This window comes from Atopobium sp. BS2 (genome assembly GCF_000565075.1).
Lineage (GTDB): Bacteria > Actinomycetota > Coriobacteriia > Coriobacteriales > Atopobiaceae > Lancefieldella.
In genome coordinates, this window is record NZ_JDFG01000033.1 from 1 (window position 1) to 57,671 (window position 57,671).

General features: G+C 47.6%; 55 protein-coding genes and 1 tRNA gene (1 of these 56 running past the window's edge). 38 read left to right on the top strand and 18 right to left on the bottom strand.

Annotation, left to right across the window (positions count from 1 at the left end):
* Positions 1-404 precede the first annotated feature (404 nt).
* The 3 genes from HMPREF1492_RS07265 to pta form a co-directional block, all read right to left on the bottom strand.
* Positions 405-899, bottom strand: a complete 495-nt coding sequence (locus HMPREF1492_RS07265) for a GNAT family N-acetyltransferase (protein WP_051479389.1) — start codon at positions 897-899, stop codon at positions 405-407.
* Positions 899-1,798, bottom strand: coding sequence for an aldose 1-epimerase family protein (locus HMPREF1492_RS03775; RefSeq protein ID WP_035436064.1), 900 nt, complete (start codon positions 1,796-1,798; stop codon positions 899-901). Before HMPREF1492_RS03775 ends, HMPREF1492_RS07265 begins: the two co-directional genes overlap by 1 nt.
* 75 nt (positions 1,799-1,873) lie before the next feature.
* The gene (gene pta, locus HMPREF1492_RS03780) at positions 1,874-2,854 is read right to left on the bottom strand and encodes a phosphate acetyltransferase (protein ID WP_035436066.1); all 981 of its coding nucleotides are present in this window, start codon (positions 2,852-2,854) and stop codon (positions 1,874-1,876) included.
* Between the two features lie 238 nt (positions 2,855-3,092).
* Here pta and glf point away from each other — a divergent pair, with 238 nt between their 5' ends.
* Both glf and HMPREF1492_RS03790 read left to right on the top strand, forming a co-directional pair.
* Positions 3,093-4,295 carry a UDP-galactopyranose mutase gene (gene glf, locus HMPREF1492_RS03785; protein WP_035436069.1) on the top strand — a complete coding sequence of 401 codons (1,203 nt, stop codon included), beginning with the start codon at positions 3,093-3,095 and terminating at the stop codon, positions 4,293-4,295.
* Positions 4,296-4,304: 9 nt separating this feature from the next.
* Entirely contained in the window at positions 4,305-5,339 is a 1,035-nt protein-coding gene (locus tag HMPREF1492_RS03790) for a glycosyltransferase family 2 protein (protein ID WP_035436071.1), read from the top strand.
* A gap of 537 nt (positions 5,340-5,876) precedes the next feature.
* Here the strand turns inward: HMPREF1492_RS03790 and HMPREF1492_RS03795 are convergent.
* The 8 genes from HMPREF1492_RS03795 to pflB all read right to left on the bottom strand — a co-directional run bounded on the left by HMPREF1492_RS03795 (position 5,877) and on the right by pflB (position 13,716).
* The gene (locus tag HMPREF1492_RS03795; protein ID WP_035436073.1) at positions 5,877-6,539 is read right to left on the bottom strand and encodes a Maf family protein; all 663 of its coding nucleotides are present in this window, start codon (positions 6,537-6,539) and stop codon (positions 5,877-5,879) included.
* Positions 6,540-6,648: 109 nt separating this feature from the next.
* Entirely contained in the window at positions 6,649-6,834 is a 186-nt protein-coding gene (locus HMPREF1492_RS03800) for a ferredoxin (protein WP_035427390.1), read from the bottom strand.
* Between the two features lie 237 nt (positions 6,835-7,071).
* Positions 7,072-7,593 carry a GNAT family N-acetyltransferase gene (locus tag HMPREF1492_RS03805; RefSeq protein ID WP_198014341.1) on the bottom strand — a complete coding sequence of 174 codons (522 nt, stop codon included), beginning with the start codon at positions 7,591-7,593 and terminating at the stop codon, positions 7,072-7,074.
* Positions 7,583-8,911: a 23S rRNA (uracil(1939)-C(5))-methyltransferase RlmD gene (gene rlmD, locus HMPREF1492_RS03810; protein ID WP_084054979.1), complete on the bottom strand. Its 1,329-nt coding sequence runs from the start codon at positions 8,909-8,911 to the stop codon at positions 7,583-7,585. The genes HMPREF1492_RS03805 and rlmD overlap by 11 nt, the downstream gene beginning before the upstream one ends.
* A complete protein-coding gene (gene trpS, locus HMPREF1492_RS03815; protein WP_035436075.1) occupies positions 8,912-9,961 on the bottom strand; it encodes a tryptophan--tRNA ligase in 1,050 nt (349 codons plus the stop codon).
* A 464-nt stretch (positions 9,962-10,425) separates the two neighbouring features.
* Positions 10,426-11,229, bottom strand: a complete 804-nt coding sequence (pflA, locus tag HMPREF1492_RS03820) for a pyruvate formate-lyase-activating protein (protein ID WP_035436077.1) — start codon at positions 11,227-11,229, stop codon at positions 10,426-10,428.
* Positions 11,230-11,242: 13 nt separating this feature from the next.
* Complete coding sequence (gene grcA3 / locus HMPREF1492_RS03825; protein ID WP_035427399.1) at positions 11,243-11,494, bottom strand: autonomous glycyl radical cofactor GrcA3; 252 nt, start codon at positions 11,492-11,494, stop codon at positions 11,243-11,245.
* A gap of 65 nt (positions 11,495-11,559) precedes the next feature.
* Complete coding sequence (pflB, locus tag HMPREF1492_RS03830) at positions 11,560-13,716, bottom strand: formate C-acetyltransferase (protein WP_035436081.1); 2,157 nt, start codon at positions 13,714-13,716, stop codon at positions 11,560-11,562.
* Positions 13,717-14,089: 373 nt separating this feature from the next.
* On the opposite strand from pflB, the gene HMPREF1492_RS03835 reads away from it, so the two are divergent.
* Positions 14,090-14,671, top strand: coding sequence for a 5-formyltetrahydrofolate cyclo-ligase (locus HMPREF1492_RS03835; RefSeq protein ID WP_035436084.1), 582 nt, complete (start codon positions 14,090-14,092; stop codon positions 14,669-14,671).
* Between the two features lie 66 nt (positions 14,672-14,737).
* On the opposite strand, the gene HMPREF1492_RS07410 is transcribed toward HMPREF1492_RS03835, so the two are convergent.
* From HMPREF1492_RS07410 to aroA, 5 genes are all read right to left on the bottom strand, one after another.
* The gene (locus HMPREF1492_RS07410) at positions 14,738-15,628 is read right to left on the bottom strand and encodes a type II 3-dehydroquinate dehydratase (RefSeq protein ID WP_084054980.1); all 891 of its coding nucleotides are present in this window, start codon (positions 15,626-15,628) and stop codon (positions 14,738-14,740) included.
* Between the two features lie 186 nt (positions 15,629-15,814).
* A complete protein-coding gene (locus tag HMPREF1492_RS03845; RefSeq protein WP_051479390.1) occupies positions 15,815-17,119 on the bottom strand; it encodes a shikimate kinase in 1,305 nt (434 codons plus the stop codon).
* Positions 17,109-17,381, bottom strand: coding sequence for a chorismate mutase (locus HMPREF1492_RS03850; RefSeq protein WP_035431272.1), 273 nt, complete (start codon positions 17,379-17,381; stop codon positions 17,109-17,111). Before HMPREF1492_RS03850 ends, HMPREF1492_RS03845 begins: the two co-directional genes overlap by 11 nt.
* Positions 17,374-18,516 (bottom strand): chorismate synthase, encoded by a 1,143-nt coding sequence (aroC, locus tag HMPREF1492_RS03855; RefSeq protein WP_084054981.1) that lies wholly within the window; start codon positions 18,514-18,516, stop codon positions 17,374-17,376. Before aroC ends, HMPREF1492_RS03850 begins: the two co-directional genes overlap by 8 nt.
* Positions 18,517-19,797 (bottom strand): 3-phosphoshikimate 1-carboxyvinyltransferase, encoded by a 1,281-nt coding sequence (aroA, locus tag HMPREF1492_RS03860; protein ID WP_035436086.1) that lies wholly within the window; start codon positions 19,795-19,797, stop codon positions 18,517-18,519. It abuts the gene before it with no gap.
* 102 nt (positions 19,798-19,899) lie between these two features.
* Between aroA and HMPREF1492_RS03865 the strand changes: the two genes are divergently transcribed.
* Complete coding sequence (locus HMPREF1492_RS03865) at positions 19,900-20,526, top strand: bifunctional 4-hydroxy-2-oxoglutarate aldolase/2-dehydro-3-deoxy-phosphogluconate aldolase (protein ID WP_035436089.1); 627 nt, start codon at positions 19,900-19,902, stop codon at positions 20,524-20,526.
* Here the strand turns inward: HMPREF1492_RS03865 and aroB are convergent.
* Entirely contained in the window at positions 20,523-21,602 is a 1,080-nt protein-coding gene (gene aroB / locus HMPREF1492_RS03870) for a 3-dehydroquinate synthase (RefSeq protein ID WP_035436091.1), read from the bottom strand. The two genes, HMPREF1492_RS03865 and aroB, sit on opposite strands and share 4 nt — an antisense overlap.
* Before the next feature lie 111 nt (positions 21,603-21,713).
* On the opposite strand from aroB, the gene HMPREF1492_RS03875 reads away from it, so the two are divergent.
* From HMPREF1492_RS03875 to rsfS, 22 genes are all read left to right on the top strand, one after another.
* Positions 21,714-21,790, top strand: a tRNA-Arg gene (locus HMPREF1492_RS03875).
* Positions 21,791-21,830: 40 nt separating this feature from the next.
* Positions 21,831-24,275 carry an HAD-IC family P-type ATPase gene (locus HMPREF1492_RS03880; RefSeq protein ID WP_035436094.1) on the top strand — a complete coding sequence of 815 codons (2,445 nt, stop codon included), beginning with the start codon at positions 21,831-21,833 and terminating at the stop codon, positions 24,273-24,275.
* Positions 24,276-24,308: 33 nt separating this feature from the next.
* Positions 24,309-25,430, top strand: coding sequence for a zinc ribbon domain-containing protein (locus HMPREF1492_RS03885; protein WP_035436097.1), 1,122 nt, complete (start codon positions 24,309-24,311; stop codon positions 25,428-25,430).
* Between the two features lie 137 nt (positions 25,431-25,567).
* Complete coding sequence (locus HMPREF1492_RS03890) at positions 25,568-26,107, top strand: peptidylprolyl isomerase (protein WP_035436099.1); 540 nt, start codon at positions 25,568-25,570, stop codon at positions 26,105-26,107.
* A 31-nt stretch (positions 26,108-26,138) separates the two neighbouring features.
* Entirely contained in the window at positions 26,139-27,542 is a 1,404-nt protein-coding gene (locus HMPREF1492_RS03895; protein ID WP_035436102.1) for a tetratricopeptide repeat protein, read from the top strand.
* 70 nt (positions 27,543-27,612) lie between these two features.
* Positions 27,613-28,656, top strand: a complete 1,044-nt coding sequence (locus tag HMPREF1492_RS03900) for a rod shape-determining protein (protein ID WP_012808756.1) — start codon at positions 27,613-27,615, stop codon at positions 28,654-28,656.
* 2 nt (positions 28,657-28,658) lie between these two features.
* The gene (gene mreC, locus HMPREF1492_RS03905) at positions 28,659-29,750 is read left to right on the top strand and encodes a rod shape-determining protein MreC (RefSeq protein WP_035436104.1); all 1,092 of its coding nucleotides are present in this window, start codon (positions 28,659-28,661) and stop codon (positions 29,748-29,750) included.
* A 9-nt stretch (positions 29,751-29,759) separates the two neighbouring features.
* The gene (gene mreD, locus HMPREF1492_RS03910; protein ID WP_035436105.1) at positions 29,760-30,320 is read left to right on the top strand and encodes a rod shape-determining protein MreD; all 561 of its coding nucleotides are present in this window, start codon (positions 29,760-29,762) and stop codon (positions 30,318-30,320) included.
* A gap of 9 nt (positions 30,321-30,329) precedes the next feature.
* Positions 30,330-32,339 (top strand): penicillin-binding protein 2, encoded by a 2,010-nt coding sequence (gene mrdA, locus HMPREF1492_RS03915; protein ID WP_035436108.1) that lies wholly within the window; start codon positions 30,330-30,332, stop codon positions 32,337-32,339.
* Between the two features lie 15 nt (positions 32,340-32,354).
* Positions 32,355-33,581, top strand: coding sequence for an FtsW/RodA/SpoVE family cell cycle protein (locus HMPREF1492_RS03920; protein WP_035436110.1), 1,227 nt, complete (start codon positions 32,355-32,357; stop codon positions 33,579-33,581).
* Between the two features lie 3 nt (positions 33,582-33,584).
* A complete protein-coding gene (locus HMPREF1492_RS07270; RefSeq protein WP_051479391.1) occupies positions 33,585-34,577 on the top strand; it encodes a hypothetical protein in 993 nt (330 codons plus the stop codon).
* A gap of 13 nt (positions 34,578-34,590) precedes the next feature.
* Complete coding sequence (locus HMPREF1492_RS03930; protein ID WP_035436309.1) at positions 34,591-36,456, top strand: TIGR03960 family B12-binding radical SAM protein; 1,866 nt, start codon at positions 34,591-34,593, stop codon at positions 36,454-36,456.
* Positions 36,453-37,274, top strand: a complete 822-nt coding sequence (locus HMPREF1492_RS07275; protein ID WP_051479392.1) for a TIGR03936 family radical SAM-associated protein — start codon at positions 36,453-36,455, stop codon at positions 37,272-37,274. The genes HMPREF1492_RS03930 and HMPREF1492_RS07275 overlap by 4 nt, the downstream gene beginning before the upstream one ends.
* A 195-nt stretch (positions 37,275-37,469) precedes the next feature.
* Entirely contained in the window at positions 37,470-37,820 is a 351-nt protein-coding gene (rplU, locus tag HMPREF1492_RS03940) for a 50S ribosomal protein L21 (RefSeq protein ID WP_035427428.1), read from the top strand.
* A 38-nt stretch (positions 37,821-37,858) separates the two neighbouring features.
* Positions 37,859-38,113, top strand: coding sequence for a 50S ribosomal protein L27 (rpmA, locus tag HMPREF1492_RS03945; RefSeq protein WP_012808765.1), 255 nt, complete (start codon positions 37,859-37,861; stop codon positions 38,111-38,113).
* Positions 38,114-38,507: 394 nt separating this feature from the next.
* A complete protein-coding gene (locus HMPREF1492_RS03950; protein WP_035436112.1) occupies positions 38,508-39,101 on the top strand; it encodes a hypothetical protein in 594 nt (197 codons plus the stop codon).
* Positions 39,102-39,136: 35 nt separating this feature from the next.
* On the top strand, positions 39,137-41,062 hold the full coding sequence (locus HMPREF1492_RS03955; RefSeq protein ID WP_035436114.1) for an ABC transporter ATP-binding protein: 1,926 nt from the start codon (positions 39,137-39,139) through the stop codon (positions 41,060-41,062).
* Positions 41,055-41,804: an energy-coupling factor transporter transmembrane component T family protein gene (locus tag HMPREF1492_RS03960; RefSeq protein ID WP_035431236.1), complete on the top strand. Its 750-nt coding sequence runs from the start codon at positions 41,055-41,057 to the stop codon at positions 41,802-41,804. The genes HMPREF1492_RS03955 and HMPREF1492_RS03960 overlap by 8 nt, the downstream gene beginning before the upstream one ends.
* A 69-nt stretch (positions 41,805-41,873) precedes the next feature.
* Entirely contained in the window at positions 41,874-43,322 is a 1,449-nt protein-coding gene (gene obgE, locus HMPREF1492_RS03965) for a GTPase ObgE (protein WP_035436117.1), read from the top strand.
* Positions 43,323-43,325: 3 nt separating this feature from the next.
* Positions 43,326-44,012, top strand: a complete 687-nt coding sequence (gene nadD, locus HMPREF1492_RS03970) for a nicotinate-nucleotide adenylyltransferase (protein ID WP_035436119.1) — start codon at positions 43,326-43,328, stop codon at positions 44,010-44,012.
* A gap of 104 nt (positions 44,013-44,116) precedes the next feature.
* A complete protein-coding gene (gene yqeK, locus HMPREF1492_RS03975) occupies positions 44,117-44,755 on the top strand; it encodes a bis(5'-nucleosyl)-tetraphosphatase (symmetrical) YqeK (RefSeq protein ID WP_035436122.1) in 639 nt (212 codons plus the stop codon).
* Between the two features lie 29 nt (positions 44,756-44,784).
* Positions 44,785-45,261 (top strand): ribosome silencing factor, encoded by a 477-nt coding sequence (gene rsfS / locus HMPREF1492_RS03980; protein WP_035436123.1) that lies wholly within the window; start codon positions 44,785-44,787, stop codon positions 45,259-45,261.
* A 10-nt stretch (positions 45,262-45,271) separates the two neighbouring features.
* Here the strand turns inward: rsfS and dinB are convergent, their stop codons facing one another.
* Positions 45,272-46,606 carry a DNA polymerase IV gene (dinB, locus tag HMPREF1492_RS03985; RefSeq protein ID WP_035436125.1) on the bottom strand — a complete coding sequence of 445 codons (1,335 nt, stop codon included), beginning with the start codon at positions 46,604-46,606 and terminating at the stop codon, positions 45,272-45,274.
* 187 nt (positions 46,607-46,793) lie between these two features.
* On the opposite strand from dinB, the gene rpsP reads away from it, so the two are divergent.
* From rpsP to rnhB, 12 genes are all read left to right on the top strand, one after another.
* Positions 46,794-47,162 (top strand): 30S ribosomal protein S16, encoded by a 369-nt coding sequence (gene rpsP / locus HMPREF1492_RS03990; RefSeq protein ID WP_035427446.1) that lies wholly within the window; start codon positions 46,794-46,796, stop codon positions 47,160-47,162.
* Positions 47,163-47,222: 60 nt separating this feature from the next.
* Positions 47,223-47,468 carry a KH domain-containing protein gene (locus HMPREF1492_RS03995; protein ID WP_081433531.1) on the top strand — a complete coding sequence of 82 codons (246 nt, stop codon included), beginning with the start codon at positions 47,223-47,225 and terminating at the stop codon, positions 47,466-47,468.
* 2 nt (positions 47,469-47,470) lie between these two features.
* Entirely contained in the window at positions 47,471-47,992 is a 522-nt protein-coding gene (locus tag HMPREF1492_RS04000; RefSeq protein WP_035436127.1) for a ribosome maturation factor RimM, read from the top strand.
* 1 nt (position 47,993) lies between these two features.
* Positions 47,994-48,743 (top strand): tRNA (guanosine(37)-N1)-methyltransferase TrmD, encoded by a 750-nt coding sequence (trmD, locus tag HMPREF1492_RS04005; RefSeq protein WP_035436130.1) that lies wholly within the window; start codon positions 47,994-47,996, stop codon positions 48,741-48,743.
* Positions 48,736-49,290, top strand: coding sequence for a signal peptidase I (gene lepB / locus HMPREF1492_RS04010; RefSeq protein WP_035436134.1), 555 nt, complete (start codon positions 48,736-48,738; stop codon positions 49,288-49,290). The genes trmD and lepB overlap by 8 nt, the downstream gene beginning before the upstream one ends.
* 33 nt (positions 49,291-49,323) lie before the next feature.
* Positions 49,324-50,238 (top strand): glycine--tRNA ligase subunit alpha, encoded by a 915-nt coding sequence (locus HMPREF1492_RS04015; protein WP_035436136.1) that lies wholly within the window; start codon positions 49,324-49,326, stop codon positions 50,236-50,238.
* A complete protein-coding gene (glyS, locus tag HMPREF1492_RS04020) occupies positions 50,239-52,326 on the top strand; it encodes a glycine--tRNA ligase subunit beta (RefSeq protein ID WP_035436138.1) in 2,088 nt (695 codons plus the stop codon). It begins immediately after the preceding gene.
* 61 nt (positions 52,327-52,387) lie between these two features.
* Positions 52,388-52,783: a kinase/pyrophosphorylase gene (locus HMPREF1492_RS04025; RefSeq protein WP_035431209.1), complete on the top strand. Its 396-nt coding sequence runs from the start codon at positions 52,388-52,390 to the stop codon at positions 52,781-52,783.
* Positions 52,784-53,064: 281 nt separating this feature from the next.
* The gene (gene ppdK, locus HMPREF1492_RS04030; protein WP_035436141.1) at positions 53,065-55,827 is read left to right on the top strand and encodes a pyruvate, phosphate dikinase; all 2,763 of its coding nucleotides are present in this window, start codon (positions 53,065-53,067) and stop codon (positions 55,825-55,827) included.
* A 114-nt stretch (positions 55,828-55,941) separates the two neighbouring features.
* Positions 55,942-57,000, top strand: a complete 1,059-nt coding sequence (locus HMPREF1492_RS04035) for a deoxyguanosinetriphosphate triphosphohydrolase (protein WP_035436142.1) — start codon at positions 55,942-55,944, stop codon at positions 56,998-57,000.
* Between the two features lie 113 nt (positions 57,001-57,113).
* Complete coding sequence (rplS, locus tag HMPREF1492_RS04040; protein ID WP_035427471.1) at positions 57,114-57,455, top strand: 50S ribosomal protein L19; 342 nt, start codon at positions 57,114-57,116, stop codon at positions 57,453-57,455.
* A gap of 74 nt (positions 57,456-57,529) precedes the next feature.
* Positions 57,530-57,671: the 5' portion of a ribonuclease HII gene (gene rnhB, locus HMPREF1492_RS04045; RefSeq protein WP_035436144.1), read on the top strand. It continues 632 nt past the right edge of the window; only the first 142 of its 774 coding nucleotides appear in the window; its start codon is at positions 57,530-57,532; its stop codon lies beyond the right edge, outside the window.

Here is a 57,671-nt window from a genome sequence, read left to right on the forward strand (position 1 = left end):
CCACAAAATAGCGCAGCTTTGGTAGGTTTTGCTAAAGAATCGACATGTTCCTAATCAAGATAGCCAGCAGCTAGGCGGTTGCACTACCTGATATGCATCTCTATGCATAAACTTCATCTAATATGCTTATACATGAATAGACTTATATAAGAAATTTAACTATAGATAAATTCCGCACCTAAGGAACACACTTAAGTCAGATATTCTGCTCAATTGCGGGCATTTTACACATCTAATGACGATAATCTGCATGTTTTAGATATTTTCAGCGTCATGTATACGTCTTTTTAACAGATTATCCGACTTAGGTGTGTTTTGAACTGCCTCCTATTTCTTATGTCCAAGAAATGGGAGGCAGTTCATTCACAGGCTCTCTTTTTGTTCAAAGCGTTTCTCGCTGTCTATTAGGCTACAAAATGAAATGCGTCACGAGGTGTTTTATCGTGTCCAACTACCTTGCCGCAATACACAAAACCAGCATGTGTAAGCGTCGTAGTCATAGCGACATTTGCTTCATGAGTATCTGCGCGAACGTTTGAATAGTTTTCGCAAATCCAATTGAATATAAAAGAGGCAATTCCGTGACCTGTATATTTAACAGCCACTCGGTGAATAACAACGTAATCCAGGCTGTTTATCCAAGCGCCTTCAGCAATATTGACGTATGCCTCGTCAGGACCGGGTAAGAGCGAAAAACAACCAATAATTTCTTCAGATGTTTCATCTTCAGCGACTACAAAAAGACCACATCTTTCATAATCAGCAACAGCGTCTTCTAAAAGAGGATAGTTCTTATTCCATTGAAACGTGTTATTTTGCTGATACATAGTCTGACGACCTGTGTCGTACAAATCTGCAACAGCGCTGAGGTCTCTACTATTTGCTCTTCTAATGTGCATTAGAAGACCCTGATATTCAATGTTTTAGCAATACTTTGGCCAGGCTCAAGGCTTATGATGCCCGGTTTGTGTTCAAAGATGCCGTCACAATCAACGGTATCTGCAATGCCACACCATGGCTCAAGAGCAACAAATGGACAACCAGGAGTAGCACTCCAAATGCCCAGATAATCAAAGCCCTCAAAATCCATTTGAATGCCATGAGCCTCAGAAGGAGCTTCTGTGCTAGCCGCAAGTGTAATGCGTCTATCAGGGACGTTTTCAAGTGTGATGGTCTTCTCGCGATCAATAAGTTCCCAAGACAGGGGAAGCGTATCAGAGTCCACGATAAGCCTCTGTGGAGTTGTGTAATCGCAAAGACCCTCATCAGTAATAGAGGGGCCATAGCTGGTCCAGGAGTGCGTAAATAAGAGGTGATAATGGTTTAAAGAGCTTGCCTCAACATCGGGGATCGGAATGTTGAACGCTGGGTGAGCGCCAAGGGTAAACGGCAGTACAACGTTTGCAGGATTGGTGACTTCATACGTTTGCGTCAGCGTATCACCATCTACCGAGAAGATCAGCTTAAGTTCAAAGTCATAGGGATAAGACTTGCGAGTCTCTTCGGTACTTTTTAGCTGGAGCGTTACAGAAGAGGGACTCTGCTCGACAACCTCAAACTGGTTGAGGCGAGCAAGTCCATGACGCGCTAGAGAGATGGTGCCTTCCGCAGACTCTGCCTTACTGTCTTTTAAGACGCCAACAATGGGGAAGAGGATGGGAGCACGTCTTGGCCACCAGTTGGAATCTCCCTGCCAGAGGTATTCTGACTCACCTTTGCGTAAGCTCATGAGCTGCGCGCCCATGGTGTCAATTGAAGCGGTAAGAGAGTTGCTAGAAATGGAAATAATTTCAGACATAGATACCTCCAGCTAAAGAATAAGCCAGCCTCTTTTGAGACTGACTTAGTATACCAAGTTAGAAGTGCAGAAAGACTAGTTATTGTCTGCCATCTGAGCCTGAACAGCAGTAATTGCAACAACGCCAACAATGTCGTCAGCGGAGCAACCACGGGAGAGGTCGTTGACAGGACGAGCAATGCCCTGAAGGATTGGACCGTATGCCTCAGCACCACTGAAGCGCTGAACAAGCTTGTAGCCAATGTTGCCAGCCTCAAGGTTAGGGAAGACCAGGATGTTTGCGTTTCCTGCTACCTTAGAGAATGGAGCCTTGAGCTTACCAACCTCAGGAACAAGAGCTGCGTCAAGCTGAAGATCGCCGTCGAGTGCTAGCTCAGCGTTCTTCTCGTGAGCAAGTTTTGTGGCCTCCTGGACCTTCTCGGCAGTTGCGCCGCCAGCAGAGCCCATAGTGGAGTAGGAGAGCATGGCAACGCGAGGCTCGTCGCTCATGAATGCGCGCCAAGAATCAGCGGAAGCAAGAGCAATCTCGGAGAGCTCCTCTGCAGATGGATCAATGTTAAGGCCGCAGTCAGCAAAGAGCAGAGTGCCGTCCTCGCCAAAGTCAGTTGAAGTGCTCATGATAAAGAATGCAGAAACAAGCTTGGTACCAGGAGCGGTCTTGATGATCTGCAGTGCAGGTCTCAAGGTGTTTGCGGTGGAGTGGCAAGCACCAGAAACCAGGCCGTCAGCATCGCCCATTTTGACCATCATGGTTGCAAAATAGGTAGCGTCGTTCATCTGCTTGCGAGCTTCCTCAATGGTGACGCCCTTGCGAGCACGAAGTTCAGCAAACTTCTGAGCATATGCCTCATGACGCTCGTCAGTAGCAGGGTCTACCACCGTTGCGCCTGGAACATCAATCTGCTCAGGATCGCCAAGAATAATGACCTTTGCAATACCTTCTGCAACAATCTTCTTTGCTGCATCGATGGTACGCTGGTCCTCTCCCTCTGGAAGAACAATAGTCTTTACGTCGGACTTAGCGGTTTCTTTCATACGGTCAAGAAACTTGCTCATGTGTCGTGCTCCAATCATACTTTGACATCTGTGCCTCGTTGAATTTTGCACTTCTCAGCTTGTAGTTTGTATAAAAACTAGACACAAAAAGCTAAGAAATGCATTTTCACACCAGTTGCATATTTTACGCCTAACGGCAGAGCTTTGCGCCCCGCGTGGCTCACTTTATAGACGCGTGTTAAAATGAGTGAAGTTTCACATACAAATCCTGCGCACTTAGGCGCACACGGAGGTTTACATGTCTATCAATCATGGTCTTCCTGCCGGTTTTAACCCCGACAACTACGATGTTATTGTTGTTGGAGCTGGCTATGCAGGCGCAGTTGTTGCTCGTCGTATGGCAGAAAACTGCAATTCAAAGGTAGCAATCTTTGAGCGCAGAAACCACATTGCCGGTAACGCTTACGATCGCCTTGATGACGCGGGCGTTCTTGTTCACGAGTACGGTCCACACATCTATCACACCATGAGTGACCGCGTTCACCAGTTCCTCTCGCGCTTCACTGAGTGGACTAGCTACCAGCACAAAGTTCTGGCTAACATTAACGGCCAGCTGATGCCTGTTCCTTTTAACCACCAGTCTTTGAAGCTTGCCTTTGGAGAAGAGCGAGGCGAGAAACTCTATCAGAAGCTGGTTCTCACGTTTGGTGAGAACGTTAAAGTTCCTATCATGGAGCTTCGCGAGAAGAACGATCCAGATCTGGAAGAGATTGCTGACTACGTTTATGAGAACGTTTTTCTGCATTACACCATGAAGCAGTGGGGTAAGACTCCAGACCAGATTGACAAGTCCATCACAGGTCGCGTTCCAATCTTTGTCGGCGATGACGATCGTTACTTCCCAGGTGCAACCTATCAGGGCATGCCAAAAGAGGGCTACACCAAGCTCTTCGAAAACATGCTTGACCATGATTTGATTGACGTCTTCCTAGATGTTGATGTTCGCGACATCATGAAGCTCACCGCTTCTAACGTGGCTGTTTGCGAGAAACCATTTGCAGGTGAGGTAATTTACACCGGTCCTCTGGATGAGCTTTTCAACCTTGATCAGGGTGCTCTGCCTTATCGTACGCTTGATATGCAGTTTGAGACGCTTGACCAAGATCAGTTCCAGCCTGTTGGTACCGTCAATTACACCACCAGTGAGGACTTTACTCGTATCACCGAGTTCAAGAATATGACTGGTCAGGTTCTTCCTGGTAAAACAACTATCATGCGTGAGTACTCACACGCCTATGTTCCAGAGAGTGGCCAGACTCCTTATTACGCTATTCTTGAGCCAGAAAATCAGGAGCTGTATCGCTCTTACAAGGAGCGCACTTCTGGCATTCTGAATTTCCACGCAGTTGGTCGTCTTGCTGAGTATCGTTACTACGATATGGATGGCGTTGTTGCTTCTGCTTTGGAACTTTCTGACGAGCTTATTGCTCATCAGGCATAGGGAGCTTGCATGAAAAAGACAATCACCTTTGGTATTCCATGCTATAACTCTTCGGAGTACATGGATCACTGTATTGAGTCTATTCTTGAGGGCTCTGATTACGCCGATGACGTGCAGATTGTTATTGTTGATGACGGCTCTGTAAAAGATGATACTGCCGCTAAAGCTGACGCTTGGCAGGAACGCTACCCCAACATCATTAAGGCAGTCCATCAGGAAAACGGCGGCCACGGCATTGCTGTTATGAAGGCTGTTTCTCATGCTGATGGTGTGTACTTCAAAAACATTGATTCAGATGACTGGGTAGATGGTGATGCACTGAAGACCTTCCTTCAGCAGCTTCGCACCTTTATTGCTTCTGATAATCCAGTTGACCTGGTACTCTCAAACTACGTCTACGAGCACGTTGAGGATAATACCCAAAACTTTGTGGACTATCGCGACGCGGTTCCTACCAACAAGATTATTGGTTGGGACGAGATTGGCCGCTTTAAGCTGTCTCAGTACCTTCTGATGCACGCGATTACCTACCGTGTTGAGGTTCTGCGCTCTGCAAATATCCAGATGCCTGAGCACACTTTCTATGTGGATAACGTCTATGCTTACGTTCCATTCCCTAAGGTAAAGACTATCTATTACGTTGATGTTGACCTGTATCGTTATTTTATTGGTCGAGACGATCAATCAGTTAACGAGAAGGTCTTAACAAGTCGTGTTGATCATTATTGGCGTGTTGCTCGCAATATGATGCATGCATATCACATCTACGACGACATCTCTTCTCCACGTCTTCAGACGTACATGATGAGTTACTTCACTATCATCATGGCTATCTGCTCAGTCTTCTCTAAGATGAGCGATCGCGAGGATGCCATGGATCAGTTGGAGGAGCTCTGGGATGAGCTTCGCGCTTATGACAAGAAGATGTACCGCAAGGCTCGCTACGGTCTTGTAGGCACTGCTACAAATCTTCCTGGCAAGATTGGCAAGACAGTCACCATCGGTGGCTATCGTGTAGCTCAGAAGGTTGTTAAGTTCAACTAGACGTTCTTTCAAATCTAAAAGCAAAACCCTCGTATCCTGAACTACCTCCCATTTCTTGGACATAAGAAATGGGAGGTAGTTAATATGCGGGTGATTATGATTCTGCAGCGTGTTAGCGTCGGCTTTTAGGCCTGGCGCACAAAATAGCGCAGCTTTCTGGTGTTCTGCCGAAGAATCGATATGTTCTTAATCAAGATAACCAAGCAGCTAAGCGGTCACACTGCCTGATATGCATTTCTATGCATAAACTTAACCTAATATGCTAGAAAATGAATAGCGTCATATAAGAAATTTAACTATCAATAAATTCTGTATCTACGGAACACACCTAAGTCAGATATTCTGCTCAGATGCGGGCATATTACACTTCTAAGTCAGATATTCTGCATGTTTCAGGTATTTTCAGCGTCATGTATACGTCTTTTTAACAGATTATCCGACTTAGGTGTGTTTTGAACTGCCTCCTATTTCTCGTGTCTAAGAAATGGGAGGCAGTTCATCCATGGCGATACGAGGGTTTTCATTTATAAAGGCGCTTTAGTGCTTACGTCCTGCTAGGGCATGCTCTAGATAGTCATGATTGCCGGTAAATTTAACCAGCTCACGAGAAAGCAGAGAAACGGGGAGCCCTACGACATTCTCGTAATCTCCCTGAATGCTCTGAACTAGATAGCGACCATTTCCCTGAATGCCGTAAGCTCCAGCCTTGTCCATTGGCTCGCCCGAGGCAACGTAGGCAGCAATCTCGTCTTCGGAGAGTTCAAAGAACGTGACGTCAGTAGTCTCCACAAACGCCACGGCAATAACTGATGGCGCTCCGTCAGGAGAAGGGGACTTGAAAGCCTTAAAGTGTCGCAGGGCAACACCGGTAGATACGTGGTGAGTCTGACCAGAAAGCTTAGAAAGCATGCGTTTGGCGTCTTCAGCGTTTGTAGGCTTGCCAAAAACCTGGCCTTCGTCTGTCCAGACAATGGTATCTGCGGCAAGCACAATCTCATTGTTGAGCTGCTCAAAGTTAGGCTGCTCCATGAGCTTATAACATATTGCAATGGCTTTTTCTTGAGCCAAGCGCTTTACGAGCGCAAGGGGTTTCTCGTCCTCTCTACAAATTTCGACAATATCAGCAGGCATAACCTGTGGGTCTATTCCCATAGACTGCATAAGTTCAAGGCGCCTAGGGGATTGTGATGCAAGAATCATATGTGTTCCTATCATTTGAGGTTTTGCTGATACTGTACCCAAAAAAGAAGCCTGATAGGCGAGAAACCCATCAGGCTTACATGCTAAGAAAAAAAAGCTAAGCTAAAAACTAGTCAAGCTCAATAGCGGTGACTGGGCAGCCGTCGCAAGCCTCCTGTGCTGCGTCCTCTGCAGCCTCAGGAACCTCTTCCTCAATAGCGTGAGCAAGACCGTCCTCGCCGATCTCGAATACCTCAGGAGCAGTGCTCTCGCAGAGACCGCAACCGATGCAATCCTCATTAACTGTTGCCTTCATAATACATTCCTCTCCGTATCTCGAGCCCCTTACTCGAGTAATACTTATCTTGCATTCAAGACTACTTGATTGCAATGTATTTTTTACACGTTTCTTTGCTGTTATGCAACAACAAAGACGCAGATAATTGAAAGAACATTACTTGGAGTAGTAAGTGCACATCTGACCTGCATATATAAAAGGTTTAATTTTTAGAACATCCACTCCAATTAGTACAACTGTCTTGTTGGGGACAGTCTATAACTCTTTTTTGAGCATAACAATTTCGCTAGTTCTGTACTCTTCAACAAATCCATTCTTAAAAAACATCGTGACTGATGGATTGTCTATGGCGATATCATCATAGAGTTGATTAATGCCGTTTTGTTTAGCCGCATCACAGAGCAAATTTAATCCAATGCTGCCATAGCCCATTTTTCTATATGGTGCGTAGACTATGACGTCTGCAAGATAAATATTTTTATCGCTATCAAAGTGATAGGCGACCTCTCCAATAAAATGACCGCCGCTATCCTTTAAATACCTGTAATAACGTTTATTCTCATGCTTTACAATCCAAAAATCATACCAGCCATGCCAAGTCTCTTTTGGGAAAGGAATTGTACCTCCCCATGCATGGTTATATGACATCGTTTCTTCATCTGCCATCATCTTCTGACGAAACCAAAGATCTTCTAAAGACGGTGTATAAAGGGTAATAGGACTTTTACATTCTTCTTTCATCAGTAGGTCACGCGCCCTTTTCTTATCATTTTCCACGCTCAAGCAAGCAAACGTTTTCCACATGGAAGGTCTGTGGGAATAGATCCACCGGGGTCACACTTACTGGTTTGTATGAGCCAATTTCAACAAAGCGCTTAAGATCACGGGCCAATGTTGCAGGATCACAAGATACGTAGGCAATAGCACGCGCAGGCTGCTTAGAAAGCTGCTGAATAACCTCAGGAGCAAGTCCTGCACGAGGAGGATCAACAATAATCACGTCAGCATCTGTATCGGGGAATTCTCTACCCGCGTCTCCGCCTACTGCGTCAACGTTATCAAGCCTGGCTAGCTCAAGGTTGCGGCGCAAATCTCTAACTGCTGGACCATAGGCTTCAACAGCAGAAACAAACCCTGCACGTTTTGCGAGAGGAAGCGTAAAAGTTCCAGCTCCACAATAGAGGTCCATAGCCTCGTCGTCTGGCTGAACATCCAAACCAGATAATACAAGCTCAACGAGTTTCTCGGCACCCTTGGTGTTGACCTGGAAAAACGAAGGTGCAGAAAGCTGCATCTTCTGATCATCAATAAGCTCGCTCCATGAGCCGGAGCCGCTTAGACGCTCAACTCCTACAACACGGCGTGCCTTACTTGGACCTTTGGTCATAACGCGGACAACGCTTGTTGCCTTGACTGCGTCACTCAAAACGCGCGCCACTTGCGTGCGTGGGAAGCCGCTCGGAGCGGTCCAGAGTGCCACCTCAAGTTCTTTAGTGCGTCTAGACACTCTGATGCCAATGCGTTCTATATCAAGCTCGTGAGAGCCTGAGAGATAGGAGAGGGCCCCGCTTACAGCTCCAACTGCCTTCTGGTTGCTCTTATCCAAAAGCGGACAGTCTTTAATGCGAACAATGTCTTGTCCGTTAGGCGCATACATGCCCACCAGCGTTTTATTGCCACTGCGTTTAAACGCCAGTTCAATTTTGTTGCGATAACCCCAAGGTTCGCCAGGAGAAACAATGTCTTTTACCAGTTCGGAGGCATCGTCGGGTGAAAAATGCCCAATGCGTTCAAGAGCGGAGACTACGCCGTTGTGCTTCTCGACAAGTTGCTGCTCGTAGACAATGTTGCCCCATGGAGTGGCACCCGTGAGCGCCACAAAAGGATTGGGACGAGGCTCTCTGAATTCTGACGCTTCCAAGACTTTTACAAGTTGTGCGCGAGAAAACCTTTCGGTATCCTCGGTAATCTGTACACTGACGGTATCTCCAGGGACGGCGCCTCCAGAGATGAAGACCGTTTTACCTTCTGATGTATGGGCAATAGCGTCTGGACCATAGCTCATACGTTCTACATGTAAGGTGAGCTCAGACACTTAGTAGACCATTCCCATTGCCTCGCGGACCTCGTCGAGCGTGGCGTCAGCAATAACGTTTGCACGAGCGTTTCCGTCGTGGAGGATATCGCGAATAAGGTCTGGTTGAGCTGCAAACTCTGCGCGCCTCTGACGAATTGGCTCAAAGTAGGTGTTAACAGCATCGATGACGTAAGCTTTGAGCGCTCCGCCGCCGCCCATAGCAATCTCGTCAGCAATCTCTTTTGGATCACGGCCAGTACAAATGCCAGCAGTGGTGAGAAGCGCAGAAACGCCAGGACGATTGTCTGGGTCAAAGGTAATCATGCGCTCGGAGTCAGTCTTGGATTTCTTGATGAGCTTAGCAGTTTCTTCAGCTGTCATAGAAAGCGAGATAGCATTACCGTAAGACTTGCTCATCTTGCGACCATCAAGGCCAGGAATTAATGGGGTAGAGGTGAGAAGGCCAGAAACCTCTGGGAATACCTTTCCGTAGCGCTCATTAAAGCGACGGGCGATCTTAGAGGTAATCTCAATGTGAGGCAGCTGATCGCGACCAACAGGAACAACATTTCCTTTGCAGAAAAGAATGTCGCATGCCTGGTGAACAGGATAAGTGAGGAGAAGACCTGTAAGAGCATGACCAGATGCTTCCTGCTCTGCCTTAACGGTTGGATTTCTATGTAGTTCAGACTCGGTAACAAGTGAGAGGAACGGAAGCATAAGCTGGTTAAGAGCTGGAACTGCAGAATGCGTGAAAATCATAGTCTTCTCTGGATCAATTCCGCAGGCCAGATAATCAATAACCATATTGTAGACATTATCTGCAATATGCTCAGTGGTGTCCCTGTCTGTAATAACCTGATAGTCAGCAATAATAATATTGGTATGAACACCAAGGTTTTGGAGTCTTACGCGCTCAACAATAGTGCCAAAGTAATGACCAAGGTGAAGCCTTCCAGTAGGACGGTCACCAGTAAGCATGTTGTACTTTCCTGCATGCTCGGCTAGATCAGCCTGGATTTCATCAGAACGGCGTACAGCTGCTTCATAACTGCCTTCATTTGGCATAGTGACTCCTTGTTAATCTCAAATTTTTGCTTTCATTATTTTATTTCAATAAAAGTATTTTCCTCACACAATCTTTAATTTTATCAGCCTAAATTTCCATCAGCCCTAATTCCTGTAAGCGGTATTTTTAATGCGTTTACGAAATTATATGAATTTATCATGCAGTATATATAATGAAAAATACCTATAGACTACTTAGGTAGTTTAGAGGAAATTATGAAATGGGAAAAATAGTTGGGGGGATACTATGATCCTTGGAATGGAGTTTCCGTTAGTAGGAATTTTGCTTCAACCTGCGTTTTGGATAGTACTTTTGTTGATTGTTTTAATTGTTTTATTTGTAACTAAGAAGTCCAAGTAATGCTTCTTATATATCCAATTTGATTTGTAGGACAAGTTTTAGATTAATAGAAAAATATCCGCCGCATCGTTAAGCCATTGTATCGATCATAGGTATTTAACATCTATTGTTTTCCAAGCTTTTTGCGTTCAAGGGCACGAGCAATAAGGATTTGTTTGCGCAGCTCTGGAATCTTTTTTCCATCCATGGCAGGAGTATCAGAAAGCTTGTAAGGAATGCCCAGCTCTTCGTACTTTTTTACGCCCATCACATGATAGGGAAGTACGTCTAATCCAATAACATTATCCCAGTGGGCAATAATCCTACCAACACCCGCAAGCTCTTCTGCTGAATCAGTAATTCCAGGTACTACTACATGTCTGATAAGAACTTTAATACCTCTACGATTAAGCTCATCGCCAAACGCAAGCGGTCTTTCTGAGCCAACTTCACAAAGACTTATGTGACCCTTTGGATCAGAGTGCTTGATATCAAGAAGCACTAAATCAGCGTTATCAAGCACGTGCTCAAATTTCTCTGGAGTATCTGGATTGTATGCGACACCAGAAGAATCAAGACAAGTATGAATACGTCCACGAGGATCATTATGCGCTGCCTCAAAAAGAGCTCCAACAAACTCTGGTTGAGCAAGCGGTTCTCCGCCAGTAGCCGTAATTCCACCGTTTCTATAAAAGGCTCTATTACGGTTAAAGGTGGTAAGAATTTCTTTTACTGATTTTTCTGTTCCAATACCAAATTGCCAGGTATCTGGGTTATGACAATAGGCACAGCGCATGGGACACCCCTGGGTAAATACAACCAGGCGAGTTCCAGGGCCATCTACAGTACCAAAGGTCTCAATAGAGTGGACCCGCCCACAAACTGTGAGCGGGTCATTGAGATCCATGTGAATATCAGAACAAGACATGGACAAGAAATCCTTAGAGAGCGTCGTGGAAGGTACGAGAAATAACGTCGTCCTGCTGCTCTTTGGTAAGGGAGTTGAACTTAACAGCGTAACCAGAAACGCGAATGGTCAGCTGAGGATACTTCTCTGGGTGTGCCTGAGCATCAAGAAGAGTGTCCTTAGTAAAAACGTTAACGTTGAGGTGATGACCGCCCTTCTCGGCATAGCCATCAATCATGTTTACCAGGTTGTCAATCTGCTCGGAAGCTACTTCGTTGGACTGCATGTGTTTCTCCTTACGAGTTTGTTGGCGAGAAGTAACGTGTAGATAGATCTTCTCGCCAGGGCTTGTTATTTACGATCCTCAGCACCTTCAGCTGCGGATGGATCTGCCTCACAGGCGCAATCAATCTTGTTCTCAATCTGAATATCAAGATTCATATCAGAGAAGTCGATGTGCTCAAGGTCAAGCTCACTGCCATGGAAGTAGACGTCAGAGCCCTTACCAAGAGCGTTAGGAATGATTGAGAAGGTATTGGAAATACCGTCCTGCGCGTCGTTGAATGGAAGCTTAGCAACGGAGGCCAGGGAAGCAACAGCACCGTGGGTATCGCGGTGGTGCATTGGGTTAGCACCAGGAGCAAAAGGAACGCCCGCGCGGCGGCCGTCAGGGGTGTTGCCGGTAGCCTTACCATATACAACGTTTGAGGTAATGGTCAGGATAGAAGTTGTTGGAACGGAATCACGGTAGGTGTGGTTCTGACGAATCATGTTCATGAAAATCTCAACGATGTCATGAGCAATGGTGTCAACACGGTCATCATCATTACCGTACTTAGGGAAGTCGCCCTCAGTGACGTAATCGGTAACAAGGCCAGTCTCATCGCGGACAACCCTTACCTTTGCATACTTGATTGCAGAGAGGGAGTCGGCAACAACAGAAAGGCCTGCGATGCCTGTTGCAAACCAACGGTGAACATGCTCATCGTGCAGTGCCATCTGGATGCGCTCGTAGCTGTACTTATCGTGCATATAGTGGATTGCATTAAGAGCGTTGACATAAACGCCTGCAAGCCAGCGCATCATATCCAAGTACTTGGAGAAGACATCGTCGTAATCAAGGTACTCGCCCTCAACGGCACGGTACTTAGGACCAATCTGCTCGCCGGTCTTCTCGTCACGGCCGCCATTGATTGCGTAAAGCAGGCATTTAGCAAGGTTGGCACGAGCGCCAAAGAACTGCATCTCTTTACCAACGCGCATGGAGCTGACGCAGCAAGCAATTGCGTAGTCATCGCCATGATAGACGCGCATAAGATCATCATTCTCGTACTGGATAGAGCTGGTGGTAATAGAAATCTTTGCGCAATAGCGCTTGAAGCCTACAGGAAGCTTGGTAGACCACAGAACGGTCAGGTTAGGCTCAGGGCTGGTGCCCATGTTCTCCAGAGTGTGAAGCCAGCGGAAGCTGGACTTGGTAACCATAGAGCGGCCATCAATGCCAATGCCACCAATGGACTCAGTGACCCACTGAGGGTCTCCAGAGAAGAGCTCGTTGTACTCAGGAGTACGAGCAAACTTGACCATACGAAGCTTCATAACCAGGTGGTCAACAATCTCCTGAATCTCAGACTCAGTGAAGGTACCACGAGCAAGATCGCGCTCTGCATAGATGTCCAGGAAGGTGGTGTTACGACCAATGGACATTGCAGCGCCATTCTGCTCTTTTACAGCAGCAAGGTAGCCCAGGTAGAGCCACTGAACAGCCTCTTTGAAGTTCTCTGCGGGACGGCTCAAATCAAAACCATAAATCTCGCCAAGCTGCTTAAGCTCCTTGAGAGCACGAATCTGCTCGGAGAGCTCCTCGCGATGACGAATGGTCTTCTCGTCCATGATAGAGCTGGTACCGTTTTTCTGATTTGTCTTATCAGTGATAAGAGCGTCAACACCATAGAGAGCAACACGACGATAATCGCCGATGATGCGGCCACGGCCATATGCGTCAGGCAGACCGGTAATGATATGGGAGTGACGGCATTTGCGCATGTCCTCGGTGTAGACATCAAAAACACCAGCGTTGTGAGTCTTGCGACGATAGGTGTAGAAGTCAACAATCTCTGGGTTAACTTCATAACCGTAGGCCTTGCATGCAGCCATTGCCATACGAACGCCGCCGTCTACCATCAGAGCGCGCTTGAGGGGCTTGTCAGTCTGGAGACCAACAATCTGCTCAAGTGGTTTGTCAATGTAGCCAGCCTCGTGGGAGGTGATAGTGGAAACCTTTTTGGTGTCCATATCAAGTACGCCACCGTTTGCGGTCTCTTGTGCAAAGAGATCCATAACATCCGCCCAAAGCTTTGTAGTAGCCTCAGTTGGACCAGCGAGGAAGGAATCATCACCGTCATAAGGGGTGTAATTCTTCTGAATGAAGTCTCGGACATCAACAGCTCTTTGCCAGTTGCCACCGACAAAGCCGTCCCAAGCCTCCTGTGCTGGTGTTTCCTGCATAACACACTCCTTTTTACACGGACAATGTATATATCCGCGTTCATGCTGAGCGTGTTGAGTGGAGCATGGCCGCTCAGCAGTTTACAAATAGCAATCTTGAGACTAATTTTGACAGCAGGTATGTCTTTGGACAAATGACGTCAAATATTAGTTGCGACCTCTAACTTTACTCAATATGTAGTGCTAGACAAGTGACAAATACGCAATATTTTGACAAGTTAGAAACGGTTTACATTTGCGCAGGTCAGGAATTTGCTAAAAAGAAAGCTATATAAAAATTGTTGAGAATTAGTCACATTTATTGCGACAGGTGTCTGTTTCTTCTCCAAATGTCCACAAAAATGTTGTTATTCTTAGCTAGAGGGGAGGCTTTATGGATACTGCGGCATTAGAAAAACAACGTTTGCGAGAAGAACATCTAGCAGCAAGAGAAGCTCTTTCTGAGCAAGAGAGGTCCGTGCTTGATGATCGCATTACTCAGAAACTTCTTGCAATCTCTGAATATGTAGAAGCAACTACTGTTTTAACGTATGTTTCTGTTTCATCTGAAGTTTCTACCAGGATGTTTATTGAGTGCGCTCTACGCGATGGGAAAACGGTGGCGGTACCTCGTTGTCTACCTGGACATTGTTTAGAGTTCGTAGCTATTACTTCTTTAGATCAACTTATTGCTGCTCCTTTTGGTCTACTTGAACCGCCAAAAGAATTACCGGCTTTAACAGAAGAGCAGATGAACGCTTCAATCTGCATTGTTCCAGCGCTTCTTGTTGATATAAAGGGGTATCGCCTGGGTTATGGCGCTGGTTTTTATGACCGATTCTTGTCTACGTATCCTGGCAAGAAAATTTGTCTTGCTTACCAGCAAAATTTGAGCCGGACAATGCTTCCTCATACAACATTTGATGTTGCCGTAGATGAGGTGATAACCGAGTCAGATGTACTTACGTGTGCATAAAAAACCTGCTGCAATTTAGCATTACAGCAGGTTTGTGTTTCTCGCCAAGTGGTTATAAGCAACTGGTTATGCTTCATCTTTGAGATGAGCCGCCATCAGTTGGATTGCTTCTCTGTAGCTGTCAATTCCTTTACCAGCAACTGTAGCAAAGCATGCGTCTTTTATATAAGAAATGTGCCTAAAGTCTTCTCTGGTAGAGATGTCAGTAAGATGTACCTCAATCATGGGAATTTGTACCGCTAGTGCTGCGTCGAGCAGGGCAACTGAGGTGTGCGTATAGGCGGCAGGATTGATAATAATGCCATCGTAGCTGCCCAGGGCGTCCTGGATTGCATCAACTAGATCACCCTCATGGTTTGATTGATAACACACACAATCAGAGAAACCTTGAGAGAGGGCTTCTTCCTTACAAGTCTCTATAAGGGTTCTGTAGTCAGCTTTTCCATAAACCTCTGGCTCACGAATGCCCAGCATGTTGATGTTTGGGCCGTTGATTATGAGAAGGCGAGGAGCGTCGAGGTCATCCTCATAGTTGTCTTCAAAGTCGTCTGCGTCTAAGTCAGAGGCAAGGCTGTCAAAGTCTTCTTCGTCTTGATCAAGGGTATTTTTTTGAGTAAGCAAAGAGATGAGCTCATCCACCTCTTCGTTGTGCTGAGCGGGAAGATCTGCTCGCTTCTCATCTAACGAACAAAAAGTCTTTTCTGGCTCACCCAAAATGTGATTAAGGGCATCATTTACTTGACGCACAAGATTGGGGCCAAAGACAACCTCAAGTCCGTTGGCGCCTTTTCCTACAATACCAAGAACACCAGTGGCTGTGGCCAGCTGTTCATGGTCTATAAGCGTCATATCATTGATGGAAAGGCGAAGTCGCGTCATGCACACTTCGTTGTGAGTTAAGTTTTTTGAGCCGCCTATTGCATTTAGGATCTCGTGAGCAATAGCATTGCCGTCCATTGGATATCTCCCCAAGCATGACCACATATCAAACACTTAACCGTTTGACTTGGTCTAGCGTCCTCGTAGTCTTATGAATACACACCTACGAAGCATAAGTATAGGGGCTTTAACGTGCCAAAATTCAAAATCCACAAACCATCCGGTGAACGGTTAAAAAATAACTGCGAACGCTTACTGTTATGTTTAAAGTGTGTCGAGAAGACTCTTGGCATCTGCGTCTGGACTACCGAGACAAGAAAAAGTTACGTCAGCCCATGCTTCATAGAGCGGAATACGTACTGCAGCAAGTTCTTGTATGCCAACACTTTGTGAGAGCGGTCTTCCTGCAATAGCTAGGTCTTCAAGCGGGCGCGTAAGGTAGACAAGCTTTCCATTTTGACGGAGAAGCTGGTAGTTTGCAGGCGTGACAACTACGCCGCCTCCGCAAGAGATCACCACACCACTCATGCTGGAAATCTCTTGAATTACTTCATGTTCTAGACGCCTAAATGCTGCTTCACCGTATGTTTGTAGATAGGTTGCCGCTTCGCAGTGAGCTTTCTGCTTGATGAGAAAATCAGTGTCTATCCAGGGACGATTCAGGAGTTTTGCTAGGGCTTCTCCCGTAGAAGTCTTTCCAACTCCCGGCATACCGATAAGCACGATGTTTTCTTTTGAAGCATGGAGCTCACGCGAGATGCTTTCTATCTGCGAGCCTGATACATCTTTTCCCAAAAAGAGTGAGCTTGCTCTAGCTGCTTGAGCTACCAGCATTTTTAAACCATTTGCATTGAGTATTCCAAGACTTTCTGCGTCTAAAAGAAGCTGAGAGCGCAGCGGATTATAGATAAGATCAATCACGCATTGGAGGGAAGTAAAAGCAGAAAGTTCCTCTTTTGAAAGAGGAGAAACACCAGCATGTGGGAACATTCCTACTGGCGTTGCATTGACAAGAAGATTAGCGTCATAGTGGAGTTTAAGCTGGTCATAGGTAATTGCGCAGTCTACATATGAAGAACTTTCGTGAGGGTTCCTGGAGACTCCCACAACATATGCACCGCCTTTTTTGAGCGCATAGCAAATTGCCTGACCAGCGCCACCAAAGGCCCCAAAGACAATCGCTTTCTTTTGGCTTAAGTTGACCTTGAGGCTTTTAATCAGATACTCAAAGCCATACACATCGGTGTTGTCTGCTGCTATAAAACCATTTGTATCTTTTACTAGGGTATTTGCCGCTCCTATAGCTTGTGCATCCTTAGAAGTAGCGTCTGCAAGAGCACAGGCATCCTTTTTGTAGGGGATAGTAACGTTCAAGCCCCGCCAAGGTTGGTCTTTGAGAAAACCCTTCAGCTCAGAAGCAGAAAGCTCATGAAGCTGGTAGGGAAATGACCCCAACTTTTCATGAATTTCTGCCGACCAACTATGAGAGAGTTTCTCGCCAATAAGGCCGTAAGGAGCAAGAGGAGCTGTAGGGTTACTTGAGGCTTGCTGCTCAGAATTAGAGCTCATGGTCTGTCTCCTGAACTGCCTTTGCGGCGTTCATCAATACCTCAAGTAACTCTAAAGCATAAGGTTCAAGTTCATTAGAAACAGTGGCTTTAACCTGGTCTCTTTTGGCATTTTCTCTTGAGGAATCAAGAACAGTGAGGTCCTGCTCCTTTTTGTAAGCGCCAATTTGTTTGGCAACCGCAATCCTTTGCTCAAAGAGGTCAAAGATTTGCGCATCAATTGAATCGATTTCCTGGCGAAGCGTTTCTAGCTGACTAGTCATTGTGATATCCGTTCTGCTCAGAGGGCCAGGAATACAAGGTGTCGAGAAGAGCTAGTGCAAAAGCGCTTTCAACGCAGGGCACAGCGCGTAAAACTGCAGTTACATCATGTCTGCCCTGAACAGCAAGCTGCTCTGGGTTCATAGTCTGAAGGTTTACTGAGTTCTGTGGTAGGCCAATACTCGAGATAGGTTTTAACGCACATCTAAACCAGATGGGAGCACCCGTTGAGATTCCACCAAGGATGCCTCCGGCGTGATTGGTGGTTGGTACAACAGTGCCGTTACGCACTTCGTATGCATCGTTATTCTCAGAGCCAAGGAGATTGGCAACTTCCATGCCGCTACCAAATTCTATGGCTTTAACAGCAGGAATACCAAAGACTGCAGCAGAGATGGTATTTTCAAGCCCATGAAAATGAGGGCACCCAATACCTGCAGGAACACCCGTTGCAGCACATTCTACGATGCCGCCAACAGTATTTTTCTCTGAGCGCAGCTGCATAAGGAGTGCGCGGGTTTTCTCGCCAGCTTGAGCATCAAGGAAGGGAAGCTCTTGAGGGTTAGCCTGAAGTAGCTGATTCATTTGGTAAGCAAGTAGCTTGTTGGCCTCAAGTGAGTTGTCTACGAGCTCAAGAGGAGTGTCGCTGATGTTCTTTATTTTGAGTACGTGAGCTGCAAGGGTAATGCCTTGAGCTTGCAAAATCTGGAGCGCTATGCCTCCTGCAATGCAGAGAGGGGCGGTTAGGCGGGCGGAAAAATGTCCTCCACCCGTTTGCTTGTACGAGTCTCCCCATTTTGCCCAGGCAGCAAAATCGGCATGTCCTGGTCGTGGGACAAGCTTTGTAGCTGCGTAATCTTGTGGACGAACGTTTGTGTTAGGTAGCTCCGCCGTGAGCGGGGAGCCATCTAGAATGCCTTCTGCTGAAATTCCTGAGACAAACAGTGGATCATCAGTCTCTTTACGCGGAGTATCCCACGGATGCGATGGAGATCTTCTTTGAAGGAATGTCTTGAGAGCTGCTAAGTCAATGCTAAAACCAGCAGGTAAACCTTCAATGGTGCAGCCGATTTTTGGAGCATGAGACTCGCCAAAAATAGATACTTTTACTGTTGTCCCAAAAGTTGAGGTCATCATTTATGACTCCATACTGTGACAGACGCCACCAAGCTGCTTGAAGTGCTCAAAGAAGAACGGATACGACTTATTGATTGCTTCGGCATGGGTGATTATGACAGGACCCGTTGCATACGAAGCCAAAATAGTTGCCATCATCACCATGCGATGATCATTGCACGAGTCCACAATGCAGCTGACGGGCTGTTTTCCTCCCGTGATAATAAGCTCCGTTTGATCGTCAGAGAGCTCAACGGTTACACCAAATGCCCTAAGTACGCTGCAGATACTTTGAACGCGGTCGGACTCTTTAAGATGAAGGCGCTGAATATTGGTAAGCCTACTTGTTCCAGGGATAAACGCAGCTAATGCAGCAAGTACCGGAGCAAGATCGCACACCTCGGAGACAGAAATGGTAAACGGTCGCAGGTGATCTATCATACAAGCTGCACCTTTTTGCTGGCGAGAAACACGTGCGCCCACAAGCGATAACACGGCCAAGATAGCTCTGTCTCCCTGGACACTTTGCATGGAGAGCCCTGTGACCTCTACGCCTTGCCCAATTGCACCTGCAGCAAGCCATGGTGCAGCGTTTGACCAATCTCCTTCGATTGAATAAACGCCTGGACAAACGTAGTGTTGAGGCTCAATGATGTAGGTGGCATTCTTTGCATCAAATACAGTAGTAACGCCAAAGTCTTTCAATACGTGCTCTGTGATAGCCAGATAGTCTTTTGACTGGATGGACCCTGTAATTTGTATCGTTGAAGATTCATTTAACAAAGGTAATGACAGCAAAAGTCCAGAAATAAATTGGGATGAGATATCTCCTGGTAGCTCAAATAAACCGCCAATAAGTTTGCCCGAAACCTCAAGGGTCTTCTCGTCTTGCCAGCTAAAAGACATACCATGGGCAGAGAGTTCTGAGACAAGAGGCTCTAGGGGTCGAGAAAAGAGTCTTCCTTCTGCAGAAATTGTGGCGTTTACGTTTAGCACCCCCAGAAGGGGGAGTAAAAACCTGAGCGTGGTGCCAGATTCTTTGCAGTTAAGTTGCACGTTTTGAGGGCGATTTTGCTCTTTTGCAGGGACAACTCTAAATCCCTGTTTAGTTCTAGCGATAGTGGTGCCTAAAGCTTTAAGGCAATCAACAGTTACTTGAATGTCCTCTGAGATGTAAGGACAGGTAATGTTAGTAGTGCCGTTTGCAAATGAAGCGCAGATGAGCGCGCGATGAGCGCATGATTTTGACGGGATGGCTTCTACCGTTCCAAACAAATCATGAGGAGTTATTGAAACATCCATTTTTCACACGCTCCGTAACTAATTGCTTGATGTAAGAATACCGCAGTTGAGTGTCGGAGAAGGATATGGTTAAAATTGTTTGAAGATTAAAGGAGGAAGCAAGTGAATAAGCCTTTTAGCGCCGTAACTCAGGTTTTACGTGGCTATACGTACAATCAGGTTAAAGCTGTAGTTGAGGTTCTTGTTGATTCTCCTGTACATAACGTTGAAGTAACCATGAACACTCCAGAAGCTGCCTCGTTAATTCAGAAGCTGTCCAGTGAATATGGTTCTGATATCAATATTGGTGCTGGTACCGTACTTACTCTTGAAGATCTGCGGACAGCTCATAAAGCTGGCGCCACGTTTGTTTTAGCACCAACACTGTTCTCTGAAGAGATGTTTGACTACTGCAAAGAGCATGAGATTTTGAGTGTTCCGGGAGCGTTTACGCCAACAGAGATTGCTCATGCATTTGCTCTTGGTGCAGATATTGTCAAAGTATTCCCCGCAAATGAGGTTAGTTATGGATACGCCAAAAAGGTATGTGAGCCTTTAGGAAACTTGCCTCTTATGGCGGTTGGTGGCGTTACAACAGATAATCTTGCTGAAGTATTTGCTGGCGGTTATGCCTATGTAGGAACTGCTAACGGCATCTTCAACAAAAACGATATCCTAGCTGAAGACAAGACTGCCTTAAACGAGTCAGTACGTAAGCTTGCAGAAGAGCTGGAGCGTCTAGGACGTTAGTCTTCTTTTGCTAGCTCAATCAGCTGTTTAAGTTCTGCAAATGATTTGCGCTCAATACGCACATCACCAATGCCATAGATAAGCGCCATATCAATTGAATTTGCGTGGCTTTTCTTGTCATGAAGTGCTGCGCTGTAAAGTTCTTCCACAGTAAATGAAGTGCTGGTAGGAAGGTTATAAGCTTGAGTGAGCGCGGCGATGTTCTCTGCGTCTTCAACAGAACAAAGACCAAGCTTGGAACAGGCTTTTGCCAACAGGGAAGTTCCAGCAGCCACACAGGAGCCGTGTCCAAGTTCAAAGTTGCTGAGCGTCTCAATAGCATGGCCAAGTGTATGGCCCAGATTGAGCAATTTTCTAGACCCTGCTTCTTTGAAGTCTGCTTCAACGATTGTCTTCTTTATTTCAATGCACTCTTGAATGAGCTCTTGTCTATGAGTCACGTCGATGACCTGCACAGGGTTTCTCGCCAAAGAGATTTTATTGAAGAGCTCATGTCCAGAAAGAACGCCATATTTAATAAGCTCTCCGCAGCTATCTTGCAAGAGGGGAGTCGGAATAGAGTTCAGCAGTTCAAGGTCAACAATAACGGCCTTGGGATTATAGAAGGCTCCAACCAGATTTTTCCCAAACGGTAGGTCAATAGCAGTTTTTCCACCAATTGAGGAGTCAATCATCGCTAAAAGAGAGGTGGGGATGTGTACGAGCGCACAACCTCGCATGTAGGTTGCTGCAACAAATCCCGCAAGATCACCAATAACACCTCCGCCAAATGCCACAACAATGTCTTCTCGCGTAAAACGGTTTTCTGCAAGGACGCTTACCAGCTTTTGATACGACTCAAATGATTTTGCGTGCTCACCTGTGGACACTGTGGCGGTTGTAACGGAGTAGCCAGCTGACTCCAACGAGGTAAGAAGCTCAGAGCCGTAGAGCTTGTTCAAATCTGGATGAGTGACTACAAGAATCTTTGACCCTGAGGTGCAGGAATGAATGAGCTTACCGGCCTGCGCAAGCAGGTGATGCCCTACATGAATTTGATATGAGTCGGATGTTAGGTCAACAGAAATAGTATTCATGAACTCCTCATTTGCTGGTTGAATTCATTTTAGCATGGGAAAATACCAGAAGAAAATTACGCAAACCGTTACAAAAGGCAGTAAGTAGGCTGGGGTATACTTATGCACCATGACTCCGTAGCTCAGTGGATTAGAGCGTTTGCCTCCGGAGCAAAAGGTCGTGGGTTCGAAACCCACCGGGGTCACCACGTGTAAAAAACCGGCCATCACTGACTGGAGATTGTTTATATGTCATTACAAGATACTGCAGGCAAGAGCAGTAAACGTTGTGAAGAAGCGTATGAAGGCTTGACGTCAAAAGAAGTTGCAGAAAGAGTATCTGCAGGTAAAGTCAATACTAATACAGACGTCAAAACCAAATCTATTGCTCAGATTATTGCAGAGCACAGCTTTACGCTCTTTAACATAGTTAATGTTTTGATGGCGCTGCTTGTTGTTGTAACGGGACAGTACAGAAATGCACTGTTCATGAGCGTAGTTCTTGCAAACTTGGTCATTGGTATTGTGCAAGAGATTCGTGCAAAACGCATGGTTGACCGCCTGTCTCTTATGACAGCTCAGAGTGTTTGTGTAATTCGTGACGGAAAAGATACCTTTATCAAACCAGACGAGCTTGTCATCGATGATCTTGTGCGCTTGAAGACGGGCGATCAAATTCCTGCTGACAGTATTCTTGTATCAGAGCACGTAAGCGTTGATGAAAGCCTTCTAACTGGTGAGGCAGAGCCCGTGCAAAAGACCACGGGAGACGAGCTTCTCTCTGGTAGTTTTGTCGAGAGGGGCAGTCTTGTTGGTAGGGTATGCCGTGTAGGTCAGGAAGGCTATGCTGCGCGTATTAACGCAGAAGCTAAGTTTGTAAAAGAGATCAATTCAGAGATTCTTACCACCATTAAGTCGATTATTCGCGCAGGTTCCATTGCATTGATTCCGCTGGGTATTGGTCTTTTTGTTCGTACCTATTTCATTGGTAACGCCGATTTAAATGAAGCGCTTCTTTCGATGATTGCTGCCGTTATTGGCATGATTCCTCAAGGACTCGTTCTTCTCACCAGCTCGGTTCTTGCTATTGCAACCATTAGGCTTGGCCAGAAAAATGTTCTGGTTCAGCAGCAATATTGTATTGAAACGCTGGCACGCGTAGATACCCTTTGTTTGGACAAGACGGGCACTATCACCACGGGAAACATGGAAGTTGCTCGTATTTTGGATGCTTCGTTTACGCCAATTACTGAGGCCGCAGGCGCTCTACAAGCGGCTGTAAACGTTGTCGGCGCAAACAAAGATGACGCTAACGATACGGCTACTGCAATCCTTGCGTACGCATCCAAGCAGGGGATTCAAAGTGAACGCCCTTCTCGCGTTGTGGCGTTTTCTTCCAAGAGAAAGTACTCTGGCTGCGTCACTGAGGACGGACAGGCATTTGTTATCGGTGCTGCTCAGTTTGTGCTTGGTCCCGAGGCAGCAGACGTTATCGCATCGTCCGATGCATTTGCGTCCATTGAACGCGTGCTGGTTGCCTGTACCGTTGATGGATTTGACCAGAATGATACTTTCCAGGGAACTCCTCAGCTCCTAGGTTACGTAGTGCTTAGGGATCAGATTAGAGAGACCGCCCCACAAACCATTGCATACTTCCTTGAACAAGGCGTTGACCTGCGTGTTATTTCCGGCGATGATCCTCGTACCGTCTCCGCTATTGCTGAGCGAGCGGGCGTCCCTCACGCCGACGGCTGGGTAGATGCAACTATGCTACACACAGAGGCAGATATTGCTGCAGCTGTCGAGAAGTACCACGTATTTGGTCGCGTTACGCCAGAACAGAAGCGCGAGCTTGTTATTGCACTCCAGAATCATGGCCACACGGTTGCCATGACCGGCGACGGCGTCAATGATATCTTGGCACTGAGGCAATCGGACTGTTCTATTTCTGTTGCTTCTGGTTCTGCTGCAGCTAGAAATGTTGCAGAGATTGTTCTGGCAGACAACGATTTTGCGCACATGCCAGAAGTTGTTGCCGAAGGTAGGCGCTCTATCAATAACCTTCAGCGATCTGCTGCACTCATTCTTGTAAAGACGGTTTATACTGCGGCTTTAGCGCTCTATTGCATTATTGCGCCACCATACCCCTTTATTCCTGTTCAGATGTCGCTGCTTTCATTTGCAACCGTTGGCCTGCCATCGTTTGTGTTGGCGCTTGAGCCAAATCACGATCGCGTAAAGGGCAACTTCCTGGTCAACATTTTGCGCAAGTCACTACCTGCTTCTATTGCAGTAACTATCACGCTTGCACTTCTTATGACTGCAGGTCATCTGTTTAAGTTGAACCTGTCTCAGGTGTCTACGATGGCGCTTATCACCACCGCAACAGTTGGTTTTGCGCTGCTCAGAAGGATTTCTTTGCCTCTCACCAAGCTCCGCGTTGCACTTCTTGTTGTATGCATTGCCATTGTGGTTGGCGGATGCACGGTAGCGCAGGACTTCTTCCGCATTGCACCTCTCACCCCACGCATCTTGCCGTACTTGTCAATTTGTTTGGTGATTTCCGTTATTATCTTCAACAGAATTTCCGAGCGTTACATTCACAACTATACAAAGGATCGATTCTTTGACCTGGTTGTGAGATTAATGGGAGGAAAGTCAACTTATAGCTCTTCTGCTGATATAAACGATTAAACTGAAGCACAAGCAAAGAGTTGTGGAGGGTGTATGCGTTGTCCAAACTGTGGATCTGAGGTCGATGAAGGGGCTTTAACCTGCCCTCATTGTCAGATTGATCTAAGTTTGACCCAAAGGATTCCTGTTACTCAAGCTCATTGGTGCCCTCATTGTGGCGCCCTGGTGGCTGCCGGCGCAGAAAGCTGCCCAAAGTGTGGCCTTCCTTTACCACAGGCAGTGCCTGCTGCTCGTCCAGCTCGAGCTATCAGGCCCACACGCAACATCAAGCTTCCAGAGATTGACGCCGCTCCAGCATCTGGCGAGAAGACCGATCCGCTCGTAGACGCAGAGTATGATGCATCCTCTTCTGTCGCAGCAGATCCCACTGTTTTGCAAGATATGCCAGCCGACAACGCTGACCCAGACACTACCAGCGCGTTTGCCTCGGTAAGTCGCAGGCCAGCTCCTCGCTTTGAGTCTGCAATCCCTTCCGAGCCTTCAAAAGAGAACCTCCCTGAAGCAGAGGGAATCCCGCGTACGCGCGTTATTCTGCTTTCAGCACTTCTTGTTACCTCGCTGGTAGTAGCTGCAATCTTTGTCATCACGCACCCGTGGGACCCTCAGGCAACCGACAATCGCGCAAAGGTTGACGCTCCAGTCTCATCTACTCCTACCACCACTCCTGTTACGCACCTCACGGGTCAAGACACCAGTGCAAATCAGCAAAATACAAGTTCGGATGCTGTTTTTGACGCACTTGATAGTGATTATCAGAAGCTTGGAGACCTCTCAAAGCGCCTTGATGATAACGAGAAAACCTTTGATCAGCTTGCTATTACTGGCTCTGATCAGGAGCGTGCTGATGCTCAACAGGAAGCAGAGCAGATTTCGCTGGATATTAGTAATGTTATCTCTGACCTCTCTAGTCTTGATGACTCCAACGGAAACTATCGTCAGACTATTGAAAATCTCACCAAACTGGGTAACTGGCTTCGTAATCGCTCCGATGCTTTGAGTGAGGGATGGAAGCGCTCAGTTGCTTCTAACAATCCTTCTCAGGACAAAGACAATATCTTGGCGCCAGTTGATAACATCAGAGACTCCAGCGGCTCCAGCTCATACCAGAAACTTTTTGATGAAAATTACGTGAATTGGAAGCCACAAAAGCAGTAAATCTCTACCGTTCAGCTGCTTTAATTTCAAAAATCTCATCATACTGGTAAAATAATTAGGTTAGAAAAGAAGTTCTTTATTACTAAGGGTTTCTCGCGTTTTTTCTTCTCTTAGATGTAAAGAAGCTTGGAGGAATTATGTTTGGACTTGATCCATTGTATACACCAGAGCGCCAGGTTACTGGTACTGAGGTTGCCGTCTTTGATACCAACAAGGGAATCATTAAGGTTCAGCTTGATGGTAAGGGCGCACCTATTCATGTGGCAAACTTCTGCGAGCTTGCAGAGTCTGGCTTCTATGACGATACCAAGTTCCACCGTCTTGTCCCTGGCTTTGTTCTTCAGGGCGGAGACCCAAACACCCGTGAGATGAGTGTTGAGGATGTTGTGTTTGGTAACCCTGGTCCTGATGGAATTCCTGGTACCGGTGGTCCTGGTTATCGCATCAAAGAGGAGTTCACCACAAATCCTAACAACTCCCACGTTGACGGTGCCCTTGCTATGGCTCGTTCTCAAGATCCAAACTCCGCAGGTTCTCAGTTCTATTTCTGTCTTGGTCCACAGCATGGCTTGGATTCTGGATATACCGTATTTGGCACAACTATCGAGGGAATGGATGTCATTTCCCAGTTAAAGGTTGGCGATATCGTCAATTCCATTAGAATTGAAAACGCTTAAAGCCAAGTCGCACAGACTCTTGGAGGATATTGTGAATCAACAGGCATTTGAGTTAGGTAAATCTGCATATGATCAGGGCGACTGGTTTGTAGCTATCAGTCAGTTTGATGTGGCTAAAGAGCCAGGCGAGGTAAACGGTCAGATTGACCACCTTCTTGGAAACGCTTATATGAAGCTTGGACAGTTTGATTCCGCAGCTTCTGCTTACAAGTCCGCTCTTACTGACGCTTCCTACGGCAAGGTTGGCGCTCTCTCTACTAATCAGGGTCGCGCACTTCTGGCTGCTGGTAGGGTACAGGAGGCTATTGCTGCCCTTACTAACGCTGTCCAGGACGCCTCTTACGCAACTCCTTATAAGGCACAGCTTGCTCTTGGTTCTGCATACGAGAAGATTGGTGATATTCGTAACGCCGGCATTGCTTACAGAAACGCTGCAGTTGACGAGAAGAACCCTAATCCTTCATCAGCACTTTGCAGCCTAGGCGCATGTTTCATGGGTTTGAACAGGCCTGTTGATGCTGTTGAGGCATATCGTACTGCTCTTGATTTTGCTAATCCTCTGGATAATTCCAATAAGATTTATGCAGATCTTGGTCTTGCATACGTTGCAGCAAATCGCATGTCTGAGGCAGTTGATGCATTCACTCACGCTACTGCTGATGGCAGTTTTGTTCTGTCTAATCAGCAGCAGTCTGCTTTTGATGCAGCTCGCAAGGCTATTACTGCAATGGCTTCTGGCAAGCCATCTGAGACTGATGCCTTCCTTCAGGCAGCTGGCTATGGTGCCTACGATCCACTGGATCCTACAGGTATGTCCGGCGAGCTCATCCCTTCTGCAGAAGATACTGGCTTCTTCCAGATTACTGAGCAGGAGATTATTGAGCAGGATAAGAAGGACAAGAAGATTAGGCGTAAGCATCGCCACACCGGCCTTAAGGTCTTCATTACTATTCTTATTTTGCTTATCTTGGCTGTTGGTGGCGCTGGTTATGCTTACTATCGTGGCTATGGATGGCCAACTCAGCAGTCTGTTGTTCAGGATATTTTCAACGCTAAGGCACAGGGCACCGATATTGGTCGCTATGTCTCTAGCTCTGTCTCTAGTACAACGCTTCAGCAGATTTCTAACAGCCTGCCAACAAGCTCCGCTGTTACCATCAACGGTGTTGACCAGAGCATGACTCACTCTACAGTTAATGCTTCTGTCAGTCTTTCTAATGGCGGCAACGTTGACTACACCATTGAGCTTGTCCGTGATGGTATTGGCTGGAAGGTTGCAAGCGTTACCACTTCATACGTAAGCCAGAATAACCAGAACTCTGGCACAACTTCTGGTACTAACGGCTCTAATTCGGGAACTACCTCTGGAACTAATGGATCTAACTCCTCAAATTCCTCTAATAGTTCCTCCAGCTCTTCAAAGTCTGGTAACTAGTACTAAACTGTTTTAACCGTTCTTTCTGCAGGATAATTACGCACACGCGTAGCACGTTTGATTGGATATCATGTCTATCTTCGATTCGCTCTTCGGAGAATATGGCGGAGACCTAGCCATCGATCTGGGAACTGCAAACACCCTTGTTGCAGTTCGTGGTCAGGGTATTGTCATCAATGAGCCATCGGTTGTTGCAATCGATAAAAGCGAGAGCCGCGTTCTGGCTGTTGGCGCTGATGCAAAGCGCATGATTGGCCGTACTCCTGGCTCCATCATTGCTGAGCGCCCTCTTAAAGACGGCGTCATTGCAGACTTTGATGTTACTGAGGTTATGCTTCGTTACTTCATCGAGAAGGCACGTGAGCGCAAATATCCTTGGTCACCACGTCCACGCGTAGTTGTTTGCGTTCCTTCTGGCGTTACATCTGTCGAGAAACGCGCTGTTTTTGAAGCAACTATTCAGGCAGGCGCTCGCCAGGCATTCTTGATTGAAGAGCCCATGGCTGCAGCTATTGGTGCAGACCTTCCAATTGAGGATCCTACAGGTTCTATGGTTGTAGACATTGGTGGCGGTACTACCGAGGTTGCCGTTATCTCCATGGGCGGTATTGTTGTCTCGCAGTCCATCAGAACTGCAGGTGACGAGTTTGATCAAACTATTCTTGAGCACGTTCGTGATGCCTACAACCTCTCTATTGGTGAGCGTACCGCAGAAGATATCAAGATTAAGGTTGGCTCAGCAGCTCCTCTCGCAGAAGAGCTTGACGTTGAGGTAAATGGTCGTGACGTCATGAGTGGCCTTCCAAAGACTGTTCGTATTGAGTCAGAAGAGATTCGTCGTGCCCTTGATCGTCCTCTTGACGAGGTCACCAAGGCTGTCAAAGATGCGCTTGATGTGACTCCACCAGATCTTGCCTCTGATCTTATGTACTACGGTATTTTGCTTACCGGTGGCGGCGGAATGCTTCGCGGTCTTGATCAAAGACTTCGTGAAGAGACTGGCGTTCCCGTTAACGTAAGCCCAACCGCGTTAGAAAATGTTGTTACCGGTTGTGCAAAGGTTCTTGAGGCTAACGCATTGTCCGGTGGATTTGTTCAGAGTGCAGGCCAATAAATATGCCATTGTCTCATCAGATCCAGGGTGCTTCAACAGGCCTTGGATCTAACAATAATAAGCATACGGGTGGCCGTAGTTTTATTATTCTTTCGCTGCTTTCAATTGTGTTATTGACGGTCAGCGCTCGTATGGGTACAGAAGGACCGCTCGAGATGGTTCGAGGTGGGTTCTCTACTATTACCATGCCTTTTAGAATGGCGGGTTCTGCTATTGCCATGCCTTTCCAGGGCATTGGTAACATTTTTAGTAACTTAACAGCAGACCAGCAAACGCTTTCTGACCTCAAGGCAGAAAATGAGCAGTTGCGTTCAAGAAATGCAGAGCTAGAAGAGACAAATCAGTCCACGCAGCGTCTGCAGGGTCTTCTCGACCTCAAAAATACCTATAACCTGCAGTCCACGGGCGCCCGTGTTATCTCTGGTTCTACTGACTCGTTCAATAACACCATCGTGATTGACAAGGGAACTTCGTCCGGGCTGGCTGTTGGCATGCCTGTTGTTGATAGCGGTGGCGTTATCGGCCAGATTATTGAGTGTGGTCCTACAACCTCTACCGTTCGTCTTATCACTGACGAGAAGAGCGGTGTGGCTGCTATGGTTCAAAGCAGTCGAGCTCAAGGCATGCTTATGGGTTCTGCGTCAAGACAGATTACTCTTAACCTCATCAACACCAACCAGAAGGTTGCCGTAGGCGATACAGTTGTTACCAGCGGTCTTGGTGGCGTATTCCCTAAGGGCCTTCCTCTAGGTAAGGTTACCAGCGTTGAGGCAGCTCCAGGATCGCTCTATTACACCATTGTTGTTGAGCCTTATGGAAATGTCAGCACTAACGAGGAGGTAATGGTTATCACGTCTCTTTCTGAGGAGCAAAAAGCTACCGCAGATGATATTGCAGAGGCAGATAAGCAAAACACTCCAACAGCAACTGATTCAGACGGTAAGGATAAAGACTCAAAAGACGGATCCTCTACGTCTTCATCGAGCGGTTCAACTGGCAGCGGTTCAACAAACAACACAACAAACACTCAGCAGAATGCAACAGTTGCTGCTCCAACGGGTAATACACAACATAACAGCGGAAGAACAGATTAAGGGGGATGCATGCAGGTTTCTGATAGAAATAAAAACACACGCAGCATCGCCGTTCTTGCTGTTATTTGCTTCATTTTGCAGATTATGCTTACACCACAGGTTTCTTTTGGTGGGGGAGTTATCAATTTTGCACTGATTTTCTCGGCAGCTATTGCGCTGAGATATGGTGGTAAAACCGGCGTGATATGCGGCTTTATTGCTGGTCTTATCTATGATTTGACTTCTGCCAATCCCATTGGCCTCATGGCACTCTTGCTTGTGGTGAGCTCTTATTTCATGGGCCAAGAGGTGAGAGACAGAATTTCTGGCAATTTTGGCACCTCAATGGGTTTTGTGGCGCTTCAGACCTTTGGCGTTACCTTTATGTACCAGCTCATCAACTCTTTGATTGGCTCTGGCGGCAACTTCTTTGAGGGACTGCTGTTTAAGTCTTTCCCCACCATGTTATTTACTCTTTTGGCGGCTCTACCTGTTTTCTACGTGCTTTCGCATTCCCAAAGATCTCACTCTTCTTTGGGTGGAACAACGCTCTATCGCGGATCTCACCGAGCTCCACAGCGCCTTAAATAAGGGGATAGTATGAATTTCACCCTTGTTATCCTTGCTTGTTGCGCTGTTGCAGCAATTGGTTTGATCATTGTTTACCTCACCTTTGGTAGAAAAGACTCGCCGTTTACCTTTGATATTGGTGGCGGCGCTCCCAAGGCGTCTGGTGGTTCTGACGGCTCTGCCGAGAAGACCCTCTCGTCCAGACTTATCGGATTTGCAATTGCTGTTGGCGGTATGTTTGCCGTGCTTATTGGTCGTCTTTGGACCATGCAGCTCTTATCGTCAGCTGACTATACTGAGCAAGCAGAGAGAAACCGTACGCGAACAGTTACTACCGCAGCTCCTCGCGGTCGCATTCTGGACAGAAATGGCGTGGAGATTGTTACTAACAGGCCAAGCCCAACGGTAGTAGCTCGAGCAGACGTTGCAGAAGACTACATTAAGCTGCAGATTCTTGCTAACCTCTTGGGTATGCCTATGTTGGCGGTGCGCAGAAAAATCATGGATACCTCTGATGGCGCCCAAGCGCTTCGCACGGTTTCTGTAGATGTTTCTAGGCGCGTAGTTGCCTACATTTACGCTCATGGCGCTTTGCTTGATGGCGTTTCAATTGAGGAGCGTACCCAGCGCGCCTATCCAAACGGTTCTCTTGCAGCTCATGTTGTTGGCTACACCGGAACCGTTACACAAGAGCAGCTTGAAAGCAGTAAAACTGCGGATGGCGGCTTTGTGTATGCCCACGGCGATATCGTGGGACAAACGGGTGTTGAGTATCAGTACGAGTCCGCTCTTCAGGGTGTTCGTGGTGAACAAACGGTGTATGTTGACGCTGCTGGTAATGTTTTATCTCACTCAACGTCTATTGCTCCTCAGAGCGGCTCAGATGTTGTTTTGACCATTGATGCAAACATCCAAAAAGCAGCAGAAGCATCCCTTGTCAGTGTTATCAACACCGTTAGATCACAAGACTTCCAAGGTCGCAGTGCAAGTGTGGTGGCACTTGATTGCACCAACGGTGAAGTTATTGCTATGGCAAGCTATCCAACGTATTCACCTTCAATGTTTGTTGGAGGTATTTCCAGTTCTGACTGGGATACGCTTTCTTCTGAAGAGGCAAACTATCCGCTGATGAACCGCGCAATTGCTGGACAGTATCCATCTGGATCTACCATCAAAGCACTTACTACCTTTGCCGGACTCAAATACGGCATTTGTGACGGAAATTCCAGCTGGTATTGCACGGGTTTCTGGACTGGTTTTGGCGAGCAGTACGGCATGCACTGTTGGCTTCTTTCTGGTCACGGCACCGTTAATCTGATTACCGGTATTACCAACTCTTGCGATATTGTTTTTTATGAGATTGGTAAGGGCTTCTTCTATAACAACGATCATCCAGAGGGCATGCAAGAGACATTCCGCGCCTTTGGACTTGGTGCGCTTTCTGGTATTGACCTTCCAGAAGAGGCATCTGGCCGCGTTCCTGATGCAGAGTGGAAGTGGAATTACTTTACCAGCTCACCTGATGATGCTCGTAAGTGGCAGGGTGGCGACAACTGTAACCTTGCAATTGGACAGGGCGATCTTTTGGTAACTTGCCTCCAGATGGCAAATGCGTATTGTGGTATTGCAAACCGAGGTCCAATTTACAAACCACATGTTTTGAAGAGTATTAATGCCAGAAACGGAAATGGCTCTGTTATTGAGTATAAAAACGAGGTCATTCTGAGCCCAGAAGAAAAAGATGAGCACCGAGACATTGTTGCTCGTGGTCTTTATGGCGTTGTCTACGAGGAGTCAGCTACTCAGACTATCCACTGGACTAATCTGGATGTTACTGTTTGTGGTAAGACGGGTACTGCTGAGCAGCAGTCTATTGGCGAGCCCGTTGGTTGGTTTGTTGGCTATGCACCTGCAGATAAGCCTCAGTATGTTATTGCTGCAAACCTTGATTGTGCACCTGCTGGTGCTAGCTCTGGTATGTATATTGTTCGAGACGTCTTTGGCGCAATTTATAATCAGCCAGACAATGTTGGTAGGTAAGGAGGCGAGAAACCCATGGCACTTGATTCATCTGCAGTTACAAAACAGAGAATGAACTCACCTTTTAGGAGGCGTGGAGGTATTCCTTCAGGCGGCCTTGCCAAGAAAGAGAAGCTTACTGGTAAGAATATCTTGAGTAATCTCTATCTAGCACAGCTTGTTCCTGCGGCACTTCTCGTCCTCATCGGCATTGTGGTTATCTGGACCGCATCGATGAACATTGCCGAAGCTAGTTTTCCTAGGCACCTTCTGGGCATTGGTTTGGGCCTTGTTTTTGCCACGCTTATGTGGCGCTATGACTACAGAGCACTTTCAAATATGACAAATGTGCTGATTGTTGGCGTAGTTGTATTGATGATTTTGCCTAAGATTCCCGGATTTGGCGTTTCGGTTAAGGGTATGACTGGTTGGGTTAATATCCCACTTGTTGGATTTAGATTTCAGCCGTCTGAGCTGGGAAAGATTGTCACAATCTTCCTTATGGCTTCGGTGAGTGCTCAGTATAACGGTAAGGTAGAAACACTAAGAGACTATGTAAAGCTTTGTGGAACATTGATGGTTCCATTCGGCTCCATTATGCTTTTGCCTGACTTGGGAACTGGCCTGATTATTTTGGTTATCGGAGCCACCATCATCATTTGCTCTGGTGCAAAACGTTCTTGGATTCTTGTGACCGTTCTTTTGCTCATTGCTGTTGTTGCTCTTGTTGTTGTGACTTCTATGATTCCTGGTATTCCTCACATTCTTAAGGAGTACCAGATGAAGCGTCTTACCGTCTTCTTGGATCCTTCCGTTGATCCGTCGGGAGACGGCTATAACCTGCAACAGGCAAAGATTGCCGTAGGTTCTGGTGGCTTTATTGGAAAAGGACCAGGTAACGCTACGCAGGCAAGTGGACGATTCTTACCAGAGGCACACACAGACTTTGTTTTTGCACTCTTCTCGGAAGAGTTTGGCTTTCTTGGTGCATTCGTTATGCTTTCACTTTTTGCATGGATGATTTTTGCAACCATTCTGTTTGCCATGAAGACCGAGAATACCTTCTCTAAGCTGGTACTTGTTGGTTGTGCAGCCATGTGGTCGTTCCAGGTTTTACAGAATGTTGGCATGTGTATTGGTATCATGCCTATTACCGGCATTCCTCTGCCTTTTATCAGCTTTGGATCAACATCGATGATTGCTCAGCTCGTTTCTGTAGGAATCGTCCAGTCTGTTTACAGACATAGAACAAAGGCGGCATAAGCCATGGCAAAAAGAAACAGCTTGGGCAAACTTGCCACCTCTGTATTACAAGAATTCCGCGGGTCGCTTTCATCTCTAGAGCCAACTCATACGCATATCTACGTTGATTCCCTTGCTTCTGAAGAGGTAATCCTGGCTGTACATTCGTATTTTATGCCAGAGAGAACAGATGCAACGGTGCGCGTCTCTAAACTTGCGGACGGTGTTTCGTTTGTTTCTGGAGGCATTGGTCGCACGGGAAAGAATGCTGCTATTCCTGATATTGCGGTGATTATTCCTACGCCAACATCACAGTACGAGGACGCCCTTACCATGTTGGTAAGTCATTCAATTCCTTGTGCGGTGGTTGTAGAGTCTGCAGTTGAAGCGCAACAAATTGCTGATACGCTCTACAACACAGGGCTTATTAGCATTGTTGCGGGTACCACTGAAGAAGTGCTCTTTGATCGACTCTCTTCATGGATTGCAACGTCAACAGAAAAATCAGTCTCTTTTGCGGCAGCGTATCCTCTTTGTAGAACTCAAGTGGTCAAACAGATAACTGCTGCTTGCGCTAAAGAAAATGCTGCTATTGGTGCTGTGGCATTGGTTCCCGGCTCTGATATGCCGCTGATGACAGCGCGCCAGATTAGACTCGCACTTGATATTACCTCCGCCTATAACATCAATATGAGTGTTGAAACCATCGCCGAACTTCTCGGCGTTGTGGGTGCGGGCTTTGGATACCGTACGGTTGCACGCACGGTCGCAGGCACAGTTCCAGGGTTTGGCTGGGCGCTTAAGGCTGGCATGGGATACGCAGGAACTCACACTACTGCTCGCGTCATTCACGCGTACGCTCGCAAAATTGCCGAGAAACGCGACGGGGTAGCAGCTGATTCTTCTACCAAAACCGGCACTTCGAGTGCTTCTACAGGCGCAAGCGCAACAGCAGATACAAATTCACAATCAAATACCGTAGAGATAGCAACCACACAGTCCCTCGCCAAAAGATAGAAAGTTGACTATCGTGCGTGTTAAACGAGAAAATCTCTTCCATCTCATTGAGCCCATGCTTCCGCATGTCGAGAAACCCTCAAGATACTTGAATCACGAGTGGGGGGCCGTAGAGGAGCAAGAAGGCCCTTTTCACGTATGTATGGTTTACGCTGACGTGTACGAGGTGGGTCAGCCTAATTTGGGCATTGCCATTCTCTATAACGCTTTGAATAAGGCGCCTCATATTTCTTGTGAGCGCGCCTATCTGCCTTGGACTGATATGGCAGCGCTTATGCGTAAACGTAACGTGCCACTGCTTTCGTTGGAGGGTGCTGCGCCTTTAGCATCTTTTGATGTAGTGGGCTTCACCCTTGCGCATGAAATGATCGCAACCAATATTATAGAAACGCTTGATTTAGCAGGCATTCCATTGCTCGCTGAAGAACGTGATGAAGAGGACCCGCTTATTTTTGGTGGCGGTCCTTCTGTTTGGAACTCAGAGCCAGTGGCCCCGCTCTTTGATGCAATTCTTTTAGGTGATGGCGAAGAAGCGCTGGTAGAGATGTGCGAGTGCGTGAGAACTTCCAAGCTTGACGGAGTTTCTCGCCAAGAGATTTTGCAGAGGTTGTCTGAGATTCAAGGTGTCTACGTGCCGTCGCTTTATCAGATTGTGCACGACAATACCGCAACACGCTGGGGTTATGCGGTCCCTAAAGAGGGAAGTAGTGCACCAAGCGTGGTCTATAAACGTTGCCTACCAGATCTTTCAGTAACAGACCCTGTTGCGCAGCGCATTGTTCCGTATACCGAAATTGTTCAGGACAGGCTGGCTCTAGAGATTCAGCGCGGCTGTGCTCGCGGCTGTAGGTTCTGTCAGGCTGGTATGACGTATCGTCCTGTTCGCGAGCGCCCTGCTCAGCAGATTATTAAAGCAGGCGAGGAAGGCCTTTTGAAGAGCGGCTACGATGAGGTCTCGCTCACGTCGCTCTCTACAACGGATCACTCTCAGTGCGGCTATATTCTGCGCCGTATGAACTCTGATTTGCGTAAACGCGGCGTGCGAATCTCCATTCCTTCCCAGCGTATGGACGCGTTTGGCGCGGAGATGGCAGACGCTGTTTCTACCTCAAGGCGCGGCGGACTGACGTTTGCACCAGAAGCAGGCTCCCAGCGCATGCGTGATGTCATCAACAAAAATGTTACCGAGGATGATCTTGAATCGGCAGCTAGAAATGCGTTTGAAAACGGCTGGCGCCGCATGAAGCTCTACTTTATGATGGGCCTTCCAACAGAAACCGATGAAGACATTCAAGCCATTCCCGCAGTTGCAAAGCGTATTTTAGATATTGGTCGAGAAATTGGCGGCAAGGGCGTTACGGTTTCTGCCTCAGTTGCCGTATTTGTGCCCAAGTCCTACACGCCATTCCAGTGGGTTGGCCAGATTTCTCGTGAGGAAGCCCAGCGTAGACAGCAGTTGCTCTTGTCGTCAAATCACGATAGGGGACTCAAGATTGCCTATCATGATTCTGGAACGTCCCTGGTAGAAGGTGCGCTTTCAAAGATGGGTCGCGACGGTTTTGATTTGATTTACCGGGCTTGGAAAAACGGTTGTAAGTTTGATGCATGGACCAGCGAGTTTAATCTTGATGCTTGGAATGCGGCAGCAGAAAGTCTGGGTTTCTCGCTCTCTGATATTGCAACAGAAACCTTTGATATTCAGGCAAAACTTCCTTGGGACCATACGTCTCCTGGCGTCTCCAAGGGCTATTTGCAGCGAGAATATCGTCGAGCACTGGATGAAGTTACTACACCTGACTGTACGTTTACCTCTTGTACGGGATGTGCAGTCTGCCAGACCTTGAAGGTCGATAACGTGTTGATGGGGGTGCGCTCATGACGGATAAGCAGGTAGAGAGCGTAGCTCCTGAGGTGGTTGAACCGGCGAAGAAAGACTGGCGCGCTGGTAGACCACAGATTCAGCCAGAGATTATGACGGAGCGTGGAGCAGAGATTTTTAGGCTTCGCGTGGCTTACAAGAAAGATGACCGCCTTGCGTTTTTAGGACACCTTGAGCTTATTGGTACCATTGAGCGCTGTGTTCGTAGAGCTCAGCTGCCATTTAGGGTAGGTAATGGCTTTGCAAAGCGCATGGGCGTTCAGTTCTCTCAGGCGCTTCCTGTTGGCGCTTCGTCTGAGGCGGAGTACTTTGACTTGAAGCTCACAGAATACGTGGACCCGAATGAAGCGTTAGAGAGGCTGTTGTCGGCTACGCCTCCCGCGCTTGCTCCGTTTGCTGCCAGCTACGTTGATCGGTCGCTACCAGCGCTTGAAGCATGGTTGAATGCCGCTCACTGGAGATGTGACATTTTGGGAGAAGGTCTTAGGTCAGACGCATTGCGTTGGGGGTTTGAGGATCTTCTCGCCAAAAAAGAGCTGACATACATGCGCAGAGATAAGCAAAAAGTGGTCAATTTAGAGACAACGTTTGCGGGCTATAAGATTTCTGAGAGCTCATCTGAAACGCGCATTTCATTTGAGCTTGATACACTCCAAGATCCAAGAGCAGCGCTTAGACCTGCAGTTTTGATTTATGAGGCTCAAAGAATTGCAGCTCAAGCTGGAGTGGATGGCCTACAAGGCATTGACTCGTTGAGGGTGTGCCGCACCTCACAGGCACACGTTTCAGAAAATGGACTCCTTGTGAAGCCTCTATAACATGTAGTTTTGTCTTGGAATTTTCTGAAATATGCAGTAGACTATTTCGAGTTGTGTTTCTCGCCGAGGGACATGGGACACCGACAGTTTCCCGCGGATGTCACAGGTCACGGCGGCGAAGATCTTTGCTCGGATCTTCAGAAATGCAAAGATAGTATTAATCGTTGCAAGAATCAGCAATGAAGGGTTACACACATGTACGCAATCGTAGCAACTGGTGGCAAGCAGTATAAGGTTGCCAAGGGCGACGTAATCAGCGTCGAGAAGCTTGATGCGCAGCCTGGCGATAAGGTAAAGCTTGATGTTCTTATGCTTAACGACGGCAAGAAGGTTGTTGCTGACGCTGCCACTCTTTCCTCTAAGAAGGTTACCTGTGAGGTTCTTGAGCAGTACAAGGACAAGAAGGTCCTCGTCTTCAAGTTCCACAAGCGTAAGCGCTATCACCGCGCCAATGGTCACCGTCAGAACCTTACTAAGCTGAAGGTTACCGCGCTCCCTACCGCTCGTAAGGCTGCTGCTAAGGCATCCGACGAGTCTGCAGAGTAATTGGTCACTTCTGATATTGAGATAGGCAGGTAGCATTTATGGCACACAAGAAAGGTCTCGGCTCTTCCCGTAATGGTCGCGACTCACAAGCACAGCGCCTTGGCGTTAAGATTTACGGTGGTCAGGCAATCAAGGCTGGCCAGATTATCATCCGTCAGCGTGGTACTCACATCACTCCTGGCGTAAACGTTGGTCGCGGCAAGGATGACACTCTCTTTGCACTTTGCGATGGCGTTGTTGAGTTTAAGAAGGGTGCTAAGCACGTCGTTAACGTCGTTGCTGCTGAGGCATAAGTTTTCTTGAACATTCGCAGTTCATTCAAGGGGTCCTTCGGGACCCCTTTTTTGTTTCTCGCGGTTTCTTACGCGTACCGTTTACAGTTTCTAATTTGTTTCTTAATGTATTTCTTGACACAATCTGGCAAAGTAATGGTATTCTTCTTACATTGCAATTTACGCTCTTGGGAGGAGGACATATCATGCGCGCTACATGCACTCAGCAGTGGTGGTGGAACAACTTGTCTTTCTCCGGTCAGCGATGAGTTGCTTCTGCATACGCATTTAGAGGCTCTCGGGTGACCGAGAGCTTTTTTTGTGCGTACGTTTCTTGCTAGATCCGGATGGCGAGAAACCCGTGTTGTTATAAGTTTTGTTTGTACGTTTTTAGTTTTGCGTTAAAGGAGTTTGTATGTCTACAGAAAATCTCAATCAGGTTGACGCCGCAGGCACAGAGGCAGGATCTGCAGATCAGGCACCACGTGTTGTTGCTGTTTCAAAAAATGCAGGAGTATTGGACGTTACTTCTCTAGTCCTTGTTGCCGTCCTTATTGCTGCTGGTTTTATTCTTAACCTGACCGTTGGTAAGGCAATTAGTGCTATTGGAATTGGTCCAGAGTTTATTATTTCTTCGTTCTGCCTGGCTATTCTTTTGCTGAAGCCAAATGCTGTTCAGAGCCTGGTTATTGGTCTTATCGCAGCTACCGTTATTCAGCTGACCACCTCTGTTCCTGGTGCTGATTTTGTTGCAGAGGGCGCAGCTTCACTTGTTATGTTTGCTTTCACAAGGTCTGCTCTTGCAGATAAGCCAGTAATGCCTGCAATTGGTTCTTTTGTAACCACTCTTATTTCTGGCTTGATCTTTGCTGCCATTGCTATTCCAGCCAAGGGTGCAACTATTGAGCTTTTCTACGTAATGCTTCCTGTCATCGTGGGAACCGCATTCTTTAATGCTATTGTTGTTCAGGTTCTTGCGGCTCCTCTTAAGAAGGTTTTGGGTCGATAAGTTCTTAGATACGCACTTATTTCCTGGAGAACACTGTGTCTATTATTGAAGTTCAATCTGTGTCATATAGCTATCCTGATAGCTCAGCGCATGCTCTGAATGAGCTGTCACTAAGCGTTCAGGAGGGTGACTTTGTAGGTATTGTTGGTCCTTCTGGCGCAGGCAAGTCCACGCTTGCTCTTGCGCTTTCTGGCGCTATTCCTCACCACTTCAGAGGAAATTTCTTTGGAAAGATTCTTGTCGCTGGAATGGATACCTGCACAGTTGCGCTGACTGATATCTCTAAAATTGTGGGTTCTGTAACCCAGGATATCAACGCGCAAATGGTTGCTTCAATTGTTGAGGATGAACTTCTTTTTGGTCTTGAGAACTTTGCAGTTCCTCATGCAGAGATTCCAGAGCGCATTACCTATGCTCTAGAGACAGTTGGTATTGCCAACCTCCGCTTTAGAGAGATTGCCTCTCTTTCTGGTGGACAGAAACAAAAGGTTGCTATAGCAGCACTTTTGGCGCTTCAGCCACAAGTTATGGTGCTTGATGAGCCAACAGCGGCCTTAGATCCAACGTCGTCCGAGTTAATCTTCCAGACCCTTTCAGAGCTCAACAAAACCAAAGGTATTACGGTTGTGGTGATTGAGCAAAAAGTAGGTCTTCTCGCTAAGTATTGCTCAAAGATTGCCGTTATGGACAAGGGCTCCATTTGTGCATACGGTAGCGGTGAGGAAGTGTTCTCTCAGGTAGATTTACTGCAAGAGGTTGGCGTTGACGTTCCTCGTTGCGTGCGCGTCTCAAAAGGCGTCCATGAGCTCTCTCATCAGTCTGAGTATGCTCATTTATTATCTGAGGCGAACAGTGCTGTCTGCGATGAAACTGCGTTGTCAGTTCAGTCAGCCGCCAAGCAGCTTGCGTGCTGTGTAGGCGCTCTCCAGCATCGCAGCATTTCCCTTACAGAGGACTCTCAACCAGTAGCTACTAATGACGTTGAGTTAGCAGGGGAGACGTATCTTCCAAAAATAGATGGCCCTGTGATTGCTGAATCGAGCGGCCCATTTGACAGGATTGGCATTCTTCAAGACGCAGAGCAGCCAAGTGTTCAATCTGTTCTTGACGTTATCGACGCCACCTTTAAATATCAAGGGAGTACTGATGGTGTTGAGCGCGTCTCCCTCAGTTTGCGCCCTGGCGAGCTTGTGGCACTTGTTGGTCAAAACGGCGCAGGTAAAACCACTTTAACTAAGCTGGTAAATGGCCTGTTGCGTCCTCGATCGGGAGACATTCACCTTAAGGGTGCATCGTGCAAGGATTGGAAGACATCGCAGATTGCTCAACACGTCTCTACGCTGTTCCAAAATCCCGATTATCAGATCTGTAAAGAGAGTGTCCTTGAGGAGATTGCGTTTGGTCTTGAGCTCAAGGCTGTGTCTGCAGAGGATGCGCGCAAGAAAGCGCTTGAAGTAATTGATCGCATGGGACTTGATGCAGATGCGTCGCCGTTCATGCTTTCTCGCGGACAGCGTCAGATGGTTGCGCTTGCATCTGTGGTTGCCTGCGAGCCAGATATTCTTGTGCTTGATGAGCCAACTTCGGGTCTGGATTACAAAGAGTGTATGCAGGTCATGAATATGGTCAAATCACTGTGCGAGAAGGGCTGTGCAGTTCTTATGGTTTGCCATGACATGGAGGTTGTGCTGGACTTTGCCACAAGAATTGTCGTTATGGCACATGGTAGCGTGCTAGACGATGGGGAAGTTGCACAGATCTTCTCGGCAGATGAGGTTTTGAAGGAAGCATACGTTGAGGCTCCTCAGATGATTCAACTGTCAAAACTTGCGGGCGCGCACGTAGATCCATCATTTGCTGGGCTTAACAGCGCTTCCGAGGTGCTTGAGGCATTGCAGCATCAGTTTGAGATTGCTCGTATTGCGGCAACGCTGAATGGTAAGGAGGCTCCTCGTGGGTAGTGTTATTGATTACACCGAAGGAACAAGCTTCCTTCACAAGGCAAATCCCGTGGCCAAGCTTGTATTTGCGCTTGAGCTCTTTGTGGCCGCCTTTGCCGCTCAAGGAACGATTGAGGTGCTTGCGGTACTCGCGCTCACTATTTGTGTGGGAGTTGTCTCACAGAATGCTCAGAAGACTTTTAAGCTGGTATTTGGCTTTGCTGTCTTAGGTCTTATCTTGTGCGTTGTACAGACGCTTGTTGCCCCTGCTGGTCAAACGCTCTTTTTATTCATCACGGTAGGTGGTTTGGAGCGCGGCTTTAACGTTGCCCTAAAAACAATTGCGCTGGCACTGCCGCTGCTTTCTATGCTCTCGCTTATGCGCGTAGAAGACCTCATGAATGCGCTGGTAGAAGTTGCGCATGTTCCTTATCCTTATGCGTTTACCATTGCAACGGTTTTGCGTTTTGTGCCTGTCTTTGCTTCCGAGATGAACCATATTATGGAGGCTCAGATGGCTCGCGGCGTTGAGTTTGATACCAAAAATCCAATTAAGAAGCTCCAGCTCACCATGCCTTTGATTGTTCCTTTGTTGGTAAGTTCCGTTAAAAAAGCTGATGCTTCGGCACTTGCAGCTGAGCAACGAGGTTTCTATTTAAGGAACGCTTCATCTGCATTTAAACGCTATCCTTTGGCTCCATCAGACTTTGCTTTGATGATTCTTGGTGTTGCAGTAATTGTTGTTATCCTCGTGTTCTCATAAGAACTTCTCGCGTTTTCACTGTGCTTCGCTGGTAAATGCCGTAACATTAAGGTATTAGAAGGAGGACACGTGGAAACTTTCACTGATCTTTGTCATATCAACGTTAAAGGTGGAGACGGCGGTGCAGGCTGCATGTCTTTCCGCCGAGAAGCATATGTTCCAAAAGGCGGTCCTGACGGTGGCGATGGCGGTCACGGCGGCAATGTTGTCATTGTTGCAGACGCGCAGCTTTCGTCCCTGATTGATTACCGCTACAAACATCACTTTAAAGCAGAGCGCGGCACCCATGGTAAGGGAGCTCGCCGCCATGGTTCTGACGGACAAGATTTGCTGCTCAAGGTACCTCTGGGAACCGTTGTGCGCGAGCTTGATCCAGTTACACAAGAGCCACTCTACGAGATTGCCGATCTTACTTCTCCCGGTGAGCAGGTAGTTGTTGCTCCTGGTGGCAATGGTGGCCGCGGTAACATTCACTTTGTCACCTCAGTGAGGCGTGCACCGGCATTTGCCGAGAAGGGCGAGCCAGCCCAAGAGCATTGGATTGAGCTAGAGATGAAGCTTATGGCAGATGTGGCCTTGGTGGGCATGCCTTCTGTTGGTAAGAGCTCTCTTATTGCACGTATCAGTGCAGCTCGTCCAAAGATTGCTGACTATCCTTTTACCACCCTTGTTCCAAACTTGGGCGTTGTTCGTGCACAGAACGGTCAGTCGTTTGTCTGCGCGGACGTCCCTGGTCTTATCGAGGGTGCCTCTGAGGGTAAGGGTCTTGGTCATCAGTTCCTTCGCCATATTGAGCGCACAGCGCTTATTGTCCATATGGTCGATGTTACCGGTGGCTATGAAGGTAGAGATCCTGTAGAGGACTACCACGCTATTAACGAGGAGCTTAAAGCGTACGCTTCAAAGCTGGCTGACCGCCCTCAGATTGTAGTAGCAAATAAATGCGATATGCCTGGTACAGAAGATGCTATTGAGGCTCTCAGAAAGGCTGCAGAAGCTGATGGTAGGACTTTCTTTGCCATCTCTACCGTAACAGGTTTAAATCTTGATGATTTTGTTACTACCTGTGCTGCAGAAGTGGCAGAGCTCCGCAAAGAAATTGCCATTACTACGCCAACGGTTGACCGCAGTGAGGCTTGGGAGCATCAGCGACTTCGTCGTGATAACAAGCTTCGCATTGAGCGAGAAGAACGTCATGCTTGGCGTGTCTCTGGCGGCCAGATTGAGCGCATGGTTATTCAGACCGATTGGGACAATGATGAGGCTGTGGCATATTTACAGCGTCGTCTTGATCGTATGGGTCTTGAAGTACAGCTGGCAAAGGCTGGTGCAGTTGACGGAGATGAGATTCGCATTCTTGAGCTTGCCTTTACCTATGAGGATCCAAATAAACCAAATACAGATGGCATAGAGATTCCTGACGAGGACGCTTCAGATCAGCAATTTGAAGATGTTGAGTTTGAAGAGGCTCCATCTGATCCGTCTCATGTGGCTGAGACTTCTTCAGAAACTGAGTAGAGTATGGCAGCCGACGTCTTAAATAACATGCACCCTGGCCTGCCTCGTTTGGGACAGGATAAAAACCGCACCTATCGTCTGGGAATCATGGGTGGAACCTTTGACCCCATTCATAACGGTCACTTGGTAGCCGCTGAGCAGGCATATGATGATTTGGATCTTGATGTGGTTGTCTTTATGCCTGCTGGTCGCCCTGCGTTCAAACAAAATAAGGGAGTTACCAGGGGAGAAGACCGTTACTCAATGACGCTTCTGGCAACCTCAGATAATCCTCATTTTGTTGCTTCTCGTTTTGAGGTGGATTATGAGGGCATCACCTACACCGCTGAAACGCTCAGAAGATTGCGTAAGGTATATCCCTCTAACGTTGAATTTTTCTTTATTACTGGTGCAGATGCAATTGCTGATATTGTCACCTGGAAAGATGCACAGACCGTAGCTGAGCTTGCTCACTTTGTTGCTGCAACACGTCCTGGTTATGAGCTGAGTCGTGCTCAAAAGGTTATTGCAGACTCACTCTATGACTTCAAGGTAACCTATCTTGAGGTTCCCGCACTAGCAATCTCATCAAGCTACTTGCGTAGTAGAGTTCAAAATGGTCAGAGCCTCAGATACCTAACTCCCGATTCTGTAACAGGTTACATTCACAAGCATGGGCTTTATGGCGCCGACACAACGCCACTCAATTAAGTGGTCAAGCCAAAGTAACCTGCTGCTCAGATTGACATACGCTCGTATCGGGGCAGTGTCAAACAGGTGGAGATCAGGTTTGACTCAATAATTTGTAGGACATAATGGAAAGAACACTTATAGCAAAAGATATTGTCTACACCGCAGAACAACAGGTGCTTATTGATCAGCTTGAGTCTGATTTGAAGAGTCATATGTATCACAAGAACCCTAAGCGTTTTGCGCATTCTATCTCTGTGGGACATTGTGCAGAAACGCTTGCGCAGGCTTATGGTGCAGATATGTTGAGCGCTCGCGTTGCAGGTATTTTGCATGATTGGGAGAAACTTCTTCCTGATGCAGAAACCATTGAACTGGCAGAGCGCTTTCGTATCCAGACAGAAGCTCCTTATCAGAAAATTGTTGGGCTCTTACATGGTCCTCTCGCCGCAAAAACGCTACCAGCCATCTATCCTTGGCTTTCTGAGCAGATTCTCAGCGCCATTCAGAAGCACACTGCGGGCGACCGCCAGATGAGCAAGCTAGACAAAATCTTGTATGTAGCTGATCTTATTGAGCCTCTGCGTCCAAACTTTACATCGGTCGAAGAAGCAAGAAACGTATATTTACGTGGCGGTTCTCTCGATGAGCTTTATGAGACGGCGTTTTGTAGCGTTATGATGTATGTGATTTCATCAAGGAGTTATTTGTATCCAAACTCAATTGCCCTATACAATGAGATGATTGAGAAGACATCTAAGTAGCCTGGCTACATGAGAAAACGGAGAAATTCATGGCTGTAACTTCACTTGAGCTTGCAAAGACTGCTGCAATTGCAGCAGATCAAAAGAAAGCTGAAGATATTCTGGTACTAGATCTAACTGGTCTCAGTGATGTTTGCGATTACTTTGTTATCTGCACTGGTGGAAATGCTCGTTTGGCTGACGCTATTGTTGATGAAGTTCGCGAGAAGGTCACGGCAAACTGCGGCATTCGTCCAATTTCTACTGAGGGTCGCGACGGTCTCAATTGGATTCTTATTGATTACGGTTCAGTTGTTGTTCACGTATTCCAGCCTGAGGTAAGGTCCTACTATCGTCTTGAGCGACTTTGGGCGGACGCTCCTCGTGTAGAGCTAGATATTGAGGGCGCTATGACTTCTGAGATTCCTTATGCCGATCTTCCAGAGGATGCTTTGGCTCCAGCCTTTGAGCTTTCCGAGGATGACCTGGTAGACAATCTTCCAGAATCTGCTGATCCTACTGAGTAGGTTGAGCGTCCTAGATCTGCTCGTTTTTGCCTGTAGGCATGGTGTCAGAAACGCGATGTTCAAAGCGTAGGTCTCTACCGTACTGCACAGCATAAGCGCCAAATTTATCTTTGAGTTTATCGGTTACCTCGGAGAGATGACGTAAGTCACTCCGAGGTTTCTTTTTTGTTGTAGGCCCAGGGGCTGCGGCATCAAACGTAGCTTCAAATTGATCAAAAAGTGACGCTTGCACTGGCTTGGCATGCTCCTCATCTGAAAATGAGCTAATACCAACACCAAGCAGTCTTACTGGCTGCCCTTCTTTCCAAATGGTAGGAAGCAGGCCAACGGCAATCTCTGCAAAGAGGTGCTCATCATCAGTTGGTGTGGACATCCTTTTTTGAGCGGTATGAGACTCTGTTGCAGAGGCTTTTACTTTGAGAGTTACGGTATATCCTTGGAGCCGCTTTCGGCGAAGACGTCTTCCTACAACGCCAGCAATGTGCCTAATAGCTTCTACGATTTCTTGTTTATCAAACAAATCAGCTTCAAAGGTTCTCTCGTTAGAAACAGACTTAACGTCACGAGGCTGGGCAGCTTCATGAACTTCAGAGACTTCTTTTCCTTGCGCGCGCAAAATCATTTTTGAGGCAGTATTGCCTACAAGGGAAGTGAGATATGTTGCATCTGCTCTTGAGAGCTCTCCAAGCGTTTTGATTCCCTGTTGATGAAGTGTCTTTGCCATAGCAGGACCAATACCGCTCATGGCCTCAATAGGTAGAGGTGCTAGAAAGCGGCCTTCTGTACCAGGAAACACCGCAGTAAGACCGCGAGGCTTTTCTTGCTCAGAGGCAATCTTGGCAATTGTCTTGTTTGTTCCCAGGCCAATGGAACAGGTAACACCTAGTGCTGCGACTTTCTTTTGTATGCGCTTACAAATTTCTAAAGGATTTTCTTTAGAGAATCTGCCTGGAGTGATGTCAAAAAATGCCTCATCAATAGAAACTTGTTCAACAAGGGGAGTCTCATCTTTGAGAAAACCCATAACAAGAGCACTCATTTCAGAGTATCTGTCATAGCGTCCTGGGGTCCAAATTGCTTGCGGACAAAGCCTTACCGCAGTAGCTGAAGGCATGGCAGAATGAACGCCAAACTTCCTTGCTTCATAAGAGGCGGTTGAAACAACGCCTCGTTTGTGGGGTGAGCCTCCAACAATTACTGGTTTTTCGCGCCACTCAGGATGATCAAGTTGTTCTACAGACGCAAAGAACGCATCAAGATCTAGAAGGCCAATGGCTTTACCATGCCACTCAAAATCACACGATTTACGTGCGTTTTTATCTGATATGTCCTTTGATGTTTCCATAGAAATAGTGTATACTTTTTGTACAAATAGAACAAGTGTTTCATACATAAATTACGAGTACTTTTTGAAGAGAGCAAATTTATACTTTTCGAGGTTAATGCGTTGTTGTACACTTGTAACCCGATTTGTGGCTTTGCGGTGCAGCCCATCTAACATCCGAGGCACCGCTCGTATGGAGGAGTTTTCATTGGCAGTTAAGATTCGTCTGGCCCGTCACGGTGCCAAGAAGCGTCCGTACTATCGCGTAGTTGTCGCTGATGGTCGTATGCCTCGCGATGGTCGTTACATTGAAGAAGTCGGTCGTTATAACCCACTGACTAGCCCAAAGACGATTGATATCAACCTCGAGAAGGTTGATGAGTGGGTAGCAAAGGGCGCTCAGCCAACAAGCGCAGTTTCTCACCTCATTGAGATCGCTCGTACTGGTGCTCCAGTTGCAGAGAAGAAGACCAAGCTCTCCAAGAAGGCACAGGCAAAGGCCGCTGCAGCTGCAGAGGCTGCTGCTGAGGCTGCTGCCGCAGCTGCTGAGGAGTCCGAGGCTCCAGAGGCTGAGTAAATCGTGTCTGAATTCACAGAGCCCACTGAGGTAGACGCTGTCGATCAAGACATTCAGGAGATGCCTTCTGACAAGGTCGCTGATCTTGTTGAGTACATCGTCTGTGGTCTTGTCGATAATGAAGATGCTGTTGCACTCGACGTCACCGATCGCGAGGATGGAGCCTTGATTGAGGTTTCTTGCTCTGAGGAAGACGCTGGACGTGTCATCGGCCGCAAGGGTAGAACCATTAAGGCTATTCGTACTTTGGCTCGTGCTCTTGGCCAGCGTGTTGGCACCTCTGTTGATGTCGAGGTTGTAGGCTAATTTTGCGTAAACACTGGCGAGCAATTGCTCAAATTGTTAAAACGCATGGTAAAAGAGGGGAGGTTGTGACGGTTCCCGTTCACAGCCTTCCTTCTCTTATAGCTGAAGGCATGACAGTTGTTCCTGTTCCGCCTGCGCTTAAAGGACCAAGGAAGTTCTCAGTTATCTCTGTTGAGTCAGATGACAGAGAAGGTAGTCTTGTAACTTTTGAAGACGTAACTACCATCTCAGACGCTGAAGAGCTTGTGGGTAAAACGCTTCTGGTAGAAGAAGATTGTCTTCCAGAAAACTTTGGTCTGGTAAATGTTTCTCTACTTGTGGGTAGAGAAGTACGTGATACAAAACATGGTTCTCTGGGTGAAATTACAGAGGTTCTTGTTGGACCTACACAAAATGTGTGGGTCATTGAGGGGCCTTTTGGACAGGTGCTGATGCCTGCCGTGGATGAATTTATCAAAGAGGCCCCAGCCGAGGGCTCCATTACCGTCTCAATTCCTCAGGGCCTTCTTAGGTTAGGTGAGTAGCATGCGTCTAGAAACGCTCTCAGTATTTCCTGAGGTTTTCTCGCCCTATTTAAATGCTTCTATTATGGGCAGAGCTCAAAAGGCAAATATTTTTGAGTTCTATGCGCATGACTTGCGTGACTGGACGCATGATAGGCATCGTACGGTAGATGATGCTCCTTTTGGTGGTGGACAAGGCATGCTTATGAAGCCTGCTCCTATCTTTGAGGCAGTTCGTGAGATTTCTGATCAGGCGGAACCTAAGCCCCACGTGGTGTTTTTCTCGCCAGTTGGTAGGCCGTATTCCCAGGCTATCGCCCAAGAGTTTGCTCAAAAAGAACGCATTCTGTTTGTTTGTGGTCGCTATGAGGGCATGGACGAGCGCGTCTACGAGCTGGCAGATGACGTTATTTCTCTGGGAGATTACGTGCTGACGGGCGGAGAGCTTCCTGCGCTTACCGTGATTGACTCGGTTGTGCGCTTGCTTCCTGGTGCGCTTGGCGATGAGATGAGCTCACAGGATGAGTCATTCTCCGACGATGGCCTTCTTGAGTATGCTCAGTACACGCGTCCAGCAAATTTTGAGGGGCGAGAAGTTCCGTCTGTGCTTCTTTCAGGAGACCACGGAGCGGTAGCAGTCTGGAGACGACAATCTGCACTTGCTCGCACTCGTGCGTGGCGTCCAGACCTCTTAGAGAGCGCTCAACTCACTGAGAAGGACAGAGTGTATTTAGCAGAGCTTGATCAGCAATCTGGTGATGACGATGAGTAGTGGACATTCCAAAGTTCTTGAAATTTTTGAATACCTGGTAATTGTTGCAGTTGCTGTTGCGCTGGCATTTTTTATTAGAACGTTTGTGGCTGAGGTATATGAGGTCCCAACAGGGTCCATGCTCAATACCATCCAGCTGGGGGATCGTTTGGTAGGAGAGAAGCTTACCTATCGTTTTGGCGGTACTCCGCAAGCAGGTGATGTAGTTACTTTCACCAGTCCTCAGAATCCCGATACGCTTTTAGTTAAGCGCGTCATTGCTACAGCAGGTCAAACGGTAGATTTGCGCGACGGTGCTGTATATGTTGACGGTCAGCTTATGGACGAGCCTTACACTGAAGGCAAGCCAACCTATTCTCTTGCGGATCGCACGGGTGCCGTAATTCAGAATTATCCGTATACTGTTCCTGCAGGTCATATTTTTGTTATGGGGGATAACAGAACAAACTCGCTGGATTCCAGATATTTTGGAGCTGTTGCGGTTTCTACCGTGACATCTAAGGCAATGTTTATTTTCTGGCCCTTTGACCATGCTCGCGGGCTATAGTACTTACGGCGGACATTTGAGAGAAAGAACATCATGAGCGCAACACCACTTACGTTTCAAGATATGATTTTGACCCTTGAACACTATTGGGCAGAAAAAGGTTGCACGGTCATGCAGCCATATGACTCTGAGGTAGGTGCCGGTACCTTCCACACCGCAACTATCCTGCGCTCACTTGGCCCTGATGCCTGGCGTACCTGCTATCCACAACCTTGTCGTCGTCCTGCTGATGGACGCTATGGCGAGAACCCCAACCGTTTGCAGCATTACTATCAGTTCCAGGTCTTGCTCAAGCCATCTCCTGCAGATTCTCAAGACCTTTATCTTGGCTCACTTGCCGCTATTGGCCTTGATCCAAAAGACCACGACGTTCGCTTTGTTGAGGACGACTGGGAGAGTCCAACGCTTGGTGCTTGGGGTCTTGGCTGGGAGGTCTGGCTTAACGGCATGGAGGTTACTCAGTTCACGTACTTCCAGCAGGTAGGCGGTATTGAGGTAGACCCAGTTCCTGTTGAGATTACCTATGGTCTTGAGCGTATTGCTATGTATGCTCAGGGTGTAGATTCCGTCTATGACCTGGCGTGGAGTTACCTGCCAGATGGCACGCCAATGACGTACGGCCAGGTATTTTTGGAGAACGAGCGTGAGTTCTCAACTTACAACTTTGAGGTAGCCAACATTGAGCTTATGCGCGAGAAGTTTGACGAGTATGAGGCAGAGTGCCACAGCTGCCTTGAGCGCAAGCTTCCACTACCTGCGTATGACTGCGTTATGAAGTGCAGTCATGCATTCAACCTGCTTGACTCTCGTGGTGCTCTTTCTGCTGTTGAGAGAGCTAACTATATTCTTCGCGTTCGCACCGTTGCTAAGGCATGCTGCGAATCGTATTTGGAGGAGGTTGCTTCTAAGAAAGCACCTGCAGCAACTACTCAGGAGGAGGTGGCTTAAATGGCTGAGGTTAGAGACTTCCTTTTTGAGATTGGTTCTGAAGAGATGCCTTCTGCTCCATTGCAGAAAGCTATTGCTCAGTTCAATAAGCTTGTAGTTTCCGGACTTAAAGACTCTGGTTTGTCATTTGGAGAAGTTAAGATCCTCTCGACACCTCGTCGTTTAACTGCCTATGTAAAGGACGTTGCTGAGGCTACAGAAGAGATTTCCGAGGTCAAGCGTGGTCCTAAGGCAGAGATTGCTTTTGATGCAGAGGGTAATCCAACCAAGGCTGCTGAGGGATTTGCTCGCAAGTGCGGCGTGAGCGCTGATGCATTGACTCGTCGTGTAGATACTGACGGTCATGAGTATGTCTTTGCAGAGCTCAATATTCCTTCAGTTCCTGCTACAAAGATTCTCTCTGAGCTGGCAACTTCTTGGATTTCTGCACTTGATTGGCCTCGTAGTCAGCGCTGGGGTTCTTTCCATGAGCGCTACGTTCGTCCTGTTCGCTGGCTGTGCGCTCTCTTTGGTTCTGAGATTGTTCCTGTTACATACGCTGATGTAACGAGCTCAAACACCACCCAGGGCCATCGTGTTCTTGGACCTGGTTACCATGAGGTTGCAAGTCCAGCAGACTATAAGCAGGTACTTAAAGATGCTGGTGTTCTGCTTCAGGAGCAGAGAAAAGACGTTATTCTCGCCGGTATCAAAGAGGTAGAAGCAGCTCGTCCGGGCTCTCACGTTGATATGCCAGAGAAGGTCTTTGAGGAGGTCATTAACCTAACTGAGTGGCCTCAGGTTCTTGTGGGTACCTTTGACGAGGAATTTCTTAACGTTCCTTCAGAGATTATTACTGAGTCCATGCTTTCTAATCAGCGCTATTTCCCAATCTATGACGCTGAGGGTAAGCTAACTCGCGAGTTTATTGTGGTTTCTAATGCAGATCCATCTTGCGCTGAGCGCGTCATTGACGGCAACGAGCGCGTTGTTCGTGCTCGCCTCGACGACGCTAAGTTCTTCTTTGAGGAGGACTTGAAGCATACGCTTGATGAGTTTGCCCAGCGTCTAGAGACTGTTGTTTTCCAGGAGAAGCTTGGTACGGTTCTGCAGAAGACTCAGCGTATGGAGGCTCTTGCTGCAGAGATTGCGCTTGACGAGACTTCCAGCAAGGAAGAGGCTGAACTTGCTGCTCGCGCCGCTCATCTTGCTAAGGCAGACCTTGTCAGCCAGGCAGTTGTCGAGTTCACCAGCCAGCAGGGCGTTATGGGTGGATACTACGCAGAGGCAGCTGGCGAGAAGAGCGATGTAGCTGCAGCTATTCGCGAGCACTATCGTCCTCGTTTTGCCGGCGACGAGCTCCCAAGTGGCCAGATTGGTCGCTTTGTAGCTATTGCTGACAAGCTTGATACCATCTGCGGCATCTTTGCTATCAACGAGCCTCCAACCGGCTCTTCCGATCCTTACGCTGTTCGTCGTGCAGCTATTGGCGTTATTGCACTGGTTCGCTCAACGGCAAACCTTGACCTCAAGAAGCTTATTGCAAGCTCTCTGGAGCTTTACCGCCAGCAGGGTCTTGCTGTTGACGAGTCTGTTCAGTCTCAGGTTGAGCAGTACTTTATTGGCCGCCTTGCTTCTATTGCTAAGGACGAGAAGATCTCTGCAGATGCTATTGAGGCTGTCAGTGCAATTGGCGTTATCAATCCTGATGAGTTCCTTCAGCGTGCTCGCGCACTTGATGAGGCGCGTCAGAACGAGCCTGAGCTCTTTGAGGATCTTGCTACTGCTTATGCACGTGCAGCTCACCTCAGTGATGTTTCTCTTGGCGTAGAAGTTGATACAGAGCTTCTCACTGAGCCAGAGATGTCATTGCTCGCTGCTTGCGAAGAGGGCCAGGAGCAAGTGGCTGCTGCTCTTGCTGGTGCAGACTATGCTGCTGCTGTTTCTGCGCTGTCTCAGCTGCGTGAGCCAATTGATATTTTCTTTGACAAAGTACTTGTCATGGATGAAAATGATACCGTTCGCCGAAATCGTTTACGTCTTTTGAACAAATTTGCCCAGGTATTTAGTAATGTCGCCGATATTAGTGTGCTTTCTCGCAAGAAGTAGGGTACGCTTAGACTGATAAATGTTTGTATCTTTCTGAATTCTTGACTGAAAGGGTTACAGCATGAGCACACTTGATATTGACAACAACTCTCTTGGTGATGGTCTGCCTATCGTCTACGTTTTGTCAGACTCTCGTGGAGAGACCGGTGCCGCAGTAGTTAAGGCTGCTGCTGCTCAGTTTGGCGATGAATCCGTAGAGATTGTAAGGGTTCCAAACATTCATAGCGTTGATGATGTTCGTGCATACTTCAACGAGCATGAAGATGAGAATCGCCCTCGTGCAGTCTTCCACACCTTTGCAGATGGCTCTCTCAGAAGAGAGATTCGTCGTGAGCTTGATCAGCGCCTCATCCCATCAATCGATCTTCTGGGACCAGCGGTAAACGTTATTTCTACGCTTACTGGCGAAGAGCCAAGTCACGCAATTGGCGCCTTCTTTGAGGGAGTTACTCGCTAAGAGAGTGCTGACGCCTCAAAATATCAAAAAGTAAAATGAGTATCCATTTTGGGTGCTCATTTTCTTTATGGAGAATTTCACAATTTGCAATCATAAGTTTACAAATAATTCTGTGAACGGTCGATATTGACCGCTCACCGTTATTTTGTTCAGATGAATCGCGTAGGTTGGTAACATACTATGAATGTGAGGACAGAACCAACTTTGTTTGGTTTGTTGTCTTTACGTTCAATCGTGTTGGTGCACGCTTTGCGTGTGACAGTTTGAGAGTTTGGAGTGTTATGTCCGAGAAGCACGTTTACAGCTTCGGAAAGGACCACGCCGGTAACGATGTTACTGAGGTCGCTGGCGCATCCGTAGAAGAGGCAAAGTGGATTGTTGGTGGCAAGGGCGCAAACCTTGCAGAGATGTCTAAGATTGGCCTGCCTGTACCTCCAGGATTCTCAATTACTTGCCAAACTTGCGTTGCTTATTCCAACAACGGCAACGTCTGGCCTGAGGGCGTCACTGATGAGATTGACGCAGCTATGGCTACCCTTGAGGAGCGCATGGGCAAGAAGCTCGGCGATGCAGAAGATCCACTGCTTGTCTCCGTCCGTTCTGGTGCACCATTCTCCATGCCTGGCATGATGGACACTGTTCTTAACCTTGGTCTTAACGATGAGTCCGTTCAGGGCCTCATTAAGCAGACTGGTAACGAGCGCTTTGCTTGGGACTCTTACCGTCGTTTTGTTCAGATGTTCTCTGGCGTTGTTATGGGCGTTTCTGGACAGCTCTTTGAGGATGCAATTGCTGCTAAGAAGGCCGAGAAGGGCGTTAAGCTTGATACAGAGCTGGACGCAAATGACCTTCGTGACCTTGTAACTTGGTTCAAGGGTATCTTTGCTGCAAACGTTGACGTTAAGGAGCACCCAGAGGTCTCCAAGAACGGCTACGCTGTCTTCCCATCTGATCCTTACCTCCAGCTCCGCCTTGCTGAGCAGGCAGTCTTTGGTTCTTGGATGAACGACCGCGCAATCCTTTACCGTAAGCAGAACAAGATTCCTGATGAGCTTGGTACTGCAGTTAACGTTCAGGTCATGGTCTTTGGTAACAAGGGTGAGACTTCTGCAACTGGTGTTGCATTTACTCGTAACCCTGCAGACGGTACCAACGAGCGCTACGGTGACTTCCTGATTAACGCTCAGGGCGAGGACGTTGTTGCTGGTATTCGTAACACTGAGCCTATTGCAGACCTTGTTAAGGTTCCTGCACTCAAGGAGGCAGGCGAGGAGCTCTTCCACGTCTTTGAGATTCTTGAGGACCACTACGCAGACATGATGGACATCGAGTTCACCATTGAGAATGGTAAGCTCTGGATGCTTCAGACTCGTGTTGGTAAGCGTACTGCTCTCTCTGCACTCAAGGTTGCAATTCAGATGTACGAAGAGGGTCGTATTACCAAGGAGCAGGCTGTTTCTCGTGTAGCTCCTGAGCAGCTCGATCAGCTTCTGCACCCACAGTTTGATCCTAACGCTGAGTATGAGACCATTGCTAAGGGTCTTAACGCTTCTCCTGGTGCAGCTGTTGGTGCTGCAGTCTTCTCTTCTGCAGACGCTGAGGCTTTTGCAGAGGCAGGCAAGCCTTGTATTCTTGTCCGTTGGGAGACCACTCCAGATGACCTTCACGGCATGGTTGCTGCAGAGGGCATCCTAACTTCCCACGGCGGCAAGACCAGCCACGCAGCTGTTATTGCTCGGGGTATGGGCGCTCCTTGCGTCTGCGGTGTTGATACACTTCGCATTGACGCTGCTAACAAGCGCTTCACCGTTGCTGATTCCGGCCTTGTTGTTAACGAGGGCGATGTTATCTCCATCGACGGTACCACTGGTGACGTCATCCTTGGTGCTGTTGAGCTTGTTCAGCCAGAGCTCTCTGGTGACCTCCAGACCATCCTTGCATGGGCAGATGAGGTCCGCCTTGACGAGTCCCGTGGTCGCGTCATTGGCGTACGTGCAAACGCTGATAACCCAGCAGATGCTCAGACTTCCGTTGATAACGGTGCAGAGGCAATTGGTCTTGACCGTACTGAGCACATGTTCCTTGGTGAGCGTAAGCACCTCATTCAGGACTTCATCCTTGCAGACTCTGAGGACGTTAAGCAGCTTGCTATTGAGCAGCTCGGTCGTGCTCAGAAGGGCGACTTCCTTGGTATGTTCAAGGTAATGGACGGCAAAGACGTTGTTGTCCGTCTTCTTGACCCACCACTGCACGAGTTCCTTGATTCCCCACGTGAGCTTGACGTTGAGATTGCTCGTGATGAGGAGCAGGGTAAGGACACCGCTGCAAAGCGTGCTCTTCTCGCTAAGTTTGATGCCTTCCAGGAGGCAAACCCAATGCTCGGCCTTCGTGGCTGCCGCCTTGGTCTTGTCTACCCAGAGCTCAACGTTATGCAGGTCCGCGCTATCGCAAGCGCAGCTGCAGAGCTTAAGCGCGTTGGTCTTGACCCTCGTCCAGAGATTATGGTTCCTCTGGTTGGCTTCGAAGAGGAGCTCATCCAGGTCCGTGAAGAGGTTGAGCAGACCATCAAGCAGGTTGCTGACGAGTACGGTGTTGAGCTCAACATCCCAGTTGGTACCATGATCGAGCTCCCACGTGCAGCTATCATGTCTGAGGAGATTGCTAAGCACGCAGACTTCTTCTCCTTCGGTACTAACGACCTCACCCAGACCTGCCTTGGCTTCTCTCGTGATGACGTTGAGTCCGCATTCATGCCTCTCTACCTTGAGCGCAAGATTGTTAAGACCAACCCATTTGCAACTCTTGATAAGGGCGTCGCAGAGCTTGTCCGCATGGGTGTTGAGGGTGGCCGTAAGGGTAATCCAAACCTCACCATTGGTGTCTGCGGTGAGACCGGTGGCGATCCAGAGTCCATCCACATGTACTACAACCTTGGTCTTGACTATGTCTCCTGCTCACCATACCGCGTGCCAATCGCACGTCTTGCTGCAGCACAGGCTAAGATTCAGGCTAACGGTGGTCCACAGAAGATTGCTACCAAGTAGGTTTTTTTCTAGACACACTGCAACAAACTCTAGAGGGCGGCTTCGGTCGCCCTCTTTTGCTAGATAGCAATAACCTGCTATTATGTGATAAAAATGCAGGTACAAGGAGGTTCTATGTTATCCATTCAACGAGAAGATCTTGAAGCTCGTGAGCATCAAATCTTATCTCCTGAGGCGGCTTTTTCTGATCAAAGCAAAGGTCGCGCGATAGCAGAGGAGCCTGACCAGTACCGTACGTGTTATCAGTGTGATAGAGACCGCATTCTGCATAGCAAGAGTTTCAGAAGACTTGCTCACAAGACACAGGTTTTTCTCGCCCCAGAAGGAGACCACTATAGAACCCGTCTTATTCATACGCTTGAGGTTTCGCAGATTGCGCGCTCAATCGCAAGGCCTTTGGGATTAAACGAAGACCTTACTGAGGCAATTGCACTTGGACATGATTTAGGTCATACACCATTTGGTCATATTGGCGAGAAGGCGCTTTCGCATGCCATTAGTCTGTATAGGGGAATGGACCCTGACGTCCCAGAAAATGACCGTATTTTTGCTCATAATCAGCAAAGTGCTCGTATTGTCGAGTATCTGGAGAAAGACGGCCAGGGTCTTAATCTTTCTCATGAGGTCATTGATGGTATTAGATGTCACTCAGGCAACCTACGTGCAGAAACAGCAGAAGGAAGAATTGTTGCCATATCGGACCGTATTGCCTATGTAACACATGATATTGATGACGCAAAACGAGCAGGGCTTCTTTCGGAGGAGTATCTCCCAACTGAAGCTCGAGAGGTTCTTGGCAATAGCTCTCCTGAGCGCATTGAAAACATGGTTCACGATATTGTCTCTGAGAGCTCTCGCGTAGGCGATATTAAAATGACCGACTCCATGTGGGGCGCCATGATGACCATGAGAGCTTTCTTGTTTGCTAATCTGTATGCGTCAGGGGATGCAAAATATGAAGAGCCTAAGGCGTATGACCTTATCATCGAGCTGTTCGATTATTTTGTAAATCATTTAGATGAGGTTCCTGCAGAATACAAGTGTCATGATTTTGATCATCCAGAGATTCAAGTAGCAGATTATGTGTCTGGAATGACCGACAGATACGCTACAAGAGTGTTTGAAGATCTTCGCCTGCCTCGTTCCTGGGGTAAAAGGAGATATGTAAAGTAAGTTTTATCCAAACTAACCCTTGTACAGTGGAAAGTATTCACGTATACTTTCCGTCTGTGTGTTAACTATGTGTCGTTCGCAAGGGCGTCGGCACCTCTAGAGATGAGGAAACAATGGACTACATTCGCGCTATTGAGCGTCAGCAGATCCGCGAGGACATTCCTGAGGTCCGCGTTGGTGACAACGTAAAGGTTCACTATCGCATTGTCGAGGGTGACCGTACTCGTGAGCAGGTCTTCCAGGGTGACATCATTCGTCTTTCCGGCGAGGGCTCCCGTGAAACTTTTACCGTTCGTAAGATCAGCTTTGGCATTGGTGTTGAGCGTACGTTCCCACTTCACTCACCAAAGATTGCTAAGCTTGAGGTTCTTCGCCACGGTGTTGTTCACCGCGCTAAGCTCTACTTCCTGCGCGATCGTGTTGGTAAGGCTGCTCGTCTTCGCGAGAAGCGCTAATCAACTTCATATGCTCTTTAAAGCCGCCTCCGGGCGGCTTTTTTAGTACCATAATCGTGTGGTTTGGAGAAAACATGGCTGATTCTGCTAAAGATATACTTGCTCGTTTAAGCGATGCCCCAGAGACTGAGGTATACGAACTCATAGCTCGTTATAGCGAGGACCCCCGTAAACAGGTTATCAAGGCTCTAGAATCAGCTAAAAAGCGCATTGAAA

What these genes read in the sequence shown, in the direction of transcription:
- glf (WP_035436069.1), top strand. Translation starts at nt 3,093, where the DNA reads ATGTCTATCAATCATGGTCTTCCTGCCGGTTTTAACCCCGACAACTAC.
- HMPREF1492_RS03885 (WP_035436097.1), top strand. Translation starts at nt 24,309, where the DNA reads ATGCGTTGTCCAAACTGTGGATCTGAGGTCGATGAAGGGGCTTTAACC.
- HMPREF1492_RS03890 (WP_035436099.1), top strand. Translation starts at nt 25,568, where the DNA reads ATGTTTGGACTTGATCCATTGTATACACCAGAGCGCCAGGTTACTGGT.
- ppdK (WP_035436141.1), top strand. Translation starts at nt 53,065, where the DNA reads ATGTCCGAGAAGCACGTTTACAGCTTCGGAAAGGACCACGCCGGTAAC.
- HMPREF1492_RS03920 (WP_035436110.1), top strand. Translation starts at nt 32,355, where the DNA reads ATGGCACTTGATTCATCTGCAGTTACAAAACAGAGAATGAACTCACCT.
- nadD (WP_035436119.1), top strand. Translation starts at nt 43,326, where the DNA reads ATGGCAGCCGACGTCTTAAATAACATGCACCCTGGCCTGCCTCGTTTG.
- grcA3 (WP_035427399.1), bottom strand. Translation starts at nt 11,494, where the DNA reads ATGCAGTCCAACGAAGTAGCTTCCGAGCAGATTGACAACCTGGTAAAC.
- HMPREF1492_RS03850 (WP_035431272.1), bottom strand. Translation starts at nt 17,381, where the DNA reads ATGACTAGTCAGCTAGAAACGCTTCGCCAGGAAATCGATTCAATTGAT.
- HMPREF1492_RS03880 (WP_035436094.1), top strand. Translation starts at nt 21,831, where the DNA reads ATGTCATTACAAGATACTGCAGGCAAGAGCAGTAAACGTTGTGAAGAA.
- aroC (WP_084054981.1), bottom strand. Translation starts at nt 18,516, where the DNA reads ATGATGACCTCAACTTTTGGGACAACAGTAAAAGTATCTATTTTTGGC.
- pflA (WP_035436077.1), bottom strand. Translation starts at nt 11,229, where the DNA reads ATGTCTTGTTCTGATATTCACATGGATCTCAATGACCCGCTCACAGTT.
- HMPREF1492_RS04015 (WP_035436136.1), top strand. Translation starts at nt 49,324, where the DNA reads ATGAGCGCAACACCACTTACGTTTCAAGATATGATTTTGACCCTTGAA.
- HMPREF1492_RS03775 (WP_035436064.1), bottom strand. Translation starts at nt 1,798, where the DNA reads ATGTCTGAAATTATTTCCATTTCTAGCAACTCTCTTACCGCTTCAATT.
- HMPREF1492_RS03800 (WP_035427390.1), bottom strand. Translation starts at nt 6,834, where the DNA reads ATGAAGGCAACAGTTAATGAGGATTGCATCGGTTGCGGTCTCTGCGAG.
- mreD (WP_035436105.1), top strand. Translation starts at nt 29,760, where the DNA reads ATGCAGGTTTCTGATAGAAATAAAAACACACGCAGCATCGCCGTTCTT.
- pta (WP_035436066.1), bottom strand. Translation starts at nt 2,854, where the DNA reads ATGAGCAAGTTTCTTGACCGTATGAAAGAAACCGCTAAGTCCGACGTA.
- mrdA (WP_035436108.1), top strand. Translation starts at nt 30,330, where the DNA reads ATGAATTTCACCCTTGTTATCCTTGCTTGTTGCGCTGTTGCAGCAATT.
- HMPREF1492_RS03950 (WP_035436112.1), top strand. Translation starts at nt 38,508, where the DNA reads ATGTCTACAGAAAATCTCAATCAGGTTGACGCCGCAGGCACAGAGGCA.
- HMPREF1492_RS07270 (WP_051479391.1), top strand. Translation starts at nt 33,585, where the DNA reads ATGGCAAAAAGAAACAGCTTGGGCAAACTTGCCACCTCTGTATTACAA.
- HMPREF1492_RS04025 (WP_035431209.1), top strand. Translation starts at nt 52,388, where the DNA reads ATGAGCACACTTGATATTGACAACAACTCTCTTGGTGATGGTCTGCCT.
- aroB (WP_035436091.1), bottom strand. Translation starts at nt 21,602, where the DNA reads ATGAATACTATTTCTGTTGACCTAACATCCGACTCATATCAAATTCAT.
- HMPREF1492_RS07275 (WP_051479392.1), top strand. Translation starts at nt 36,453, where the DNA reads ATGACGGATAAGCAGGTAGAGAGCGTAGCTCCTGAGGTGGTTGAACCG.
- HMPREF1492_RS03790 (WP_035436071.1), top strand. Translation starts at nt 4,305, where the DNA reads ATGAAAAAGACAATCACCTTTGGTATTCCATGCTATAACTCTTCGGAG.
- rplS (WP_035427471.1), top strand. Translation starts at nt 57,114, where the DNA reads ATGGACTACATTCGCGCTATTGAGCGTCAGCAGATCCGCGAGGACATT.
- glyS (WP_035436138.1), top strand. Translation starts at nt 50,239, where the DNA reads ATGGCTGAGGTTAGAGACTTCCTTTTTGAGATTGGTTCTGAAGAGATG.
- HMPREF1492_RS03835 (WP_035436084.1), top strand. Translation starts at nt 14,090, where the DNA reads ATGGATACTGCGGCATTAGAAAAACAACGTTTGCGAGAAGAACATCTA.
- HMPREF1492_RS07410 (WP_084054980.1), bottom strand. Translation starts at nt 15,628, where the DNA reads ATGGACGGCAATGCTATTGCTCACGAGATCCTAAATGCAATAGGCGGC.
- yqeK (WP_035436122.1), top strand. Translation starts at nt 44,117, where the DNA reads ATGGAAAGAACACTTATAGCAAAAGATATTGTCTACACCGCAGAACAA.
- dinB (WP_035436125.1), bottom strand. Translation starts at nt 46,606, where the DNA reads ATGGAAACATCAAAGGACATATCAGATAAAAACGCACGTAAATCGTGT.
- lepB (WP_035436134.1), top strand. Translation starts at nt 48,736, where the DNA reads ATGAGTAGTGGACATTCCAAAGTTCTTGAAATTTTTGAATACCTGGTA.
- HMPREF1492_RS07265 (WP_051479389.1), bottom strand. Translation starts at nt 899, where the DNA reads ATGCACATTAGAAGAGCAAATAGTAGAGACCTCAGCGCTGTTGCAGAT.
- rplU (WP_035427428.1), top strand. Translation starts at nt 37,470, where the DNA reads ATGTACGCAATCGTAGCAACTGGTGGCAAGCAGTATAAGGTTGCCAAG.
- trpS (WP_035436075.1), bottom strand. Translation starts at nt 9,961, where the DNA reads ATGCCAAATGAAGGCAGTTATGAAGCAGCTGTACGCCGTTCTGATGAA.
- HMPREF1492_RS04035 (WP_035436142.1), top strand. Translation starts at nt 55,942, where the DNA reads ATGTTATCCATTCAACGAGAAGATCTTGAAGCTCGTGAGCATCAAATC.
- mreC (WP_035436104.1), top strand. Translation starts at nt 28,659, where the DNA reads ATGCCATTGTCTCATCAGATCCAGGGTGCTTCAACAGGCCTTGGATCT.
- HMPREF1492_RS03795 (WP_035436073.1), bottom strand. Translation starts at nt 6,539, where the DNA reads ATGATTCTTGCATCACAATCCCCTAGGCGCCTTGAACTTATGCAGTCT.
- HMPREF1492_RS03845 (WP_051479390.1), bottom strand. Translation starts at nt 17,119, where the DNA reads ATGAGCTCTAATTCTGAGCAGCAAGCCTCAAGTAACCCTACAGCTCCT.
- pflB (WP_035436081.1), bottom strand. Translation starts at nt 13,716, where the DNA reads ATGCAGGAAACACCAGCACAGGAGGCTTGGGACGGCTTTGTCGGTGGC.
- rpmA (WP_012808765.1), top strand. Translation starts at nt 37,859, where the DNA reads ATGGCACACAAGAAAGGTCTCGGCTCTTCCCGTAATGGTCGCGACTCA.
- rsfS (WP_035436123.1), top strand. Translation starts at nt 44,785, where the DNA reads ATGGCTGTAACTTCACTTGAGCTTGCAAAGACTGCTGCAATTGCAGCA.
- trmD (WP_035436130.1), top strand. Translation starts at nt 47,994, where the DNA reads ATGCGTCTAGAAACGCTCTCAGTATTTCCTGAGGTTTTCTCGCCCTAT.
- aroA (WP_035436086.1), bottom strand. Translation starts at nt 19,797, where the DNA reads ATGGATGTTTCAATAACTCCTCATGATTTGTTTGGAACGGTAGAAGCC.
- HMPREF1492_RS03995 (WP_081433531.1), top strand. Translation starts at nt 47,223, where the DNA reads ATGCCTTCTGACAAGGTCGCTGATCTTGTTGAGTACATCGTCTGTGGT.
- HMPREF1492_RS03900 (WP_012808756.1), top strand. Translation starts at nt 27,613, where the DNA reads ATGTCTATCTTCGATTCGCTCTTCGGAGAATATGGCGGAGACCTAGCC.